This window comes from Bacillus sp. J41TS8 (genome assembly GCF_018333035.1).
GTDB classification, from domain to species: domain Bacteria; phylum Bacillota; class Bacilli; order Bacillales; family Bacillaceae; genus Bacillus; species Bacillus paralicheniformis.
Map to the genome: position 1 here is coordinate 173,015 of NZ_BORF01000006.1, position 54,810 is coordinate 227,824.

Here is a 54,810-nt window from a genome sequence, read left to right on the forward strand (position 1 = left end):
GTTTCGATAATGACGGTTAAAATAGGCACGGCCATGACTAAGATGAGGATTTTGCCTGCCAATTCGATTTTTGAAGCAATCGCACCCTGTCCGGCATCTTTCGTCAGCTGGGCGCCAAACTCCGCTATATAAGCAATCCCGATAATTTTCAAAATCGTTTCGACATACATCATGTTGATGTTGGCATTGGCAGCTATTTTTTCAATCATCCGAATGATTTCGTAGACTTGATCGACTAAGAATAAAAAAATCGTGCATCCGGCAAAAACGACAATCATAAAAGCAAACGTCGGTTTTTGCTCTTTCACAATCAAGCTGAGGAAGGTGGCGATCATTCCCAATCCTACGATTTGTACGATTTCAATGAGTGAGCCCCCCTATCCTTGAAATAGAAAGACAGCTTTTATCTTTTGGAATAGATCATCGACAACAGTAGCCACCATGAACAATATATAAATGAATCCTAAAAGCGTGACCCATTGGGCATATTCCTTCTTCCCCATTTGATCCAGTATGGTGTGAAGAAAAGCGACGACGATCCCGACGCCGGCAATTTGAAAAATAATATTTACGTCTACTCCCATTTCGTGTATGCTCCCCTCTTCATTACATCAATAGAAGAATCAGCAGCAGTCCCGACAAGAACCCAAGGCTCTTCACCATTTTTTCATTTTTCGCCTGGGCGAGATTTGCTTCAGCTTCCTCTGTCTCTAAATGGGTTAACGCCAGTTTGATATGTTTTTGCTGAGAAATCAGATCATGACGGCCAAGCGTTTCGCCGAATTGCCGTAAAATCTCGTATTCTTTCTTTTTGAGAGCCGTTTCGGGCCATACTTTCTCCAAGCTGTCTTCCCATGCCGTCCCCGCTGAAGCGCTGCCTTTTTCCAGCTGTTCTGCAAATGTCTGAAACAAAGAAGCTATCGGCCCGGAAAGCTGGTGTGCGATCTGCTTTGACGCCTGAAGGAGCGGTGTGTGCCCGTACATGATTTCAGCCTCTAAAGACTGCAAAGCGGCCAACAGCTGGCGGATTTGCTTCGGTCTATCCCTGAAAGGCTTCGCCATTTCAAATCCTGTCCATGTGGCTGCTGCCAAAATAAGCACGGCACCTAAAAGCTTCAGCATAATAACATCCTCTTCGCCGCACCGAGCGGCTCTCCATTCCCGTTCAAGATGCGGCTCAGGCTGCCGGGACCGTTCTTTCTGGATAGTTCCACGATTCTCTCAAAAACCCGGTGCTCCTGAAGCATTTTCAATGATGGACGCCTGGCGATATCGGCATATGAGGAGCCGTGAGCCGAAACGATGACAGACACCCCCGCATGGACCGCTTCCAAGAGCGCTTCTGCGTCTTCCATTCTTCCGATCTCATCGGCGATCATAACCTCCGGACTCATCGATCTGATCATCATCATCAGGCCTTCCGCTTTTGGACAGGCGTCAAGGATGTCTGCCCGGTCGCCGAGCCGATATTGCGGGATACCGTTTACACAACCTGCGATTTCAGACCTTTCGTCGACGATTCCCACCTTTTTGGCAGACACGTTGCCGCTCCCTGAGCTGATCAGCCTGGCGAGATCTCTGAGCAGTGTTGTTTTTCCGGTTTGCGGCGGACCGATGATCAGCGTGTTCAGCCACGAGTTTTGAAATAAATGAGGGACATACGGTTCGGAAATGCCGATTTTTTCTTTGGCAATGCGGATATTAAATGATGATATTTCTCTGATTCCTTTGACTGCTCCGTTTTCGACGACAACCCGGCCGGCAAGCCCCACGCGGTGTCCGCCTCTGATCGTGACATATCCTTTTTTCAATTCCTCTTCCAGTGTATACATGCTGTAATTTCCCAGCCTGTTTAAAAGAAGCGCCGAGTCTTCAGGCGTCGCCGCATAAGGGAGAAAGCGTGGCTTTCCTTTGTTCACCAGTTCGAGCGGACGACTTGTCCGAATCCGAATTTCTTCTATCTGATTGATTTCATGGTCGCCAAAACCGTTGAGCGCGCGTTTGATCGTATCGGGGAGAATCTCTGTGATGTGATGCAAAAACACTCCCTCCTCTTTTTGCTTGTCTTCTATAAAAATGTATGATCAACGGAAGACATTATGACAAGTCGGTCTCTCTTATCATGTGTCACTATTTATAGATCCCCGCGATGATCAACACCACTCCCATAAAGATCAAAATCAGCTTTGCGTAAGAAAGCTGCCCTGCAATCTGATAGATGCCGATTGTCATTGTAATAATAAAGATGAGCGGTCCGACCATCGCAAGCACACTGTTGACCGCCACGGCTTTTCTGACGTCGTTTGTCAAAAGCATTACGACAGCCGCCGTCAGTTCGATCAAAGATGATACCACTCTTAACGCAGCCATTGTCAAAACCGTCGGATTGACTTGTCCAAAGAAAAGCTTCATGATCTTAAACCTCCAGTAACACATCCTCTTTTTTTACAATCTATGCTCCTCATTGAAAAAGTAGTCTTCCGATTTTTCTATTTGGCCTGTGAGAGGTAAAAGATTTCAGACAGCAAAAAAAGAGCCGGCTTCAATGAAGCCGGCTCTTTCCCGCTGTTACTCTTATGCTCTTGATACGTAAGATCCGTCAGAAGTATTGACAACAAGCGTATCTCCTTCGTTTACGAAGAACGGCACGTTGACAACAAGGCCTGTTTCTGTTTTTGCCGGTTTTGTTCCGCCTGAGGCTGTGTCGCCTTTAATGCCCGGTTCTGTTTCCACAACTTTCAGTTCAACTGTATTCGGAAGTTCGATTCCGATCGTCTCTGTCTGATACATCATGATGTGGACAGACATATTTTCAAGCAGGAATTTGAGCTCGTGTTCGATTTGCTTCTCGTTCAGCTCAAGCTGCTCGTAAGATGTCGTATCCATAAAAACGTGCTGGTCGCCGTTGGCATACAAGTACTGCATCGTTTTTGTTTCAATTTGGGCGCGTGCCACTTTTTCACCTGCGCGGAATGTTTTTTCCTGAATCGCGCCTGTGCGAAGATTTCTCAGTTTGGAGCGGACAAATGCCGCACCTTTTCCCGGCTTAACGTGCTGGAAGTCAACAACGCGCCAGATGCCTCCATCTACTTCAATCGTTAATCCTGTACGAAAATCGTTTACTGAAATCATGATTATCCTCCTATTGCTCCAATCAAACGGATTATAAAATAATTAATTCTTTCGCGGAATGGGTAAGGGATTCGTTTCCTTCCTCTGTCAGGACAATATCATCTTCTATCCTGACCCCGCCTTTTCCCGGTATGTAAATTCCCGGTTCAACCGTTACAACCATGCCTTTTTCAAGCATCTGGTCCGAACGTGCTGAAAGCGCCGGACTTTCATGAACTTCCATGCCGAGGCCGTGGCCTGTTGAATGACCGAAATACTCGCCGTAGCCTTGTGAAGATATGTAGTCCCTTGTATAAGCGTCAGCCTGTTTCCCGGTGATTCCTGGCTTGATGCTCCGCATGCCGATAGCCTGCGCCTCAAACACGGTTTGATAAATGCGTTTCAGCTCATCATCCGGCTCTCCTACCGCGACCGTACGCGTTATGTCCGAGCAGTAACCTTTATAGTAAGCCCCGAAGTCCAATGTCACAAGGTCGCCTTTCTCAATCGCTTTGCCGCTTGCCACTCCGTGCGGCAGACTTGAGCGTACGCCTGATGCCACGATCATATCGAAGGACGAATGATCCGCTCCCTGGCTCCGCATGTAAAACTCGAGCTCATTGGCGACTTCAATTTCGGTGATGCCGGGCTTTATGACCGTCAGAATATGGCTGAATGCATCATCTGCAATCTTTGCAGCTTCCTTTAATATCTTAATCTCTTCACTAGACTTAATCAAGCGCAACTTTTCCACAGATTGAGAAACAGGAACGAGTTCAGCTGCGCCAAGCTGCTCTTTGTAGGCGGCATACGTTCCGTATGTCATTTTATCCTGTTCAAAACCGATTTTGTTTATCCCCATCTCTTTGATCACTTCGGCGGCCTTTTGAACGATTCCGCCGGCATGCTGAACAATGTCAAAGCCTTTGACTTGATCTTTCGCCTGTTCTGTATAGCGGAAATCTGTAATAAAGACCGCTTGGTCGCCGGAGATGACCGCCAGTCCTGAAGATCCGGTAAATCCGGTGATGTACCGCAGATTAACGCTGCTCGTCACCAAAATCCCGTCAATACCCAAACCGCCGAAAAGCTCTCTCAATTTGTTTAGTTTCATTGTCCACTAGTCCCCCTATTTGTTATTTGCGTTCATAAAATAACAGATGGCCAGCTTATAACCTTCAAAGCCGAGTCCCGTGATCTGGCCTCTTGCAACCGGAGCGATGACCGAGCGGTGCCGGAACTCTTCCCTCGCATGAGGGTTTGAAAGATGGACCTCAATCACCGGTATGCTGATTGCTGCCACCGCATCGCGGATGGCATAGCTGTAATGGGAGAAAGCCCCCGGGTTCAGGACAATTCCATCGTATTGTTCCTCTGCCTCATGAAGAGCATCAATCAGGTCCCCTTCGTGGTTTGATTGAAAAAAAGTCAATTCAATCTGAATGCCTTCGGCAAATTGAAAAAGTTTTTGTTCCAAATCAGTTAATGTGTCTGTACCGTATACATCGGGTTCGCGTTTTCCAAGCCGGTTTAAATTCGGTCCGTTCAATATTAAAATATGCGGCAACTCTGCCTCCCCCTTCTCATCACGCAAAAAAATGTCCACTTACAGTGAACATTTTATCATATTGCTTCCTGATCAGGCACTATTCTCTTGTTTCTCCAAGGGCCCGCGTCAACTTTTCAGAATTGAGCTCATTGTATTCAAACGAAATGGAATAGCCGACGAATAAACCGTAAAGTAGGTAAATGCAAAGCGTCGTCACAACCGTTTCCCTCTTTAATTCAGCCACAGTCTGAACATCTGGGAACATCGGATTGAACAGGTAAAACACGACAGCCCACAAAACGGCTCCATATACAATGCCTGCCCACATGCCTTTGACCTGCTTCAAAGTGCCGTAGTAAAGCAGGGCAGCTCCGATGGAAATAACACCGATCAGCAGGATGCTGATAAACGTCCCGAGAAATCCGTTTTTCCAATCGCCGATGACAAAAGGCTGGAGAATCATGTTTGCATTGACTTCGGAGAACTTAAAAAGGTACGCAAGCTCACCGAGTGCACTCCAAAGCACTCCGCCGACAAAGCCAGTCGTGATCACCCTTCCGATGAAAGTCATCGGAGTTTCACGCTTATTTTGCTCAAGCTCTTCCGGCTGTTTTTGATTGTCTTCATTACCCATACAGTCCAGATCACCTCCATTTCCAGTATGTCCAAAAACAGCCTCGCCAACATCAGCTTTCCCGGATTTTTAAGATCCGAGTGTAAAAAGCATGAAAAAGGGTATACTTTAATTAGATTTGGCTTTGTAATAGGTTCGAATTTCTTAAATTTTTGAGCCCGTCAATCTAGAGGTTTCAGCGTTTTTCCTGTACAATAGGTGTAAGGAAATGGTTAATGTACTCATAGATTGATACAGATAGGTTGATGCAAATGTCAAATCAAACAAAACAGCCCGCATACGGAGGGCAGGCTGTCGTCGAAGGCGTTATGTTCGGCGGCAGGCGCCATTATGTAACCGCGATCCGCAGAAAAGACGGAAGCCTTGAATTTTTTAAGCTGCCTCGGAAAACCAATCCGGCGCTTGAAAAATTTAAAAAAATTCCTTTTCTCAGAGGGATTATCGCGATTATTGAAGCAAGCGCGAACGGCACCAAGCACTTGAATTTTTCGAGCGAACGCTATGACCTCGATCCTTCTTTAGACGATCAATTGAAAGAAGAGAAGCCGTCCAAGCTGACGATGATTTTTGGCCTCGCCGCAGTCGGCGTCCTGTCTTTTTTGTTCAGCAAGTTTATTTTTACGCTCGTGCCCGTTTTTTTAGCGGAGCTCACCCGTCCGGTCTTTCAGTCGGACGTCGCGCAGATTATGATCGAAAGCTTTTTTAAGCTGCTCCTTCTCTTAAGCTATATTTACGCCATATCATGCACTCCTTTTATTAAAAGAGTTTTTCAATATCACGGAGCAGAACACAAGGTCATAAACTGTTACGAGCAAAATCTGCCGGTCACGGTTGAAAACGTTCAGCGGCAGTCAAGACTGCACTACCGATGCGGAAGCAGCTTTATTTTATTCACCGTCATCGTGGGCATGTTTGTTTACTTGCTCGTTCCTACTGACCCTCTCTGGGTCCGTATTTTGAATAGACTCGCACTGATACCCGTCGTTCTCGGCATTTCATTTGAAGTTCTGCAGCTGACAAACAAACTGAGAGACATCCCCGTATTGAAGGTGCTCGGCTATCCGGGTTTGTGGCTGCAGCTTTTAACAACGAAAGAGCCGTCTGACGATCAGGTGGAAGTCGCCATCGCAAGCTTCAATGAGCTTCTTCATATGGAGACCAAAGCAGAGGACGAACAGAAGGAACCTTCTAATATCGTAATGTAATGCAACGAATTGGTTAATTTTTTGGGAGGTGGACAGTTATGAAGCAACGCGTACATCCTGTCTCAGCTTTAATTATTGCGTTTGGAATTTTTGGGTTTGTCTATTTCGCCATCACAAGTCCGGGCCGCCTGCTCCAATACTTGGTTGTTTTTGCAGCGGTCGGCGCCATCATTTATTTCGTGATCAGGCGCATTTCCAATCGCGATATGGGCAGTGAAGGAGCCGCTTTTAAGAAAGCAGCCAAGCAATCCAACAAGCGTTTTCAAGATCACAAAAAACGCTCTATAAAAGGCAAGGTTAATCATCTGAGAAGCGTACCGTCTATTAATAAATCGAAGCCGGTATTGGTGAAGAAAAAAAGCCAGACTCAGCTGACAGTGATTGAAGGCAAAAAAAGCAAAAAGAAAAACAGGGCTTTCTTTTAAAACGTCCACTGTTTCAAAAATAATTCTGTTCGTTTTTTTCCTAGCTCGATTAGAGCTAGTTTTTTTTCTGCCGACATCGCGAATTCAGTCGACAGGACTTCCTCAACAGGTAAAAAAATGATGTTGCGCTCATGTTTTGTGGCAATGTGCCTGGCGTCATGCGCCTCTTTCATCGTCTCAAACAGCGCCCCGAACAGTTCGAACGCATTTTTAATCGTTTTCTTCGGCCTCTCTTTTTCATTGGGCATCAGCGTGATCCCCAATACCGGCCGTTTTTTTTCTGTTGTAAACAGCCACATCGGAAAATTGCTCAGAACTCCGCCGTCTACGACAACGCTGATGCCGCTGGAGGACTTGAGCTTCACCGGCTCAAAAAAATAAGGAATGCTGCAGCTCATCCGGACCGCCCTGGCGACGGAAAAACGCCTTGGGTTTAAGCCGTATCTGTTTAAATCGTCAGGCAGCACAAGCATCTTGCCATTCGATAAGTCGGAGGCGATCAACTTCAGTTTTCCCTGTTCAAGATCCCCGAAAACTGAAATGCCTTTCGCTTTCAGCTTTTCGGAAATCCAGTTTTCCAGTTTATCTCCTTTATATAAACCGAGCCGCCAATAAATCGATGCCCATTGCAGCATTTTCAAAGGCAAGAGTGAAAATCTCGGGTCAAGGAGCTCGCTTTCATTTAATTCTTCCATCATTTGACGGATCTCCGCGCTTGTATAACCTGCCGCGATAAACGAGGCAATAATCGAACCGGCGCTCGTTCCGGCCAGCCTTTTAAATCGGAAGCCCCGTTTCTCAAGCGCCTCGTATGCCCCCACAAGTGCAATCCCTTTCATACCGCCGCCTGAAAAAACCCCGTCGATGTACATCGCGATCTCCCTCCCTTAAAAGATGGCTTTACACCATTTTAAGAAACGGACAGAAAAAAAAGACCATGAGACAAAGCGGCAGCTGGAAAAACTGATACGGAAAGAGAAAAGCCGCCGTTACCCGGCGGCTTCAGCGTGTCGACAAACCCTCGCATTCGTTGTCAGGCCTGCGCGTCGGTGCTCACGAATTCCAACATTCGCTCCGCTCCGATGCTCGGCCTTCCTAGACTGCAAGGGTTTTCAATCACGCTGATAGGATGACAAAATCCCAAAACCAAAAGTCGTTTTGGGATTTTGTCAACAATCTGAAGCCGCCGTTACCCGGCGGCTTTTATTGATTTTCCTGTTCGTTTCTTTTTTGGACGCTTCTCAAATCGTCGATTCTTTTGCTGTCGTCTTCAAAATACTGCACAAGATCTCCGACACGGTCAATGCTGTTCCAGCTTAAATGATGCTCGATTCCTTCGACATCATCATAAATTTTCTCTTCGTCAACACCAATGATTCGTAAAAACTGCTCCAATAATTCATGTCTGTATACTAAACGTTTGCCTATTTTCTTCCCTTTAGGCGTCAGCACGAGGCCACGATACTTTTCATAAATCAAATATTCGTCTTTATCGAGTTTTTGAACCATTTTTGTAACCGAGGAGGGATGGACGGCCAGAGCTTCGGCTATATCTGAGACCCTTGCATATCCTTTTTCTTCAATCAGCATATAAATTTGTTCTATGTAATCTTCCATACTCGGTGTTGTCATCAAATCCCTCCAAATCACACCTATTCAAATCATAACAAGTTTACACTATGTGCATGTAAAAAACAAGCAACGGGATAACGTTTTCACCCGATTACCTTCTATAATTCCATTCATCTGCCGCATACTTCGTTCTGGCGAGATCGGCGACAAATTCCGTTTCCTCTTCTGTCAGTTCATAAGGCTCCAAATGAATGTTAAGCCCCTTTTCGAACCCTTTTTTAAAAGCATTGCTCGCTTCTTCAATCGTGATTTTTTCTTTTGCGAGCTCATTGATGGCGACCGCTTTTTGTTTGAAGTTTCTCTGCATGCGCTCTCTGAGGCGATCATTTTTGTAAATAAACAAATCAAAGAGCTTGTCCTCATCCAGATCAAGAAGGATCGAACCGTGCTGGAGAATGACTCCTTTCTGCCTCGTCTGGGCGCTTCCTGCGACCTTTCTGCCTTCGACAACGAGCTCATACCACGACGGCGCGTCAAAACAGACGGAAGATCTCGGGTTTTTCAGGCTCTGTTTCTCTTTTTCCGTTCTTGGTATGGCGAAATACGCATCAAGTCCCAGCTCTCTGAAGCCTTCAAGAATACCTTCTGAGATGACGCGGTACGCTTCCGTCACCGTCTTGGGCATTTCCGGGTGTTCTTCAGACACAATAACACTGTAGGTCAGCTCTTGATCATGGAGCACGCCTCTTCCGCCGGTCGGCCTTCTCACAAAGCCTAAACCGTGTTTTTTGACGGCATCCAGATTGATTTCCTTTTCGATATTTTGGAAATAGCCGACTGAAAGCGTTGGCGGATTCCAGCCGTAAAAGCGGATGGTCGGCGGAATCTTATTTTCGCTGTGCCAATAAAGGAGCGCCTCGTCGAGCGCCATATTAAAAGCGGGATCCTGTCGTCCCGAATCGATAAAACGCCATATTTCTTTTTCCATAACCTACCCTCTTTTTCTTTGGTATAAAATAAGTCTACCATTCCCTCTTAAAATTGAAAATAAATTCAGCGAATCAGATGACAGATTTCTGAGGCTTTACTATAATAGTATTTGTCTTAACATATCGTTAAAAATCTCCCGATTATCAGACGGGATGAATTCAAAAAGGAGTCGGATCAGATTGTCTACCAGCAGCATTATCATTCTCTTGATTTGCGCCGCGCTCATCATCTACGCGGTCGTTTCATACATCTATCAGCAGCGCATTATGAAAACCTTGACAGAAGAAGAATTCCGGGCCGGCTATCGCAAAGCGCAACTCATCGATGTGCGCGAGCCGAACGAGTATGAAGGCGGCCACATTTTGGGTGCGAGAAACATTCCGCTTTCACAGCTTAAGCAAAGAAAAAGCGAAATCCGTCCTGACAAACCGGTTTACCTGTACTGCCAAAACAACGTCAGAAGCGGAAGAGCCGCCCAAACGCTCCGCAAACACGGCTGTAAGGAGATTTACAACCTGAAAGGCGGGTTCAAAAAATGGGGCGGAAAAATTAAAACGAAAAATTAATAACCGCAGCTGTCTCCAGTTGCGGCCAACATCCTAAAGCGTCTTTGCGTTTTAGGATTTTTTTTAGCATATCCTGCAGACAATCAAAACAGGCGGAGCAGATGATCCTTCAAATAAAAATAAGCCGACGAAATGGGTTCGCCGGCTTTGTTCGTTATTTTTTCAAGTCTTCGATTGAATTGACATCTTTCATGTATGTCGGAACGACAAGGCCAATTTTTACGCCTGTCATGCTTGTACCGATATCTTCGTATTTGCCTTTGTATTTTTCAGCATATGTTTTATGCGTTTGCGGCAGCCATGCAGCAAGTGAAGCATCGACGCTTCCATTTGCAATTCCAGTCCACATCGGGCCTGCTTCTACTTGGCTGAGCGTCACGTTGTAGCCTAAGTCTTCAAGAACTTTTGCGATGACATTTGTGCTCGCAATTTCACTGTCCCATGCCACATAGCCGAGCTTAATTTTTTCGCCGTCCGCTTTATCGACGCCTTTTGTCCATTTCTTAACAAGGTCTTGATGTTTTTTTACGAAATCTGCTGCAGCTTCTTCCGCTTTTTTGCCTTCCTGAACGGCAAGCATGACTTCTCCCATATCATCCTCTGTCCAGCTGAATTGGCTGAGCAGCTTGTGTGCGCCCGGATGATCGTCCTTGAATCCTTTGCGCGTAACAGTATGGATTTCTTCGGCATCGCCGTAAGAACCTTTTGGATCTTTCAAATATTTGAGATCGTATTTTGCAAACATCCAATGCGGTGTCCAACCCGTAATGATGATCGGATCTTTTTTATCGTAAGCTTTTTTCAATGCGGCTGTCATCGCTGAGCTTGAGCCTGATGTTACAGCCCACTTGCTGAGATTGTAATCCTTGAGCGCCTTGTCCGTTGCATTCATAATGCCCGCTCCAGGATCAATGCCGGTAATTTTATAACTGACTTGATCGCCTACAGACGCGTTTTCATTATTATTGCTGCTTCCGCAGGCAGCCAGACCCAATGTCAGTACTGCTGCAGTGCCGATTCCCGCTATCTTTTTCCACATTATGCATTCCCCCTGCTTTTTTTCAATTTTATATTTTGTGTAACCCGGTCAAGTACGATCGCAATAATAACAATCGCAAGCCCGGTTTCTACACCGGTACCCGTTTGCAGCTGGGTAACAGCCCGGTAAACTTCTTCTCCAAGTCCAGGCGCACCTACCATGGATGCAATAACGACCATTGACAACGCAAGCATGATGCTTTGATTGATACCGGCCAGAATGGTTCTCGTCGCAAGCGGCAGCTGCACTTTAAAGAGCCGCTGGCTTGTCGTTGAACCAAATGCTTCTGTAGCTTCAATCAGATCTTCCGGCACCTGCTGAATTCCTAAGATTGTCATCCGGATTGTCGGAGGCATCGCAAAGATAACGGAAGCGACAACACCCGGCACAACCCCGATATTGAAAAAGAAGATGGCCGGAAGCAAATAAACGAATGCCGGCATCGTCTGCATTAAGTCAAGAATGGGCGTAACGATTCTCCGAACCGTTTTCTTTTGGGAGCCCCAGATTCCGACCGGAATGCCGATAATGACAGAAATCAGAACGGATGTGACGACAAGCGCCAATGTCTGGAGCATGGCGTCCCAATATCCTAAATAATCAATGATAAAAAATCCGATTAAAGTAAACAGCGCAATGCCTCTTTTGCTGATCAGCCAGACGAGCGCGGCAAAGATAACGGTCAAAATAACCGGCGGAACAAAACCCAGGCCTTGGACAATCGCATCAACAAACGATTCCACTCCGCTGGCAATTCCGTTAAATACCCCGCCGAACGACACCGTCAGCCAGTCAACAAACTGATCGATCCAATCGGCTAAAGGAATGCGGGGAAGCGATGATAAAGTAAACATTATCTCACCTCCTGAACAACAGTTTCATGAGCTGGTTCATGATCTGAATGTGCATTAATATACCGGTCATTTCCGGCAAGCGCTCCGATTAACGCGCCTTTGACGATGATCCCTTTCATCCGCTGTTTTTCATCGACGACAGCAATCGGGATGCTGGCATCAGAGACCAATTCAAAAATATCCGTCAGGATCGCATTCTCTTCCACGGTTGTAATGTCTCTCGAGATGACGCTCTCCAGCGTCTGGCTTTTTTCGGCTGCTTTTTTAGCTGTTTCAGCATCAACAGAACCAAGAAGCCTATTGTGTTTGTCAACGGCATAAATTGAGGAAATCCCGAGGTTTTTCATCAGCGTCAGAGCGACGCGCGGCCCTTTGTCTGCGCGTACGGTTTCAGCGCGTTTCATAATATGACCGGCTGTCAGCACTTTAGACAAGTCGACATCTTCAACGAATTTTTCAACATATTCATTTGACGGGTTCATTAAGATCTCTTCCGGCGTACCGATTTGAACGATGTTTCCGTCTTTCATCAATGCGATTCGATCGCCGATTCTCAGCGCTTCATCAAGATCATGGGTAATGAAAATAATCGTTTTGCCTACTGATTCATGCAAATCGAGGAGTTCATCCTGCATATCTTTGCGAATCAGCGGGTCAAGCGCGCTGAACGCTTCGTCCATCAGCAGAATGTCCGGATCATTCGTCAATGCGCGGGCAAGCCCGACGCGCTGCTGCATCCCGCCGCTCAGCTGATCCGGATATTGCTGTTCATATCCTTCAAGACCGACAAGCTTTAATGATTCCATAGCTCTTATCCGGCGTTTACTTTTATCGACTTTTTGCAGTTCCAATCCGTACTCTGTGTTTTCAAGAATCGTTTTGTGCGGAAACAGAGCGAACTTTTGAAAGACCATGCTGATTTTTTTCCGGCGGATTTCCCGAAGCTGGTCTTTGGACATATTTGTTATCATGTCACCATCTATGTACACATGTCCTGCAGTCGGTTCAATCAGCCGGTTTAAAAGCCGCACCAAGGTTGATTTACCGCTCCCTGATAGACCCATGATGACAAATATCTCACCTTCATACACGCTAAAATCCGCTTGGTTCACCCCGACGGTCGCCCCGGTTTCTTTCAGAATTTCTTTTTTGGTTTTGCCATCGGCAAGCAGCTGCGTTGCTTTCTTTGTATTTTTCCCAAAAACTTTAGACACTTTTTCTACTTTTATCTTGATTGGCTTTTCGTCTGAATTCATATTTCTCCTCCCGTATGAAGCAATCTAATATACCGTAACATTTATGTAACATATGAGACAAACGGCATATTCACTGTCATTTTGTATCAAACCTTCATATTCATCGTTGTCACTCTCTACCCTTGTGAATCCTTTTAAATACTCCATAATCCTCTTCTTTTAAGGCAAATTAAACCATTATATTTGATAAAAACATTGAAACTATCACGTTTTACAATGTAATTTTTATTTTTAATTTTAAATTTGATGAATTTACTATTTAATACGAGAGAAATCCTTATCATTCAGTACATAAACCGTTTACATAAAGATGTTTTTTTTACAAAAAAACCGGCGAAATCGATCCGCCGGCTTCTTATCATTTTTCATAACGCAGCACGGGCTTCCGCGCAGCTTTTGTTTCATCCATGCGTTTCACAACGGTTGAATGCGGTGCTTCCTGAACGACTTCAGGCGTTTCCTCCGCTTCTTTTGCAATCTGGATCATCGTATCGATAAACGCATCGAGCGTTTCTTTAGACTCTGTTTCTGTCGGTTCAATCATGATGCATTCCTCGACATTGAGCGGGAAATAGATAGTCGGCGGATGGAAGCCGAAGTCCAAAAGCCGCTTTGCGATGTCAAGCGTCCTGACTCCCAGCTTTTTCTGGCGCCTTCCCGACAGCACAAATTCGTGCTTACAGTGCCGGTCAAACGGCAGATCGTAGTATGGAGCAAGCTTTCTCATCATATAATTCGCATTTAAAACGGCGTTTTCCGTTACTTCTTTGAGCCCGTCCGGCCCCATTGAACGAATGTACGTATAAGCTCTCACATTGATGCCGAAGTTTCCGTAGTAAGGTTTCACCCTGCCGATCGAATGCGGACGGTCATGGTCAAAGGTATAACGGCCGTCTTTTTTCACCAGCACCGGCTTCGGCAAATACGGAATCAATTCCTTCTTGACGCCGACAGGGCCTGATCCAGGTCCTCCGCCTCCATGCGGTCCTGTAAAGGTTTTGTGAAGGTTCAAATGGACGACGTCAAATCCCATGTCACCCGGCCTTGCTTTGCTGAGAACGGCGTTCAGGTTCGCTCCGTCATAGTACAGCTTTCCTCCGGCTTTATGGACGATTTCAGCCATTTCTAAAATATTTTCTTCAAAAAGGCCGAGCGTATTTGGATTAGTCAGCATTAACGCGGCTGTTTCTTCATCTACGACACGCTTTAAATCTTCGAGATCAACAAGACCGTCGTCATTCGATTTGACGGTGACCGTTTCAAATCCGGCAACAGTCGCAGACGCCGGGTTTGTACCGTGGGCCGAATCAGGTACAATGACCTTCGTCCTTTTATGATCGCCGTTTGCCTCATGGAACGCGCGGATCATCATCAGCCCGGTCCACTCGCCGTGCGCACCCGCAGCCGGCTGAAGGGTGACCTCATCCATCCCCGTGATCTCTTCCAAATGCTCGCTCAAGTCGTACAAGAGCTCCAGCGCACCCTGCACGGTCCGTTCATCCTGGAGCGGATGGATCGCAGAAAGTCCTGGGATTCTCGCGATTTTTTCGTTAATCTTCGGGTTGTACTTCATCGTGCATGAACCGAGCGGATAAAAGCCCGAATCCACTCCGTGGTTGCGCCTCGATAAAGCCGTATAATGGCGCATAATATCAAGCTCAGACACTTCGGGGAGATCTGCCGGTTCATCTCTGAGATACGCTTCGTCAAGGACGTCTGTCACATCTGTTTCAGGGACGTCAAGCTCAGGAAGGCTGTAGCCGACCCGCCCTTCTTTTGATACTTCAAAAATAAGCGATTGATCCTGATTATTCATGGCGATCCCCCAATTCATTCATGAGTGTATCGATTTCCTCTCTTGTTCTGAGCTCTGTCACGGCGATCAGCATGTGCTGTTTTAAATCCCGATATGAAGCGCCGAGATCGTAGCCTCCGATAATATTTTTCTCAAGCAGGCGTTCATTCGCTTTTTCGACAGGTTCATTGAGCCTGACGACAAACTCATTGAACATCGGCCCGTCAAACACGACTTCAAGACCGGCCCGTTTAGCTGCTTCTTTTGCGTAAGCCGCTTTTTGCAGGTTCTGCCATGCGATTTCCTTGACGCCTTTTTTGCCGAGCGCCGTCATGGCGACTGATGCGGCAAGCGCATTGAGCGCCTGGTTGGAGCATATATTTGATGTTGCTTTATCCCGTCTGATATGCTGCTCGCGCGCCTGCAAGGTGAGAACGAATCCCCTTTTCCCGTTTTCATCTTCCGTCTGACCGACGAGACGGCCAGGCACTTTTCTCATCAATTTTTTCGTGACTGCAAAGAATCCACAGTGCGGCCCGCCGAAAGCGGCCGGTATTCCGAACGGCTGGGCATCCCCGACAACGATGTCAGCTCCCAGTGCCCCGGGCGGTGTTAAAAGCCCGAGAGCCAGCGGATTGGCGGACACGATGAACATGCTTTTCCCTTTATGGGCGATCGGTTCAATGTCTTTCAGCGGCTCAATTCGCCCGAAAAAGTTAGGGTATTGGACGATCACTGCTGCTGTATCTTCGCAGACGGCTTCATCAAGAGCCGCAAGATCTGTTGTTCCGTTTTTGGCAGGGACTTCTACCACGTCGATGTACTGTCCTTTCGCATACGTTACTAAAACCTCGCGCGATTCGGGATGGACGGTTTCCGAAACGACGATTTTTTTCTTTTTTGTATGTCCTGAAGCAAGCATTGCCGCTTCGGCTAATGCCGTTCCCCCGTCATACATCGACGAGTTGCTGATATCCATGCCCGTCAGCTCGCAAATCATCGTTTGAAATTCAAAGATCGCCTGGAGCTCCCCTTGAGAAATTTCAGGCTGATACGGTGTATAAGCCGTGTAAAATTCCGACCGCGAAATCACGTGGTCCACGATGACGGGCTGGTAATGATCGTATACGCCCGCTCCCAAAAAAGAGGCGTGCATCACTGTATCTTTATTTTTAGCCGCGAGTTTCGTCAGCTCTTTTGTGAGCTCAGTCTCGGACTTTGCCTTTTTAATTTGGTATTCCCCTTTAAATTTAACGCTTTCGGGTATATCGGAGAATAGCTCTTCGATCTTCTCGACTCCAATTGCCTCAAGCATTTCTTTTTTATCCTGATCTGTAGCTGGCAGGTAACGGTGCTTCATCTTCAGTCTCCTTTCACGGCCTTGGCAAACTTACGGCTGCCGTTTGTAAAATGGGGTTTTCACGATTTTGGCTTTCAAGCGCTTATTTCTGATTTCCACTTCAACGACGGTGTCGAGGGCACAGGCTTCTTTTTTCAGCAATGCGAGGCCGACGTTTTTCTTTAAGGTCGGCGACTGTGTGCCGGTTGTCACCTCGCCTGCTTGTTCGCCTTGATAATAGACGGCGTAGCCGTGCCTTGGAATGCCTTTATCGATCATTTCAAGGCCGACGAGCTTTCTGTCCGCTCCATGTTCCTTTTGGCTTGCCAGGACGGCTTTTCCGAAGAAGTCCGAGGCTTTGTTTGTTTTGACGGCGAATCCGATGCCGGCTTCGATCGGTGTAATATCTTTTGAGAGCTCTTGTCCGTACAGCGGCAGCTTCGCTTCAAACCTCAGCGTATCTCTGGCCCCGAGGCCGCACGGCACTAATCCCGAATCCTTGCCCGTTTCAAGAAGCAGCTTCCAAATGTAGGCTGCATCTTCACTCCGGCAGTAAATCTCAAAGCCGTCCTCTCCCGTGTATCCCGTTCTGGACACAAGCGCCTGCACGCTGCCAATCGCCGCATCATCCCTGAACGTAAATGGCTTTAACCCGGCAAGATCGCTATCTGCGACCTGTTTTAAAATCGATTCGGCCTTCGGTCCTTGAAGGGCAAGCAGCGCAACCTCGCCAGACACGTTTCGAACCGAAACGTCTCCTTCTTGGTGCTTGTTCATCCAATCGACGTCTTTGTCGATATTGGCTGCGTTAATGACGAGCATGTAGACATTGGCCGCTTTTTTATAGACGAGGAGATCGTCGATCGTTCCGCCGTCTTCATAGCACATGGCCGTATACTGGGCACCGCCTTCTTTCAGTGTCGAAACATCGTTTGTCAACAGTTTTTGCAAAAACGGAAGGCTGTCTGTTCCTGTGATTTCGACCTCCCCCATGTGTGAGACGTCAAAAAGCCCCGCTTTCGTCCTGACGGCTTCATGCTCCTCTTTAATTGAAGAAAATTGAACAGGCAGTTCCCAGCCGCCAAAATCAATCGTTTTTCCGCCATATTCCTTATAAAGGTCAAATAAAGGCGTTCGTTTAAGCATTCTGCTTCCCCCTTCGCTTTTCAAACTAAAAACAAGTTTGCCAATCATCAGAAAACAAGAAAGATTCCAACATCACCTGGATGGTTCCGCCGCTTTGGACGGCACAAAAAAGGACAGAGAAGCCCCTTTGTCAGTTCTGAGGCTCTCTGTCCTGGCACCTGAAAGTTTACTTTGCATCAAAAGCAAAGATGTCCCCTTTGGTGGTTTGTTAAAACATCATATGATACAAACTCTCTCCAGAGTTGCGTCAAGCAAGAGTTCTTTTGCCTGAGAGATTCACTGTTTCCCCAGCTTGCTCCTTCGGCGCCGCTTTAAGGTTTCCCGCTATCGGTCTCTCCCCTTGCTGTCATTCGCTCATATTCATTTCTTTTCATGGACATACTATATAAAGCTTATGATTTTTTTACTGATGATCTACAAATATCCTACCATCATCACAACAATTGGGCAACAGGAAAAATCATTAACAATTTATTATTTTAAAATAAGAATGTTCGTGTTTTGTTTATTTGTTAGTAAAATCCGTTTTTTTCACGCAATATTTTCTTTTAAAAAAGAACATTTGAATCTCAGAAGAGAAAGGCGGCATTAGTGATGAGACCAGACATTCATTTCGACAACGAGTGGCCGGAACAGTTCAAAAAGCACCTTGATGAAGACGGACCATGGGCGAATTGGGAGCTTTACAAGCTTTCCTGTGAAGTGCAGAAAAGGCTTGCGATTCCGACGTTTGAAGGCTTGCAGGCCCCTTATCACCTCCCAGGCTTCACCCCGCTTCCCCATCAGCTCGAAGTCGCCCGGAAGGTAGTCGAGCAGATGAACGGAAAAGCCATCTTGGCGGATGAAGTGGGCCTCGGCAAAACGGTCGAGGCTGGGCTGATATTAAAAGAATACATGATTCGCGGGCTGGCCAAGAAAATCTTAATCCTCGTCCCCGCCTCGCTCGTCTCGCAATGGGTGAAGGAACTGCGGGAAAAGTTTTTAATTCCGGCCGTGGAACAGAAAAAAAGCTATGTCTGGGAGCAGTGCGATGTTGTCGTCTCCTCCCTTGACACGGCAAAGCGGTCGCCGCACAGGGAGACGGTTTTGTCGATCCAGTATGATGTGGTGATTATTGATGAAGCTCACAAACTGAAAAACAATAAAACAAAAAATTACGAGTTTGTCCGCAGCTTAAAGAAAAAATATTGCCTGATGCTGACGGCGACGCCCATCCAAAACAAGATCGACGAAATATTTAATCTCGTTTCCCTGCTAAAACCCGGACACTTGGGAAATGAAAGCAACTTCAACAAAGATTATACAAAACAGATCAATTCAGCTGAAGCGCATGAACGCTTAAAGTCCCTTATCAATAAAGTCATGATCAGAAACAGACGGCATGATACCGGCATCACCTGGACGAAGCGCCATGTCGAAACCGTGCCCATTTCCTTTTCTCCTACAGAACAGGCTTTGTATGACGAGATTAAAAAGCTGAAGACAAGTCATCAGCATTCATCAAGCATGTTCTCAATCATGACATTGGAGCGCGAATGCTGTTCAAGCAGAGAAGCTGTCTATATGACGCTGAAAAACATGCTTGACCGAAAGGATCGCGAAGCGCCGGTGATCTCCGAACCTGTCATCCACCATTTGATCGAAAAGGTCAACGAGGTCGCGCAAAATTCAAAAGCGCTGAAAGTTGTTGAGCTCATTCAAGAACTCGATGACAAAGTCATCATCTTTACTGAATACAGGGCGACGCAGATTTATCTGCAATGGTTCCTCCAGCAGAACGGCATCAGTTCTGTACCGTTCAGAGGCGGATTTAAAAGAGGAAAGAAAGACTGGATGAAAGATTTGTTCAGGGGCAAAGTTCAAGTTCTGATCGCGACTGAAGCAGGCGGTGAAGGGATCAACCTTCAATTTTGCAATAAAATCATCAACTATGACCTTCCGTGGAACCCGATGCGTCTCGAACAAAGGATCGGCCGGATTCACCGGCTCGGCCAGGAACGCGATGTTTACATTTACAACATGGCAACAAAGCATACCGTAGAAGAGCATATTTTAAAACTTCTCTATGAAAAGATCCATTTGTTCGAAAAAGTCGTCGGAGACTTGGATGATATTTTAACAAAAATCGAGGTCGGCAATTTTGAAGACCACCTTCATGACATTCTCTTTTACTCCGCGACAGACGAGGAAATGAAGATTAAAATGGAAAACTTAACCTCTTTCATTTCATACGGAAATGAAGCCGTTTCAAACCAAGAACAGATCGGAGGCTAAAATCAAATGCGTCAGGAAGAAATATATCTGTTTTTAGAACGCTTTTTCATCGCAAACGGCTGCACGATCACCGACAAAAGTTCAGGCCATATGACTGTGCAGCTGACGGTTGAAGTCGATAAACAGATTATGAACAGGCCGTTTTACTGGCACTGGCTCGAAAAGACGGGCGGAGAACCTAATCCGATGAAAATCACGCTGATCACGAATGAAGACGAGGCCCCTTCCGATATCGAAGGTGAGTTTATTCATTTTGGATCACCAAGACTTTTTCAAATTTTCCAGGCCGTGCAAAAAAACGGCAAATTTATTCGCCTTTATGAGAAAATCCGTTCCGATGGAGCCCATATTTCCCTGGAACCGTGGCTCGGCATGAATGTGACGATCTCGTACCAATCCGACATGAAAAAAGATAAGCTTCTGTCTCTCGGCCTTCATTTAATCAGCGGTCAGCTGGTCGAATCGTTTCAAGAACAAATGGAGGCCCGAGATCTCTCTTCACAGATCTCTGACTACTGCTACACGATGTCGCCGTTGATTAAGCCGGAAAGCGGCATTAAACGGCTTGAGCGCTATATCGAACAGGCGGCCAGAAGCGAGCCGCTTGATTGGGCTGAAGCTTCCCTGAAACGCTGGAATAACGACCTGTCACTTTTAAACCAATTTTACGAGGATACTGAAGAAAAACCGGAGGAATACGAAATTGAGAAAAAGGCTCTCCAAACGCTTTACGAGCCTAAAATCGATATTAAAGTTCAAAACGGGGGATTATTTTATTTGCACAAAAAAAATTCAGGATAATTTTTCCGATTCGACAACATTCTTGTTTTTATTCAGTGAGCTGGACTTATAATAGAACTAAAGAGATAGGAGGAACTTTCGTAACACCATTTGGACAAGCTTGGTAAAGTGTTGAGTCTCGGGGTTTATCTTTGTTTATCACAACACGGTTGTCTGAAATACATAATGAAGTATTTTGGGGGGGAAATGTATGAATAAAGATAAAAATGAGAAAGAAGAATTGGATGAGGAGTGGACAGAACTGATTAAACACGCTCTTGAACAAGGCATTAGTCCAGACGATATACGTATTTTTCTCAATTTGGGTAAGAAGTCTTCAAAACCTTCCGCATCAATTGAAAGAAGTCATTCAATAAATCCTTTCTGAATGTGCTATAATATCGAAAGGAAGGTGATGACATTGATTGGCCAGCGTATTAAACAATATCGAAAAGAAAAAGGCTACTCACTATCTGAACTAGCTGAAAAGGCTGGGGTAGCGAAGTCTTATTTAAGTTCAATAGAAAGAAACTTGCAAACAAACCCCTCCATTCAATTTCTAGAAAAAGTCTCCGCTGTTCTGGACGTCTCGGTTCATACCCTGCTCAATGAGAAAGATGAAACCGAATACGATGGTCAATTAGATAGTGAATGGGAAAATCTAGTTCGTGACGCTATGGCATCAGGGGTTTCTAAAAAACAATTTCGAGAATTTTTAGATTATCAAAAGTGGAAGAAAAGACAGGAAAAGGAGTAAGGGAAACATATCTTACTCCCTTTGGCATTTTTTACGCTGAATAAGCCGATTCCTCATGAACATAAAAAAACGGATCATACAGATCCGTTTTTTAAATTGCACCATTATTTATCTTCACTGTGCGCTCTTTCGTTCTCTTTTACATAACCTTTTTCATCGGCATGTTTTTTGCCGTCGATTGTCAAGCCGTTCCATTGAGTACCTTCGAATGAGAAGTCAAGCTGCACAGAATCTCCTTGATATTTGTTCTGTACCATTCTGCCGCTGGCGTCTGTTGTTTTGTCATTGACGAACTCAATCACCAATTGAACTTTGTCAAAGTCATATGGATCTTTCGGAATGCCGTCGTATTCAGGCGCCGTTTTTCCGTTGATTGTCGCTACATTGATTTTGCCATTGTCATGCAGGAACTCTGGCTCGATTGCTTTCTTCACTTTTTCGTACGCGGCCTTATCTTTTTTCGCGGACATATTGTACAGATCATAAAGGTTGGCTTCATCTAAAATGATGTTTTTAGGATAGCCGTTTCCGCCTTCAACTCCGACAGTCAGAACGCTGACTTTAAATTGTTTCAGGAAGTCTTCCGCTGTGCTTTTTCCGCCGTTTTTCGCGTTTCCGTCAACGAAATTGCTGTAGCCAACCTGCATCAGCACTTCTTTAATCGCAAGTGATCCGTCATTTTTGAATTCGAAATCTTTAGTGAATTTGTCGCCAGGTTTTAAGTTGGACAAGTTCACTCTTGCAGATGTATCTTTCGCATTCAGGTCAAGTGTACCTGCTGCATAAGTTGCTTGAGTTGTTTCGATGTCGTTAAACGCAGCCCAAGTTCCTCCTCCTACTAATGCCAGTCCAAGCGCAGCAGACGCAACGCCTAATCCGAGTTTTTTCTTTGTACCCATTGATAACTCCTCCTTTTATAATAAGAAAATCTGTATATATGGAGACCTGAATGTTCAGGTGACCAACGAAGATTACATGGAAACTGATTGATCTTTCCCGGCGGCTTCAATTGCCTTAGTTTTTTGGTCAATCTCTCTTAAAGCCGCGGATACAGTAATCACTGCATAAAGAATCAACAAGAGTCCCGGCACGATCAGCAATATGGCTGTGCCGATCGGTTTACTTGCAAAATCCAGCAAATACCCGGCATACGGAACCGTAATGCCCGAATACTTAGCGACAACATTTTCCGCCAGCACCGGATCGGAATCAGGGTTTTGGTTATTGTCACCCTTTGTTTTAAACATGAGGTTTGATTTATTTTTTGTTATACCGATAATTCGGTGGGTAACCATGGTGTTTTCGTCTTGCATGAATGTAATGATATCTCCCTTTTTCAAAGACCCGGGATTTTCAATCTTTTGAACGGCTATCACAGAACCTGTTTTAAACTCCGGCTCCATCGAACCGGATAAAACCGTTTTCAATTGATAGCCGAAGAGCTGCGGCTCTCCGCCGGACGACTTTGTCGAAATTACGACGATGACCGCGGCGATGATGAGTGTGAAAATAATCACATATAAGATATTGCTGACCCATTTGATCACATGTTTCATGACGCTTCCCCGCTTTCTAATGAATTTTCTTCTTTTCTATTTTCTTTATCTACGGATTCACTGCTCTTTGGTGTTTTCTCTATGTCCTGTTCAGACTTTTCCCGTGTTTCTGTCTGTTCTGTTTGCTTCGGCTTTTCTGATGCTTTTTTAGGCGGCTTCGGTGTTTCTTCTTTACAGTCTTGAAGCTTCATCACATTTGACCAAATAAAAGGTTTGCCCTTTTTCACATCGGGATGGCCTTCAGGCTTAATCAATTTAAATGCGTAGAGCCCTCCTTTTGCCGCCCGCTTTGACTCTATCCGGTAGATGTTCTTTTCGGCTTCTTTTTTGAACGCGCCTTTATCGATCACAGTCCCGTCCTCTAACGGTTTTTTGGCATTACCGAGTTTATGCAGCTCCCACTTCCATTCAGAGTCGGCGATTTGGCTGCCGCGGTTTTTATATTCTGCAAACAATGTCAGCGGTGCACAGACCGTTCCTTTCGTCTTTGTCTGTTTTTGAAGCTTCAAATTGCTCCCGTCCCACTGTTTCCCATCTTGAGGAAATGAAGAGGCCGCTTTCATTGTCATGCTGTATGTTTCCACATCGTGAAATGATGCGTTTGTATGCTGTGACAGCTGACTCCCCAATCCAATTAAAAGATAAATGATCAGCAGCGTTTGAAAAACGATGATGTTTTTTCCGGCTCTTTTTCGGGATCTCCTAGTTCGAGATAATCGGATCATGACTACCCTCCTAGCGAGTATGTAATGGCTTTTTCCGCTCGTTCGTTTTAAAGAACTTGATAGTTAGAGTATAAAGAACAAATGTGCCATTTGAAAACTATCAAAATAGTCGATTAAGTTCGTTTTACAGAACGTTTTCGTTTAATTCCTCAAAAAATCTCTCAAATTCTCATCTTTTTGAAAAGTTTGAAGTTCTTTATAAAGTACATAATTTCTTCTTCATTTTTGTATAAACACTGTTGACAAGGAAAAAATAGGATAGAAAGGATGATGCCCCGTGCTGAAAAATGCTATGTTATGCTCTTTTTTACTGCTTGCAAGCATTGGGCCGCTCAATGCCCATGCGGCAGCTTACGAAACAGCCCGCATGTCTAAGTGGGAAGAAAAAGCGGTTGAGGAAGCAAAAAAGAGGTATCCGGAAGCAGAAGTGCGTCTCACGAAAAAAGTATGGGATCGAAAGCGGGCGGATGAAGCGGTCAAACAATACCATGTCACATTGAGTGAAGGAAATAAAAATTTCGGAGTATTTGTTACAATTTCATTTGAACCTGTGACACACAAAATCAACAAAGTCGTCGTTGTGGAAGAATATAAATAAGCCGCTTTGCAGTAGAAAGCGGCTTGTCTTTATTTATGCCTTTTAAAAAACATGATACACCCAAGAGGAAGAATGCCGAACCATTGATATATCCTGGACGGCGGCTTTGATTCTTTACGTTTTTCTTTCATTTCTTTTCTTTCCTGCTTAGGCGTGTCCATATATTTTACGAGCTGTTCCGTCATATATTTAACATAATCGTTCGTTTTCATCACATCACCTCTTGGGGAGTTCTGTCAGTTGAAGTGTTGTCATACGAATCTTTTTTTATACATTCTTCATGATTCCGACACACAATTTTTAATATTCTTTCCACTGTGTGATTTTCTTAGTGCTCAAATCATATTGAAATTCAGCGCTCGTTTCTGTGCCGGAAGCTGTCGTTACCTCTATCTTCACTCGCTTGAGCCGCTGATGAGCCGGATTGACAGTATACGATATCAAGCCATGCTGTTTTTGAATTTTCTCTTTTGTCTCTTCGTGAATATGAGACAAGGCATGGAGCATTCCATTTTGGAGTAGGTTTTGCTGAATATGAAATTCTTTTGTTTGCTGTGCAAACATTCGTTGATTCGATAATAAAACAGCTGAGTGACCCGCGCAGAGCATGCAAATCACAGCTGTGAAAACAGCAGCCGGATAAATGAATCCTTTTGAATTTTTCACGTGATCACCTTTTACATATGATAGAGCGGAATGGACTTACGGTATGACTTGCCGCTTAAACTTGTCGCTTCAAGGATCAGCAGATGATCTTCAATCACAAACCTCATGTGTTTGACATGTTGCAAAAGCGGCACATGACCTTTTCCATTGACTCTTTTTCGAATAACTGTCTGATATTTCTCATAGCGAACGGCGGCACCTTGGCGATTTGTCATTTCCAATGACTGATGATCGTCGCCCACTCTTAGATCAACCGAGTTCCTGCATTCCTTCAATATTTGCTCGGCAGTAATCGTCCATTCGCGCGGGTGAATATCCGCACCGTTTCTTTCCGGGGATAAAAACAGATGAAATATCGAGGCCATCGTTCCTGCAATGAACATATACACCATTAAGGAAACCAGTACATTAAGAAGGGTAAATCCCTTTTGACCGCAAAATGGTGAAGCAACGCCTTTGACTGTCTCTTTTTTTAATGGAGATGCATACTTCATAATCATCTCCCTGCTCCTTCCATTCAATAAAGTAAGATGTGTTTCGGTAAAGCACAGTTTCTTTAGGCTGAAACCGTCCGGTCAGTGTGTAGCGGCTGATCTTTTCATCCAATATGCGATATGCCTCTTCTTCTTTTTCAGATGCCCCGCGCTGCAAAGACAACTGATGAACCATAGGAATCAATAACATGGTGATCATGACCCAAATGCCCAATGCGGAAACAGCTTCAACTGTTGTAAAGCCTCTATTTTTTTTGCACATTAATCTTTCCGCTTCCTAAATAGATCGTCAGTGCAAAAGAGGCGTGCTGTGTATCGATCACGATTTTCCCCCCTTGATTCGGAACTCCGCTTGGGTTAAAAGTAAGAGTTCGCTTGAGCGTCGCTTTTTTGAACGCAATATGGCAACTGTATGTCCTGACCAGCTTAGGCGATGAGCCTTCGTCCGCGTGCTTAATAATATAGCGGCAGCCGGCAAAGTCAAACTGCACCTTAACCGTCGCATGGCGGACGAGAGCTGTCTGCTGTGCGTAAAGCAGATCCTCTTCAAGCTGTGAGACAAAGTGCTGAACAACTCTTTTTTCATAAACGGGAGGCAGTGCGGCAAAGAGAAGAGAGAGCATAATGGAACCGATCATCAATACAGTTAGGCTTTCCAAAAGCGTAAATCCTTTTTGATTCATAACCGTCAATCAGCCTGTGCTTTGCCGTTTGAAATTTTAATTGCTTTCCCATTCGGGCACTTTAAGTTCTTCTTCACGTAACCTTCAGATTCAAGGTCCGCCCTACTCGGCGTTTTCCCGTCATGATCCATTTGATAAGCCGTGATTTGCGCTTGAACCATATTAATTAACCCTTCGCATCCTTTCTTTTGAATACTTTGATTATGCTTGGTCACATTCGGTATGGTGATCAACAGCAGGATGGAGATGACGAGCATGACGACTAACATTTCTATCAGTGTAAATCCCTTTTCATTCACAGTTCCGTCCTCCTTATAACTGGTTCATCATTTGATACATTGGCAAAAGCATAGACAAATAAAGAATTAATATCATCGCCGCTGTTAGCCCGTAAATCAATGGCTGGATCAAACCTGTCCATTTTTCTGCTTTCCGTTCAAGCCGTTCAATCAAAAATTGACTGTATGAATACAGCTCTCTGTATAAGAGTCCGTTTAATTGGCCGTGAGCAACAGCCTTCGCCAGATCATTTTCATAAAACGGATGCCCGGCCAGCATCTGCTCCAGACTCTCCCCTTGTTTCAGCCGCTCGATCAGACGCTTCGCTTCATTTTTATGAAATGATAAAAACGGCTGGCTTTCAAATGCTTTTAAACTGTCATATACAGACAGACCAGCTTGCAAAAGATTGCTCAATTGGAGCGATAAAAAATAACTGTTGAATAGTTTGAAGGTTTGGCCCAGCAAGGGAATTCTAATGAGAAAGGTCATTTTGTCTTCTGGAGGTTTATGGCGAAATGAACACAGATAATAGAGGGATAAAGCGGCGGCAATCAACATCATTCCTGCGATAAAAAGATAAAAATGATCAAAAACCGAAAAGATGAGGGTCGTTGCAAAAGACGTTTCAACGTTCATTGATTCATAGATCGCGGAAAATTGCGGGATGATTGCCGATTTCATAATAGAGATAATGACGCAGACCGTTAAAACTAAAAACAAGGGATATCTGGCGGCTTTCTTTAGTTTTTCGGTTTGAGCGATCTTGCGGTGAAGCAGCTCTCCGCTCTGCCGAAAGGCATATGGCAAATTCCCGTGCTGTTCGGCAAAGTAAACAATGGTAACAGCATCCTTATGAAATGAAATCATTTCAAGCACTTGAAACACAGGTCGCCCTTCTGTCAGCTTCTCCATCGCAAATGTCAGATCTGCTCTTCGCCTTTCATTCAATTGCAGTTTCAGCATACTTAAAGCATCCAAAATCGTATATCCGCTCTTCATCATGTCTCCGAGTTTTTTCAGAATGTCCGCCTGTTCCCGGACGGGCCACTTCTTTTTAATCTTCATGGCCTATCCAGCGTTCATAAGTATTCGACGGCAGATATCCGAGTGCTATTCCCTTCTGGATCAGCGTTTTCAATGTTTCTGTTTTTATGTCACCGCACCTGCCTTTTGCTTCTTCGATGCAGAGATTGAGGCTTTTTCCGTACAAAAGCTCGAAGATGCTTGCTCTTCTCACAGGCCTCGACAATCTGCAATATAAAGAGCAGTTGTCGCCGCAAAACGGGCAGACGAGACCGACGAGGCGCTGGGCGCTGATTGCGACCAGTGTTTGTTCAATTTCTGTCATATCAACGCCGAACTCGAGCAGCCTGTATATTGCGCCTTTGGCATTTTTCGCATGCATGCTCGATAAAACAAGGTGTCCTGTCAAAGCTGCCCTGACTGCGATTTGGGCTGTTTCGGCATCGCGAATTTCCCCGAGGATGATCATGTCCGGATCGTGGCGAAGCACCGCCTTCAACCCCGCAGAATAAGTCATGCCAGCTTTTTCGTTTACTTGCACTTGCAAAATGTTTTCGCTTCTTGATTCAACAGGGTCTTCCAAGGTAATGATATTTCGCTTAAAATGCCGCTTAGCGTATTCGATTAAAGAATAGAGTGTTGTCGTTTTCCCCGAGCCTGTCGGACCGGTGAACAGAATTAATCCGTGGGAATGCTTCAGAAAAGACAGCAGCTTGAATGTTGCACTCGGAAACAATGAGAGCTTTGTGAGCGGCTTGCTGCTCACCTTGGGAAGAAGCCTGATGACCAAGCTTTCATCATGGATGGTGGGCAGAGTGGACATTCTTAAATGAACGGGCTGACGGTTGATATAAAGAGTCAAAGCTCCGCTTTGCGGCAGCCGTCTTTCCCCAATATCCATCGAAGAAAGGAATTTAAAGTGAGAAATGAGCCTTGAGCACTCATTTCTCGTTAATCTGTCTTTTTGAAAAAGTTCATCATCAATCCTGAAGCGGACCACCGCCTCTTTTTCACCGGGAACAATATGAATGTCTGACGCCTTCATTCTATATGCCTCGTCAATTAATCTTCCGCTTAATGATTCAATCGTGTACAAACCATTGCGCCTCCTTTCTAAGCGCAGTTTATACGAAAAACATCGGAAGCATCAAATCCTTAAAAATCGCAAATCAAGCTGAATACGAAGCAAAAACGGAATTTCCGAATACCGATTTGACTATTTTATTCAGCTTCCAACTGCTGAAATGAGAAATTTAAACCTTCTCTTCAGCCTTGCCGTTTTCACGGATACAAAAGCCTTTATTGCAAAGCGCCTTAGCAAGGCTCTGTTCTGTGTTAATATGCGAAAAATCCATCCCAAGCTTCACAACTGTTTGGGCAATCTCCGGTCTCAAGCCCGAAAGAACCGTCTCAACGCCAAGTAGTTTTGTGCTGTCTACGACTTTGAACAACTGGTAGGCAACCATCGTATCGACGACAGGAACACCGGAAATATCAATAAACAGATGCGAGAGATGAAGCTCAGCACACTGCTTAAGCGCAGATTCAATGATCACCGTTGCCCTGTGAGTATCAATTTCGCCAATGAGCGGCAGCACACCGATGTGTTCTGATACCGGTATAACAGGTGCGCTCAGTTCGCGTATCATCTCGGTCTGCGCCTTCAATTGCCTCTTTGTCGTATGCTCATATTCAAGAATAAACTGTTCAATAACCTCATCCATCATTGAGTGAAGCTGTTTATTCCAGATAAAAAAGTCTTTTTTCGAACAGTCCGGTGCATGTTTATCCGAAAAATGCTCGATTTCATCTATTAAAAGTTCACGGCACACTTTAAACCCCTTTATGCTTTCAGTCACCGGAATTTGGCTAACAGCCCTGTCGTAGGCAATTTCCTTGGCGCATCCGGAGGCTTTATCCCAGCATAGCGCCTGTTCATCCTTGGCAAATACCCTTGAAACAGCCAGTAAAAAGTCCTTATATTGCTGTGCCGTTTTTTCTTTTTCAGACGCTGTTCGGGACAGCCATTCATCGGTGATTCTGTCCGCCTGTTTGACCAAATACTCATAAAGGGCTGCATGCTTGTTTTCCATGTCAATCCTCCTCATTGTTTTCCTTTAAAATCAATCGGCTATATGACCAACATTTTGATCACTATGTATAAAACGAAATCGATTGTCTACACTATACGTAAGCGCATTGGGCTATAGCCAAGCGGTAAGGCAACGGACTTTGACTCCGTGACGCGCTGGTTCGAATCCAGCTAGCCCAGTTACACAGGCGAAAAAACGAAGATATGCTGAACATGCAATGTGTCAGCAATCTTCGTTTTTTTCAGGAAACAGAACGGTGTAAGGTGTGTTTTTTTAATTTTAAGAGTTCGCCGGGATTATATCCGACAACCAGCTTATCGCCGTTTACGATAATCGGGCGTCTCAGCAGCTTTGGTTTTTGAATTAACAATTCCAGCACTTCGCTGACCGTTAATTCTTCGATATCAAGATTTAACTCTTTAAATGCCTGGCTTCTTGTCGCCAATATCTCATCAATTCCTTCGGTCGTGAGAGACAAAATATGTTTCAGCTCGTCCTGATTCGGCGTTTCCCTGAAAAGATGCCGCTCTGTAAAATCAACCTGGTTCGCTTTCAGCCAATGTTTCGTTTTCCGGCATGATGTGCAGCTCGGGTATGAATAAAAGGTCAGCTCTTCCATGAATGATTCCTCCTTAAAATGTACTGACTTTGTCTTTGTATGTTTTAGTACCCGTGATATTTTCCGTTTAAACACGTGACAGGTGATTTTTTAAAAATGCTTATCACAAAATTGTAAAAAATGAATTGATTTTCCCAAAATGAAAATGTTTACATTTCAAGATAAATTGGCTTATAATAAAATCAAAGGGGCTTTTTGGGAGGGATATAAATGAATCGCATGTTCCGTGTGTTAGGATTCTGGACAGGTATCTTTGCGGTCATGTTTTATTTAGGAAATATGAAAGATGCATCACTGCTGTTCTTCGGTCAAACTGTATTTTTTGTGTTCTTATCGTATCTCAACTTGACCGAGCGGATGTACATTTATATTTTCGGTGCTTACTTGACAGTCTTTTTTGCCGCATTTACATATTATTCTGTGTTTATTATGGTTCCCGGGCAGGGAGGCCATTAAAAAAGACGATCCATCAGGATCGTCTTTTTTATGTTTTACAAAGTAAATCCGTTGATGAACGGGTTTTGTTCCTGTTCTGTTGCAATGTCCGTCTCGGGGCCGTGACCGCTTAACACAAGCGTCTCTTCCGGAAGCGTCAGCAGTTTTTGATGAATACTGTCCATCAGCACCTTTTGATTTCCTCCCGGCAGGTCTGTACGCCCGACTCCCCCTTTAAATAAAACATCCCCGGAAACGATCAGGTTTTCTTCTTCCGCATAATACGAGACGCTGCCCGGAGAATGTCCAGGCGTAAAGAGCATGCGGAGCGTAAAAGAGCCGATTTTAAGATCCCCCTCTTCTTCGATCAGATGATCTGCTTTTTCTGCTGTGATCGTCTGTCCCGTAAGCAGCGCTGAACCATTTAATGAAGGATCAGTCAGCCATTCAGCTTCATTTTTATGTACGTATACAGGAATGTTCCATTCTTTTCTGACATTGTCCACGGCTCCGATATGATCAAAATGAGCGTGAGTGAGCAATACTGCAAGAGGCTTCAAACCGTTTTCTTTTATGTATGCATTCAGTTTCCCTGATTCGCTGCCGGGATCAATTATTAAACAGGTACCGTCATCATGGGATAAAATATAAGCGTTCGTCTGGATAGGCCCTAAAGGCATTCTTCTCCATTTCATTTTCTTCACCTCAGATTCATCTTTCTTTGTTCCATTATGAAGGTTTTGCGGGAAACTTTCAATGAATCATGTTGTCCTCGACAAATTTGATGAAAACGGTTAAAATAAAATTGGAAATATACTGCAGGGGATCCAAACGAAGGGGGTTTATATTGATGTTGCTCGTGATCATTTTCGGTCTAGTCACGATATTATCTGCTCTTGGAGTTCTTCGTTCTCTTAAACAAATCAACGTTCTTGGCATCTTATTTGGCGGGGCGGCTTTTTTAGTGTTTGGATGGTTTACCGTCATGACAATCATTAACAGCGGGTATCCGACAGTCCACTAAACCCGGTGCCTTTAGACAAAAACAGCCTTATTCCGTTATTCCGGAATAAGGCTGTTTTTCTTATTGGCTGAAATGACGCTGGACGCTTGCAAGCTTGCCTTCCATCGTCGTTTTCTTGTCGCGGCGGTCGTCAATCCTGATATTCGTCGCCACTCTGTGGATGCCTTTTTGGAAAGGCGCTTCGTGAATCGTCTGAATCACCTCAAATAAATCGCTTAATTCCCCTTCAATCAAAGTATTCATCGGTGTCAGCTGATATTGGATTTTGCCTTCTTTTTTAAATCCTTCTAAAATGGTTTGAATCTCCGCTACATACGCGCTTACGCTCGGAGTTTCGGTACCGATCGGTATGATGGTAACGTCTGCTATGGCCACTGTCCATTCTCCTTTCTATTCTTTTGACACAAGGGGTGCTGCAGTTTTTGAGTTGAATGAAATGATTTGATCCTGGGTATAACCGTACAATGCATAATCCCCGTCAGGAGATACGGTAATCGGAAGCATTTCCACTTTTTCACGAATGACTTCCCGTTTGCCGGTTTTGAGACTGACGGAAATCAGATCATACAAGGAGCCCGACTCATTCGGCTGATACGTATAAAACAGCTCATGCCGAGGGTCGTAGCTGTATTCCATCGGTGACAGGCTGCCATATTCCGAGTACAGCGGCAATTTGAAAGAAATTTTCTTTTCCGAAGAAGAAACGTCTGAAAATATGTAGGTGCCCTGGCGATGACTGGATGAAGGCGCTACAATCAGCCGCATATCCCCCAGAACATCGAGCAGTACGGCATCACCGGCGAGCTTCTTTTCCCGTCCGTCCGCTGTGTTGAAGGAATAAACAGGAGCCGGTTTTTCCCGGTTCCGTTCATTCCATTTGATATATTCAAAAGTGTCAGCGGAAGTCCAATGAACAAAGGCGGCCTGTGCGATGTCTTTTTCGGTTTGCTGTTCTTTCGCATCAATCAGGCGAGATTCATAATTCCAATCTTTCGTAAAAGTTGTGACGTATAAAAGATAAGGGTCAAACCGATTCCAGTCCACTTGCAGTTCATGCGTGCGAAATTTTTTTGTGTATAGCTGTTTTCCCTGTAAATTAAGCAAAGTTAACTTCATTTCAGAGCCGTTTCCGGCGGTTTGGATGAGAATCATGCCTTTTTCCCTGTTTACTTCCGCCGCTATCAGCCTGTCATCCGTCTTGTAGATCGTTTCGCCCGTCCCTTTAAATATATCATATGATTTGACTTCACTTCCTGCGACCGGATCGGTTGCGGTGTATATAACGGTTTCATCATCAAGCCATCCTGCCGCCTCATCAAAGTGCCGGTCCTTCAGCGCTATCACTTTTTTATCTTTTACTGCTGCACTGCTTTTCTTTTTCCCTTCCGGCTCCTCATGATGAACGCTTTTCGTTCCTTCCTGATGCTGCGGTGTGCAACCAGCCGCAGCCACGGTCATCACAGCGGCAATAAGCCATAACGAAACTCTCAAACCGGCCATTCTCCCTCCATAAATGATTGGCTGTATAATTTACGATTTTCACCGTGAAAAGTTTCAGCTTTCAAAAAAGCAGGATGCCCAAAGTATGCCTCTGCTTTTACAATATATATCGTCAAATTGTTTCATTGATAAAGGATTTTTTCCTTTGCCGAGTTCAACAGTATATCCTTCTCTTCCGAAAAAATGAATAAACCAATCTCTAAATCCTGCATAGCTGTCTATATATCTGACGCCCTTATAACCGCTCAGGCGCTCAAATGTTTGGATCACATCGGCTGATTCAGGAGGCTCCAGCCCCTTGTATCCCCAATAAATTTCCTCTCCCTGTGTGTGAAGCGCCACAAGCCGATCAGGCGGCTCGTTTGCGATTAAATCCCTCATCGCTGCCGCTTCCGGTTCTGTCAGCGGTTCATCTCCGGGGTAGTCCCTGTAGGAAGGGGATTTGGGCGGTTTTCTCTGTTTTTCGATCTCCCAAAAAGACGGAAACTGATTATTTAAATCCACTCCGTTTATATTGGCTTTCCATTCCCGGAAATCCGGTTGATGCTCATTCATCTCATCCAGTGCTTCCCGCGCTATCCCAAGATGACCGGGACCGTTAAGCACAAGATCAACCCCGTCGGGATTAACGATCGGCACGACGGAAAGCTTTGTTGATGAAAAAATGTCAAGCGGTGAAAAACCTAAAGCGGACCGGCCTGTACATAAATGATAACAATATTCTTTGAGCCATTTCATCAAAACAGAAGTGGTGATCCATTCATTGGCATGAAAAGAAGCATTCATATGCGTTTTTTTTTCGGCATATTCAGCTCCGAGGAGCAGTTCGTATATAGGCTGGCCCATGCTTGAGCGACCGATGATGCGGGAAGTAACAAACGGAAAGCACTCCGTCAATCTGTCAATTTCCTTTTTCAGTACTGCTGAATCGTAAACGACTGTTTTTGTCAGCCACTGTTCATCTTCAAGTGTGTATTGATTCACCAATAATTGCAGCTGTTCATATGTTTCGGCTGCTGGAACGTTTTTTCCTGCTTGAAAAGACGCTCCCGGAAAATAAAATTCGTCCGCGGCTGCATTCGCGTTTGCGCTGATTAAAAGCGGTTCGGGTATGTTCAGGATATTAGACAATCTTTCCATATTCTGCTTTAACTCCGGTTTGATGTTGATGAATGCCATCAATGATCCCTCCCACAATAGCATATGATGAAGGCTCGTTTAAAAACTCTCCCGGTTCGCTTAAAAAACGCTTTTTCAATAAGGTTTCAGCCCGCAAAAAAACTTCCGCCCAAATAGGCGGAAGTTCATCTTTATTTCGCTAAGCTTTCTGTAATAAAGTCAAGCTGGCCCTCTAATGAAATCGGATCGGAAAAGTAGAAGCCGACAGGGTCGATTTTATAGACATGTTGATTTTTGACCGCGCCAAGGTTCTTCCAAATAGAGGTATTAAGCACGGCGCTGTCGTCTCCGCTTGATTCCCAGGGCCCTATAAATATATAATCTCCGGCGAATTCAGGCAGCTTTTCTAATGAAATGCTCGTGTAGCCCGGCCCTTCGTCGATTGCTTTTTCCTTCGTCAGCTTTGTCGCCTTTAAGCCGAGATCTTGATAAACAATGCTTCCTCCCCTTCCGAATTGATCGCCGAATACAAAGATTTCTTTGCCATTCGTTTGCATAATGGAAACCGTTTTGTCCCCGACCGCTTTTTGAATTTTTGATTTTGCCGCGGCAACTTTTTTGTCCCATTCAGCCAGCCATTTCTCCGCTCGATCTTCAGTACCTGTCATTTTTGCGAAATCCTTCAGCCGTTCAGTGTTATTCAAGCTGTCATATTTCAAAGCGACCGTCGGAGCGATTTTTTCCAGCTTTTCGATATCAGCGCCTTGGGTCGTCCATACGACAATCAGGTCCGGTTTTAATTGAATAACCTTTTCAGCGGAATTTCCTTCACCAATGTTTGTCACACCCTCGGTTTTCCCCTTGAAATAAGGATTTTTGAATACCCTGTCAGGGGCACCCACTACATTGAGACCGAGTGTCTTGAAATAGCCGAAATAATCGTCAGCCATGACAACCACCCGTTTCGGATGCTTCGGAACTTTAACCGTTCCGTTTTCAGCCTTGTATGTAATCGTTTCTTCGCTTTTTGATTTAGAAGACGAATCTTTGCTCTCCGTTTGATTACCGCATGCTGTCAATGCTGCGATCAATAATAGTACAAAGCATGCTCCAGCGAGCGTCTTTCCTTTCATATTCACCTTTCATACCTTCTTTCTGGTTTGAATATCGATAAAGAGAATCATTATCAATTATATCATAACCGGCATCGGCTTGGATCATGATTTTTATGACGGACTCTTGTCATTAAAAACAGGCCGGAACGATATCCGGCCTGCTGCATCAGCTTTCTCCGCCAAAAGAAAAGCTTACTCGTCTTTCGGCTTGGCGTCAGATTGCTTTTTTAAGCGCTCGCTGTCATAAAACCTCAGCAAGTCGCCATAAATGATTTGATCTGAATATGAAAGCTCCTGTTTCGCTTTTTCAATGTACGGCTCACAGCCTTTTTTATCTTTAGACGGCTCTCCTGTCGATTTATCATAGCATATGCCGTCTGTGTATACTTTGTCTTTCGTAATAAAGCTGCCGTCGCGAAGCACTGTAAACTCCGTTTTGTCTTTGGCAAACAGGTCGTTTCCAAACTGGATCTGATCGCTCGAATCGATTCCGAGAAGGTTCAGTACAGTCGGCCGAATATCGATTTGGCCGCCGACGGTGTCAATGGCTTTCGGCTCTTTATCCGTCACTCCCGGAATGTGGATCACAAGCGGGACTCTTTGAAGCTGCACTTCCTCAAACGGGGTTACTTCTCTGCCGAGGAATTGGCTCATCGCTTCGTTATGGTTTTCGGAAATCCCGTAATGGTCACCGTATAACACGATAACAGAATTATCGTAGAGGCCGTCTTCTTTCAGCTTTTCAATAAATCGTTTAAGCGCTTCATCCTGATAGCGGACGGTCGGGAAATATCTGTTTAACGTACGGCTTTTTGAATCAAATTCATCGATCAGTTTATCTTCCTCATCCAGCTCAAACGGAAAATGGTTTGTCAGCGTGATCAGGCGGGTATAAAACGGCTGAGGCATTTCTTTCATCAGCTCTGATGTTTGTTCAAAGAATTCCTTATCTTTCAGTCCCCAGCCCACTGAGTTTTCTTCGTTTACATCATAGGAATTGATATCGTAAAACTTATCGTATTTAAACGTATCGTACATAATATCCCGATTCCAGAAGCTTTTGTTGTTCGCATGGAAAATCGAGGAATAATAGCCGTGGTTTTTCAATATTTCAGGCATTGCCGTATATTCGTTTCCTGCATTCGTAAAGAAGACCGCTCCTCTTCCAAGAGGATAGAGAGAGTTGTCAACGATGAATTCGGAATCTGCCGTTTTGCCTTGGCCTGTCTGATGATAGAAATTCTCGAAGCTGTAGCTTTTCTTTATCAGGTCGTTTAAATAAGGCGTAATCTCTTTGCCGTTTAACTTTTGGTTCACGACAAAGCTTTGGGTGGATTCCAGGGAAACGAGGATCACATTTCGACCCTTGGCGATCCCGGCCAGGTTCTGATTGGTGTCCGTGCGGTTTGCGTTGACATAGTTTTCAATCTCCGTGAGGCTGTTGCTGTCGGCCAGCGCACGCTGTGCAGATTGCTTTGACTGGATCAGCCCGTCATAGATATGGAAGTTGTAAAGACTGATATTCTTCACAAGAACTTCCCTGTCAAACGATCTTGTCAAAAGCTGCGGTCTTTCTGTTTCAGAAATCCCTAAATTGAAAAAGAAAACGGCAGCGACAAATAGATAGTAAGCCGCGCGTTCCTTTCTTGTCGCCTTTCCGCCTGTTTTGGCAGGCTGGCGCTTGTACAGCCAAATTAAAATGGCAATGTCGACGACGAGGAGCAAATCGGTCGGCATAAACAAAGAGTTGATACTGCTTCCCAAATCACCCATATTATTCGTCTGGAACAATACAGGAATCGTTAAAAAGTCGTTGTAAAAACGGTAGAAGATCATGTTCGCAAGCAAGACAAACGTCAGGACGATGCTTGCCCCGATAATAAACCGGTTCCTGTTTTTTTCTTTGAAAAACAGGCCGATTCCGAATATAAACAGCAAAAAGCTTAAAGGATTGATGAACAATATAAACTCTTGCATGAAGTTTTCAATTTTAATGTTGAAGCTTGTTTTGTAGACGACATACGTTTTCAGCCACATCAGCAATGTCGCAATTAACAAAAACGAAATTTTTGAAAAAAATGACTTTCGCATTCGAAACCTCCCTATGCAGCAAGACGCATGTTTCCGCAAACTGAATTTCCACATATTGTTTTATTTTAGAAAAATCGCTAAAATTACTAAATCATATCTTAACCTGTCTGTACAAAAAAATCAATCATTTTTCACATTGGCTTAAAAGTGTTAACAATGCTGCAAAGCGGTCCGAAAATGCTTATAAAACAGGCTCCGCCTGGCTTTTCAGCCATTGGTTTTTGGCGATCCATGCGCCGCCGATCACGCCTGCGTCGTTTCCAAGTGAAGCGATTACGATCTCAGCCGCCTCGCCGGCCCGCGGGAATACGAAGCGGTTGAAAGATTGTTCAACTTTGGAGCGCAGGATTTCTCCTGCTTTTGAGACGCCTCCGCCAATTACGATTTTCGAAGGATTGAGCGAGCTCGCCAAGTTGCCGAGGACCATTCCTAAATGACCCGCCACATAATCGACGACTTCGCAAGCAACCGGATCATTTTCCCGGGCCGCTTCAAAAATATCGCGCGCCGTGATATCCAGACATGCACGCAAGTCTGTATCTAGATGACCGGATTCTATTTTTTCTTTGGCAATCCTGACGATGCCCGTAGCCGAAGCGATCGTTTCGATACAGCCGCTTTTCCCGCAGTTGCACGGCGCTCCTCCTTCAGGAACTGAACAGATGTGGCCGATTTCTCCGCCTGCACCGTTTTGCCCGCGGACGATTTCTCCGTTTACAATAATGCCGCCTCCGACACCCGTTCCCAACGTGACAAGAATCAAATCCTTTGCGCCGTCTCCCGCTCCTTTCCACATTTCGCCGAGAGCCGCGATGTTCGCGTCATTTTCAATGACCGCCGCTAATCCTGTCTCTGCTTCAAGGTGGTCTTTTAACGGATAGTTCTCCCAGCCCATGTTCGTCGTTTTATAAACGATGCCGGTCTCCGTATTGACGGGGCCCGGAGCGCCCATGCCGATCCATTTTAAGATGTGCTTCGGTTTGCCGAGCTCTTTCAATTTTCCGTCGATGGCTTTTGCGATGCTTACCGTAACCGTTTCCCCCGATTTATCGGTCGGAATTTCCCACTTGTGCAGGATTTCACCATAAGCGCTTACAAAAGCGAGCTTTACCGTTGTTCCTCCAAGGTCGACTCCGACCAGCCAGCTGTCATTCATTTTGCTCCCCCTCTAATCCCTGTTTTATTTTCTCTTTACTTTTGTGAGTTCATTCTGCAAAATTGAAACGCCTTTAAGCCACTGTTCTTTTTCTATCAGATTCGAAAGAAACATTTCTTTCAGTTCGTCCATCATATATTCAAGTTCAAGTTCGCGATCTCCAAAATAAACATAACATCCAAACTGTTTCAGCAACAGCTGTACATCATAGGCTGTTTTCATTTTATTTCACCATTCTTTAAAGGTCTAACATTAGAGTATTCATAAAGCTGTCCGGCGTCAAGCAAAAAAAAAGCCTGTTTTCCTGAAGAAAACAGACATTCAGCGGTCTGGATCCTGGGGATCCAAAAATACGGGCCTTCTATTTTTCAGCGGCATTGGCGTTCGAATCGCGATATCTCGAAAGGCTCTGTAGTCAAAGGGGATAAACGGCCATAAATACGGCACATGAAACGACTTCATTCTGACCAGATAAATCACCCAGCAGAAGATCGCGATGACAAAGCCGATCGGTCCGAATGCGCCGGCCGCGATCAGGAGAACGATTCTTGCCAGCCTGTTCGCTATGCTCAGCTCATAGCTCGGCGTAGCAAACGTGCCGATAGCCGCAACAGCGAGATACAAGACGACTTCATGCGAGAAAAGTCCGACCTGCACTGCCACTTCTCCGATCATTAAAGCAGCTACAAGTCCGAGAGCCGTAGCCAGAGACGACGGGGTGTGGATTGCAGCCATCCGCATCATGTCGACGCCTATTTCAATTATGATGAATTGCGCAAGCAGCGGAAGGGCCCCTTTTTTTTCAGGCCCTATATATTGAAGGGCGTCCGGCAAAAGATCGGGATGAACGGAGAGCAAAAACCACAGCGGCAGCAAAAAGATCGATGCCAACACAGATATAAAACGGACCACTCGCAAATAGGCGCCTGCAAGCGGTTTGTTTCTGTACTCTTCGGCATGCTGCAGATGGTGCCAAAAAGTAACAGGGGTAATCAGCGCGCTTGGCGAACCGTCCACAAAGACGAGAATGTGGCCTTCGTACAAATGAACGGCCGCAGTATCAGGCCTTTCTGTATAGCGGACCGTCGGATAAGGATTCCAATGACGGCCGCCGATATATTCTTCCAGTGTCTTTTCCGCCATTGTCAAAGCGTCCGTATCGATCGCTTCAAGCGATTGCTTCAGCTTTTTTACACTTTCCAAATCAGCGATATCTTCCAAATAGCAGATGACAACATCTGTTTTGCTTCTTCTGCCGACCTGAAGGAACTCCATTCTGAGGGACCGGTCGCGGATTCTTCTTCTCGTCAGTGCGGTGTTGAACACGATCGTTTCGACGAAGCCGTCTCTTGAACCTCTGACGACACGTTCATTGTCGGGTTCCTCCGGGTTTCTTGCCGGGTATGTCCGCGCATCGATAATAATGGCATGGTCCACCCCGTCGACAAGGAGAACGGCCGGCCCGGACAGCACCTGGGCGGCTGCTTTGTCGAGGTCGTCTTCCGTATCAATTTCGATGTATGGGATGTACGTTTTGATCAGCTTCTCAAGCGGATCGTCTTCCAGAGTTTCGGGGGTGAGCCTTGAGAGATTCTTAAGCAAGTGGTGCATAATATCATCTTTTACAAAGCCGTCGACAAGATAAAGCGACATGTCTCTATCAGCATAAACAACATCAAGCCGGATCATATCGAAGCTTTTGTCGACCCCCAGCTTTTCATTTAAATATTCAACATTTTTCGCTAAATTTTTTTGGACCGCATGCTTTTTTTCCATTGTATATTAAAAGCTCCCGTCAAATGAGTCTATACTAAAGACCATTTTTAACATAACGGAAGCTTTTCATACTTGGTTACCGGGCGGTTTCTTTCTTAAGTTCGTCCCGAAGCGCTTTATACATCTCTTCATCAGGCTTTTCTGCCAACGCTCTTTCAACAGACTGTTCGGCTTTGGCGAACTCGCCTTTTTGAGCATAGAGCCTGGCAAGATTATAGAGTGAGGCGTGATCTGATGGATCTTTTTCAACGACGGCCTCGAACCTTTTCTCAGCGTTTTCAAACTCGCCGAGCTGAAATTCGGAATAAGCGAGCAGCTTTAAAGTGTCGCTGGAAGCGTCCTGCTTTGAGCCCGCTTCCTGCAAGGCATCTTTTACCTTTTCATAGTCTCCCTCTTCATACCATTTCGCCGCCTGATGCAGCATGGCATTTTCCTGCATCGAAGCTGAATGTGTCCCAATGTACAGAGCGCCTCCTCCGATGACAAAGATGAGAACCCAGCCTGTCAGCCGCTGGAGTGGTCTTTTTTTCCCGGGGATTCCGACTGCCAAGGCCGTCAGGAGTCCGCCGATCAATCCGCCGATATGGCCGGCATTGTCAACATTTGAAATCGTGAAACCGAGGCCGAGGTTCAGAATGATAATCACAATGATATTTGTTCCAATCGTTTTTAAGAAAGCTTTCCGATTTGAAAAAGCCAGATACAAAAGTGCTCCCAAACAACCGAAGATGGCTCCCGAAGCCCCTGCGGACGGATACGGGCTGAACAGAAAGCTGCCGATCGATCCAAAAATTCCGGCTGATATGTATATGACAAGAAAGCGGAATGATCCAAACACCCTTTCTGCCGCGGCTCCGACAGACAGCAATGCAAATGTATTGAACATGAGGTGGACCAATCCGATATGAAGAACGATCGGCGTGACAAGCCGCCACCATTCCCCTGCTAACAGGAGGCTGTTTTCCTTCGCACCGAACCGGATGAGCGTGTCGGTATTCTGACTGCCGCCCGACATTTCCAGAAGCAGAAACATGAAGACTTGAAGCACTGCAAAAATCCAGGTAAACATCGGTTTGCCTTTCTCAAATACAGCCGCTTCCCGCCGCCTTTCTTCTTCTCTTGCTTTAGCCGCTGCTAATACTTCGGCTCTCTTCTCTTCCACATTCTCGTATCCGGCATCGTGCATGTGGCCTGTCAGCTCATCCGGCCCCATGTTTAAAGCAACGGCGAGTTTGCGGAAGCCTTCTTCAGCCGAAGCGTGCTCAATAAAAACCGGCACGATGCTGATCCGTTTATCTGCGACCGGATGACTGACAACATCTTCCCACTCATCTACAGGTGCTTCCTGTGACAAATAGACGTTTAATATCGAGAGCTTTCGCTGCCTTGATGCTGCTCTCAGGCGCTCCGCTCTTTCATAAAGAGATTCCAAGTCACCGACGAGATCCTGTCTGAAATCGATATCCTTCCGAAAAACGCGAACCAAATCATACGGCGCGCTCCCCCTTGCTTCAAGCCAGGCTTCTCCGAATGAAGCTGGTGCCTGCACAAGCTCAAAATCCCTGTCTAAGAGGTTCCCGATGAAATTCCAATACAAATAATCGATTGAATACATACCGACGCTCCACAATTGTTTTTGTCCATTATAACAGGAAACGCGTCATTCTGCGCCTTTTAAGCGCTTTAAAAAAATCCCGTTTTTAAACGGGATTCAGAAAGCCTGCTGTATAAACTTATTGCGAAAAAACGGAATTCTCATCATCAAATGGATAAAATAGTGGCGGATCTGGTTTTGACCAAGAATGAAATTGATGACACGATAACGGTTTTGAAAAAACACAAGGGCGGCAATGACGCCTACTGCAATGAATGTAACTTTTCTCATATGATCCCTCCTATAACCGTATCGTGTCTCATTTTTTAATAATTATTCAGCAGACCCGCTGCAGGTGTAAACGGCGTCTTCGGTAAAAATTTGCTCAACCGGAATGTCGTGCGGCTCCTTTGGGACATGATCGATCACTTGGCACTCGAAAGCCAGCGATGCGGTATCTTTTGTGAAACCGGCCAGGTATCTGTCATAATAGCCGCCTCCATAGCCGATTCTGTATCCTGTCCGGTCATAGCAAATTCCCGGTACAAGGATGAAATCGATGTCTTCAGGCTCCATCCGCCCGGTTTTGTGCACGATCGGTTCCTGCAGGCCAAAATACACAACTTCAAGATCGCTTTCATCCTGAAAGCTGCGAAAGTGCATCTCTTTTGTATCAGGCATACATTTCGGAATGCACACCGTTTTTCCTTCAAGCCGTGCCTGTTCGATAATCGGTTCTGTCGGAACTTCGCGATTTCTGGAAATCGTAAGGGCAATGCCAGACGCTTTTTTCCACTGTTTGGATTGAAAAAGCTTCCGGTGAATCGCTTCCGCCTTTAGAAGAAACTCCTGTTCCGGCATGTTTGCAAGCCTCTTTCTGACCTCATTTCGTAAAGAACGCTTCACATCTCTTTCCCCCTTAAAAACAGAAAAACAGCAGGAAAATCCCTGCTGCTTACTTTGTTTCGCGGTGTAATGTTGATTTTTTGTCACGTGGGCAATACTTTTTGAATTCAACGCGATCTGGATTGTTACGCTTGTTCTTTGTAGAAATATAGTTACGCTCGCCGCATTCAGTGCAAGCTAAAGTAATATTAACGCGCATTTATTTTTCCCTCCAAACTATATATCATTTCTGTTCAGACTTATCTATAATACCACTTATGATGCCGGAATGCCAGGCGTTTTTTTTAGTTTGTCACGGTTTGTTAAAAAGACGTGTGATACACATGTTGCAAAAACACATTTTTGATATATCCAGGATCATGCAAATCTAATATATAAGCCTCTGCCGTTTGTCCGACCTTGTGCAGCTGCTCCTTATCGCGGACAATTTCTGCAAGCGCATATGCAGCTTTATCAGGATGATTAAAATCAACCTGAAAACCGGTCACCCGATCGATGACGAAATCGTTCCATCCCCCGTTGTTTCCGACGGCGACGGCAGCGCCGGCTGCCATGCTTTCTTGAGCAGCAATGCCGAACGGCTCATAACAACTTGGAAAAACAGCCATTTCACAAAATGCCAGCCAGCTCTCTCTTTCTTCTTCACAAAGGAAAGGAAGAATTGTCACACTTTCCTTAATGCCCAATTCTCTTGCCTTGGTCTCGATCCCGCTTTGAAGCGGTCCTTCCCCGGCAATGACAAGTTCAAGATCAGGCTGCCGTTTGCGAAGCTGCTGAAAGGCGTGCAGCCATTCGATAAACCCTTTTTCCGGAACAAACCTTCCGCAGGAAAAAAAGTACGGTACGCTTTTCATTCGTTTTTTCACCGTGCGGCTTTTTATGCACGGATGGGGAATGACGCGGACTTGCTCGAAAGGAAGCGAAAACGCCTTTTGCATGTCTGTCTTCATCATGCTGCTCAGCACGAGAATTTGATCGGCTTTTTTCAGCCAGAAGCCGTTCGAGGCTTGCTCTGTATGGGTGGACATTCTCGCCTGCTGCCGTTTTCCGGCCGCTTTCAAGGCCGTGTACCGTGGAAATCAGCGGAAGAGCCAGCACCTCGCTGAGATAAACGGCGGCAGGCGCGGTGATATCATCATTTGCATGGATAAAATTAAATTGTCCTTTATACGCCAGCACGGTTTTGATCATCTGAAAATTCATGGCGGCCACCGCCTCTTCAAAAGAAGCGAACGCTTTTAAATCAAGCGGAATCTTAAGCGTTTTCCATCCATGGCTGTTTTGCCCGGCAGCCGTCGTGCAGACGGTAAAGCTGACTTCGTTCCGCAATAGTTCAAGGTGACTTTTCACATAGCGCCCCGCTCCGCTTTTCAATAAAAGAGGATTTTCCAACGACAGCAGCAATACATTGATCAACGGAAACGCTCCTTTCCTTCTATTAAAGAATAACTCGTGTACGCGGAAAATTGAGTCGTCCAATCCTGCTGATTGTCGTGATACAGAAAACAGCTGCTGTTTGAATGGATTCCGTTTTCCCCAAGGTAGAAGCAGCCGGAGGTGAGAACGGCCAGCGACATGTTGAGCGAATTGTATATCCGGTATTCCGCTTTGTAGAACGCATTGCCTGCAGCGGGAAAAACCGAGGCTTCTCCTTTAAATGCATCGGTATGGATCGTCCGTACGCTGCGCTCTCCGTTTTTTACGCAAAAGAGAAGAATTTGCTTTTCGACGTCTTTTATACTTTCAAACAGAACCGCTTCAGCCGCTGAAAGCACAGCATCTGAGATTTCCCAGCTCAGCCGAACGGTTTCATGATCCGGCGAAGATATTTTTAAAATATCGTTACAAAACAAAGATTCGCTTCGAATACTATGTTGAAAAGGTTTTTTCGAGATGATCATCCTTTTCACCGTGCGCCCTCCCGTTAAGCCCTGTTATGTATTTATCCTATTGGAAATGGCCCCGCAGGCGCAACGAAAATAAAATTCTTCGACAAAATTTTTATTTTTTGCATTAACTCCTTTTGAAGCAAGCGTTTTTATGGTATAAAAAAGAAGGAGAAAATTAGAATTGAAGGTGATGAACGTGGAAATTGCTATCATTGCGCTGCTCGTTGTCAGCATTGCGCTGATTGCATTCTCATATTTTCAAAGAGAACCGATCAAGGAAGTTGAACAGGAGTTGGAAACCCTTCAGCTGTCCGCCATGCAGGAAATCTATAAATTGAAAAAGAAGATGACCGTGCTTGAGGAAGAGCTCCTCGATTCAAATGTGGTCGTCCGCAGACCAAATGCCGGCATCAGCCAGCATATTGCGAAGCAGATTCTTTCAAAATACCAAAACGGCATGTCTGTAGACGCCATCGCTAAAGCTGAGCACGTATCTGTCGAAGATGTGAAAGCGATCATTAAAGACAATGAGAGGGTGCTTGTATGACCAGACAAAGTGTACAAGCATTTGCCGGAGGAATGATTTTGGCTACCGCTGTTCTTGCAGGCGCATTTTATTTGACGGGTAACGGAAAAGCTGAAGCTTCTAAAGACGCTCAAAACATCAGCGAAACCGATGTCAAAACCTATTTAAAGGACAACCAGCAGGTTTCGCTGAAACGCGAAGAATACCAGCAGCTGCTCCATTATAAAGAGACCGCTCTGAAGCAGGATGCTTCGTCTCAAAACAAAAAAGAGAAAGAAGCAGAAAAAAAAGATTCCAAGTATAAGCTTGAAATCAAAAGCGGCATGAGCACGGCTGAGATAGCAGACCTCCTTGCAAAAGGAAAAGTCATTTCATCTGCCGATGACTTCAAAGATTATGTGAAAAAGACCGGAAACGAATCTAAAATCCGCGCAGGTAAGTACGAACTGAAGCGCGGTGACAGCTTGAAAAACATCGTCAAAACACTGTCCAAATAAAAAAGCAGGCTGGAACGGGACTGACCCCCGTTTTGAGACAGGATTTAAAAACACCTTTAAACAACCAATTCCCGATAGTTTACCGGTGATTGGTTGTTTAGTTTTGTTTTAATACGAATATTGTTAAAATAATGAATGTATTTCTTTAACAGTGTGTTCTACGATGGCAGTCGTAGTTCGATCAATGCTGTTAAGATCAAACGTTTCAGACTTTAGTGAGGAATGAAACGATCCGATGGAGGCATTATATTAATAGCTTTCTGATACTCATAAGATGTATACACTTAACCTTGATCGCACAGTAAGCAAGGACCCATATGTAATTTTTACAAGCTGAAGCAGTGCGGGTACAGTTCATAAAAAGGTTGTGGCTCCTGCACCATCTAAGTGTGAGATCATCCCACTTGCAGCTGTACCCATGGAAACAGTGACAACATTCCCCTTTGTCAGCTGTTTAATGCTTTGATTAGAGGTTCAAAGAATACTGTGTCTTGTAGAATGCAAAAATTAAAGTGACGAAGATAAACATGGTCGCCACTGGCAGTACTTTGATAATCCCTTCTTTAAATATCATTGATGCCAAATCCAGAAATAAGCACCCCTACCAAAGGCACCATGGTCGGACTTGCTTTCCCCAAACCAGTAAACGTTAACATAAGCCCTCCCCCTACAGAAACCGTTTACATACCTATACAATAAAAAAAGATGGAGAACCCATTCGTAGTACGAAGTTGAACTTGTCAAAAAGCAATTCAAATTATTAATTTAAACGATATAAAAAAACATCCATTAAGGACGTTTTTTGATTGAGAATTAAGCAATCAATTTAACCAAAAGAAAGTAACTGTAATTAAAAGTATTAAATATATGGCCGAAAAAATTCTATAAATACCTTTTTTGGTTTGGAAAGGTGGGGATATAAAAGTTACTAAAATGGTCGGGCCAAACAAAGCAATCAAAAAGTACCTATAATCAAAAAAGACAGTACAGATTGATAGTAGTATTGAAAAATAAAATACTATTATAAATGAAGTATTAACTTTACTTTTCGTTTCTTTTTGTTCTTCTTCTGTATGATCATCCAGTAATTTATCTATCTGCTTTTTATTAAAAAACATAAGAGCCTCCTAATGTTAATTTGTTAAGTAAATAAGGCGTTATTAATGCTTCTGTAACAGCAGCAAGTAATGTCAATAAAAAAAGTATAATAACAAAGTACAAAAAATCTTGTAAAAACTGTTTTTTTGAAAAATAAATACCCCTTATCTTCATATACACGTAATCTAACAATTTGAAACCAAGTGCTCCCGACAAAATCATTGCCGGAATCTCAAAAATACCGTGAGGAACCAAAGCAGTTAATATAAATAAGACATCGTTTCCATGGTCAGTGATACTATGTAAAGAAGATAGACCGACTAAGAAGCCATTCAATAGTAATAAGATAGATGTCAAAATTCCAAATGTAAACATTGAAAAAATGAGAAATAAATTTGCTGCAAAATTATGTGTAAAGTAACCTGATACTGTGATATTTTGAACATTATCTTGACTAAGGCTAGGTAGAATATTGTTAAAAATCACACCAAGAACTAAACCCACTATGTAAAAGGAGCTTGCTATATAGAGTATACGCTTATTTCTTTTTATTAATTCCTTCATTTTAGTATCGTATCCATATCCCTTATAATCAAATCTTCAAAATCCTTTATGTCTGTCAGGTGATTATATTCTTTAACTAAAGTACCATTAATCAGTATACCAACCTTATCGCATAGTTGTTGCGCTATGTTTACAAGGTGTGTAGACATGATGACAGTATTTCCCTGTTCAGCATAACGTTTGAGAAAACTTTTCATCATCTTTGTAGTGGGGGGATCAAATGCCCCTAATGGTTCATCTAATATTAATATTTCTGGTTCATGAACTATGGCTCCTGCAACAGATAACTTATGTTTCATACCAAAAGAAAATGTAGATATCATGTCGTTTTCATTATCTTTCAATTTAAATTGACTTAACAAAAGATCTATTCTATCATTTTTAATCTCATAAGGGACTTCTTGTAAATCAGCAACAAACTCAAGGTACTCTCTAGGTGTTAAATAATGATAGATAAAAGGTGCGTCTGGAACGTATCCTATATATTTAAGGTAAGAGGATCTTTCAGATTCCAAGGTTTCTCCTTTGACAGTGATTTTACCTTCGTAAGGTTTCACTATACCAAGGATACATTTTAAAAGAGTTGATTTACCAGCTCCATTTGGTCCAAGTAAGCCGTAAACTTTGCCTTTCTCTATCTTTAAATTAATAGATTCAAGGATCAGTTTATCTTTATATTTGAAAGACACATTTTCAATGTTCATGTTTTCATCTCCCAATTTTTCGTTCCTATTCTTTTAATCCAAAAATAATAAAAGACTCCAATACCTATAACAAATAAAATGGTACCTGTCACAATGATTAAAAAGAATACTCCCCTATTAATAATATTAAAAGTAACGAGAACGCCTGTGATACCATACAACTGAAGGTAAAATGCCAGTAACACTCCGAGAATAGTATGTTCAAAAAATGATGCTTTAACAGATGAACCAATGTCTTCAAAGTTCTCCCAATCTAAACGAGGATAGAGAAATGTTCCAATAATTTGTCCAGCCCCTATGATAAGACTGATGGAGTTAATCATGATGAACAATATAAGCTGCGTCATAATATCTAAGTTGAATAACAATAAGATGAATAAAAATAACGTATTCATTAAAATAAGAATCACAGATAAGTGCAATAAAGATTTTCCTGCGATCAATTTAAAAATAGAAGCACCCGAGCTCTTATAAACGTAAAGGTTCTCACGCTCTGCATCTGCTGAAGTTACGCCAAGTAATCCCTCTCCTAATAAAGATGTATTATAAGTCACAGCAAATAAAATTGGGTAGATAACAAAAATGTCTGAGAAATCAAACCACTTTTGATTTAAACTAAGACCTATCAATACACCTAGTTCTACTGCAATCATATTAATGGAAAGTACCAGTCGTTTTTTTATTGTAAAATTAGCTCTTAATAATGCAGTAAGGTCTTTCTTTAGAATAGCAATATTTTGCCGTGGTAAGGTCTTTTGTAAGAAACTTAAAAAAGGCAACTTGATTGGTTTTAATTTTGGCAAAAGATTATTAGGTACTGCTTCTTTTATAATCAATACTTTCAAAATTAAATGAAAGGTAATAAAGGCGAAAAGGCAACCTAAAGCAATATAACCTATAGAACATAAAAAAAATAAATGTATATCGCTTGTTGAAAGTAAAAACCAATTTGTAGGCAGCCAATTGGTGGTTAATATCGTATCTAATTTGAATAGATATATGAAATTGCCAATAGCTTCGAGGAGATCATTTTGATAAAAATAATTAAGTCCGATCCAACCAAGAAAAGTAGTTGAAATGGCAGATATACAGGCAATTCCTATAAGGGATAACAAGCTTTTTAATCGTGAATTTAAAATGTTATGTAGAAATTTAGAATAAACGATGTATGTAAGCGATGAATAAAGACTTGTCAGTCCAACAATAAATATTAGCAGTGATGGAAATGATAACAAAAGATATATACGGTCATGTGTAGAAAAATTTATAAAAAAGAGTATAGGGAATAACACTACTGTTAATTTAAACAGGATGTTTAGAAAAATTGTTGTAAAGAACCTTGATAATAAAATTTTTTTGGGATCCGTTTTTAAAGTATGAAGAAGAAGAAAATCTTCAGGATATACATATCGATGTATGATATCAGTCGATGATTTTAATATATTCAAAACAAAAAAGAGAATGATAAAGTTAGTACCTAGAGTTAGAATATGCTCTGGAACTCCAGTTAAAAGAGTCTGTGAGGCTTTATATAGAATAAATATATACACCAAGAAAAAGGGCGCAAAGACAAATAGAATTTTATTTGATTTAAGTAAATTTTCGCTTGATGGGAAAAAATAAATCAAGCGATTTAAAGTTCGTCTATAGGTTAGTTTAAAGTTTGCAATGAGAACCCTTTTGTTGAGCATGTGTATATTCCTCCTAGAACGAAAATAAGGAGGAGTATAATTATACTCCTCAATCTCTTCCTTTTGAGCATTTTACCATTCAGCAGCATATTTCTTGCCGTATTTTTTAGCTAGCTTTTTCGCTGTAGCTACCATTGCAGCTGTAATTAGACCAGTTCCGCCCAAAACAACAGCCAATAGGCTGAGAATTGTTAATACATCGCCTGTTGTCATAATAACACCGATTGCTACATAGGCTGTTTTTTTACTAATTCCTAGGTTTGTTGCAAGGTCTAAAGCGAACTGATGACCTGAACTAAAGTCAATAGAAGCTAAACCTGCAATACCTTCTGACGAGCCCATAAGGAAAGTAGCAATGGCAAAGAGAGAAACTACACCTGTAATACTTGCAATTTTAAAAAGATTGCTATTTTTCATCTTGAAATCTCACCTCCTTTCAGTTTATAAAAATAAACTTGTTGAAAAAAGAGAAATAATACCTAAAGACATTGTAATGCTAATGATTATGATGGTTTTTTTATAAGAAATTTGATGTATTACTTTTAAGGCAATACACCCTAGAATAGTAGACCACCAAAAGAAAGGGTCGATAATAATATTCAAGATAATATCTAGCGGCTGTTGAGAATTTGGGTAAATAACTGAAAAGGCGAAATCACTACCTAAAAAGAAAGAAAAAATAATGAGTATTGTAAATTTGATGCCTATAGGTATGATTGAATAAATAAAACTAGGGAAAAATTCTTTGGCTGTAGCGGTCCCGCCAATTAATATCCCAATAATATGTATAATAAAAAAGCTTACAAGAACCATCGAGGTAAATTGAATAATACCTAATACTAATGTAATGATCATAATGAGTGTATTCATATCAGTTGTATAATCAATTCCATTGTCTTGAAATGAATTATTAATCAAGGTAGAGAGTGTTGGGAAGATAGCTAAATAAAAGCCTAAGAACAGAAACAATACAGCTAGGAAGACAAACCAAGAATGACGATAATTCTTATCGCTAGAATACTTGATAGAAAGAAAGTCCTTTGGAGAAAATATGAAATGATGTACGAGAGTAATAAAGTTTTGTTTATTATCCATAAATGCTCCTTATATAAACAAAAGTATTTTTTGTTAATTCTATTAAAAACATATCACCTTTTACAATGTTTGGTCAATATGGGATTTTATTTATTAAGGTAAATTTAAGGTTGAATTGTTTCATAAAAATCGAAAAGAATGCCTCTGGGACTACCCCCTTTTTTTAAAACTTCATTTTGTTGTTTCAGCTAACGACTTTCTGCCTGCAGTCTCTCTAATTCAGAAGAATACTCGGGATCCTTTCCATAAGTATATTGTTTTCCAACAGGCTGTTCGAATTGGTGTTTATCCGCAGCCTTATACCACCTGACCCATGTCTGAACCCGTGCCTTATTCTTGATATTCGATTTCTGCATGATCTCTTTCATGGGTGCGCCTACCAATCTCATTTCTCCAGCCTTCCGTTTGACTTCAACCGGAACTCACTCTTGTCTCCATAGAAAAAACACCTCCATGTCTTATTTCGGATAACAACTATCCGTGCAAACTTGAAGGTGTTTTTTATTTGTCTCATCTATGGGGTCAGACCCCTTCGTACCAGCCTGCTTTTTTATTGCCTCCGCCGCCGATGCAAAAAAGACTGCCGCTTTAAAACGGCAGCCTCTTTCTCATCCGAACCGGCCTGTAATATAATCTTTTGTCCGATAATCGTCAGGACTTGAAAACATTTTGACCGTATCGTTGCACTCAATCAGCTCGCCCATGAGGAAAAACGCCGTTTGATCGGAAATTCTCGATGCCTGCTGCATATTGTGCGTGACGATTGCAATCGTGTATTTCTCTTTCAGCTTAAGCATCAGCTCTTCAATTTTCAAAGTCGAAACTGGATCAAGAGCGGATGTCGGTTCATCCATCAAGAGAACGTCCGGATTGGTGGCCAGCGCCCTTGCGATGCAGAGGCGCTGCTGCTGCCCTCCGGAAAGTCCGAGCGCCTGGGAATGAAGCCGGTCTTTCACTTCATCCCACAGCGCCACATCCATAAGCGCTTTTTCCACTCTCTCATTCAATTCTTTTTTGTTTTTCAGTCCATGGATCCTCGGTCCGTATGCGACATTATCAAAAATCGACTGGGGAAACGGATTTCCTTTTTGAAACACCATGCCGACTTTCTTCCGCAGCTCAACAAGGTCGACTTTGCTGTTCAGTACGTTCGTTCCGTTGTAGCTGATCTCTCCGGTCATTTTGACATTCGGAACCATATTGATCATGAGATTCAGCGTTTTAATGAAGGTCGACTTTCCGCAGCCTGACGGACCGATGATGGCGGTAATTTCGTACTCGGGTATTGTCAAGTTAATGTTCTTTAATGCGTGATGTTCGCCGTACCATAAATTCAAATCGTTGATCTGGTACACATCTTTTGGCTTTACAGCTGTTACAGCGCTCATACCGGCCCCTCCTTATCCAAACCTGCCGTTGATGTAATCCTCTGTCTTTTTTTCTGAAGGATTCATAAAAATCTTTTCCGTACGATCGTATTCGATCAAATCTCCGTTAAGGAAAAACGCCGTTTGATCGGAAATTCTTGAAGCTTGCTGCATGTTATGCGTGACAATGATGATCGAGTATTCCTCTTTTAAACCGACGATTAATTCCTCTATTTTCGCATTTGAAATCGGATCGAGCGCTGAAGCAGGCTCATCCAGAAGCAGGACTTCAGGCTTCATCGCGAGCGTCCGGGCGATGCAGAGGCGCTGCTGCTGCCCGCCTGACAGCGAAAAAGCCGACTCATGCAGCCTGTCTTTCACTTCATCCCACAGCGCGGCTTTCCTCAAGCTTTCTTCCACGATCTCATCAAGCACAGATTTACGCCGTTCACCCGCATACTTTAAAGCGTGGGTAATGTTGCTGTAAATCGATTTTGGAAAGGGATTCGGCTTCTGAAATACCATTCCGATTTCCCTTCTCAGATTGACGACATTGATATTGGAATCAAGGATGTTAAGTCCTTCATATCGTATTTCTCCGGATGTTCTGGCTGATGGAATCAGATCGTTCATCCGGTTGATGCTTCTTAAAAAAGTCGATTTTCCGCAGCCTGACGGACCGATCAAAGCCGTAACGGCATGTTTGTCAACATGCATGGAAATGTCGTTGACGGCCCGCTTTTCTCCATAGTAAATATTTAAATTTTTCACTTCTAAAATATGTTCTTTCGCTTCAGGAAACGGAGCGATTCCGATATTGTCGCGCACGGTTTCCAAAACCGGCATCTGGACCTGAGCCATATGATTTCATCCTTCCTTCTTATTTGTTTGCCGTTAATTTTTTATGAATAAAAGAGCCGAGCCATCGGGCTGCCAAATTAAAGATCAAGACGGACAGTACGAGAACAGCGGATGCGCCGTTTGCGATCGCTTCAGCATCAGGGATGATCCCCTGCGTGTTTACATTCCAAATATGAACGGCCAGCGTTTCAGCCGGTCTGAAAATATTGAGCGGCGATGTCTCAGAAAACGGATTCCAATCGGCGAAATTCAGTCTCGGCGTGGTTAGTCCGGCTGTAAACAGCAAAGCGGCAGCTTCGCCAAATACGCGGCCCGACGCAAGAATCGCGCCTGTGATGATGGACGGCACCGCACCAGGGATCAATACCGTTTTAATCGTATGCCACTTGGATACACCTAAAGCAAGGGAAGCTTCTTTTTGTTCCTTAGGTACAGAGCGGATCGCATCCTCTGTCACCCTGACCATGACGGGAAGGTTGAAAATCGTCAAAGCAAGCGCTCCTCCGATAATGCTGTACCCCCATCCGGTCAGATTTACAAACAGCAGCATGCCGAACATCCCCATGACGATCGAAGGGAGGGATGACAAAACTTCAATACAGACACGGATAAAATCAGTCAATTTGTTGGCGGGCGCATATTCAGCCATATAAATTCCCCCGCCGACTCCAAGGGGAACCGTGATCAGCATCGTCAGTGCGAGAATATAAAACGAGTTGAACAGCTGATCGCGGATTCCGCCGCCGCTTGAAAGCGCACTGGAACGCGAAGTTAAAAAGCTGAGGCTGATATGTGAAACACCATTGATGATGATATAAGCGAACAAACCGACAAGAATGGCGGCGATTACCGCAGCGATCAATCCAAAAACACCGGTTGCTAAACGATCTGTTACTTTGCTGTTCATTACAGTTTCCTCCTGGATGACAGATAGCGGATGAGCAGGATGAACAAGAACGACATGATCAGAAGGACAAGCCCCATTGACCAGAGCGTATTGTTTTCCACGCTCCCGTATGTTGTATGGCCCATATTCAACGTTATGATCGTTGTTAATGTCCCCGCAGGGTCTAAAAGGCTCTCAAACAAGTTTCGGGAATTTCCGATGACCATCTGCACGGCCAGCGCTTCGCCGAACGCCCTCGCCATTCCTAAGACGACGGCTGTCAGAAGCGAAGGCAGCGCTGCCGGTATCAGCACTTTGCGGATCGTCTGCCAGCGGGTTGCGCCCAATGCGTATGATCCTTCGCGCAGATTTTTCGGCAGCGACATGAGCGCATCCGTTGAAATAGAAGTGACCGTCGGCAAAATCATGACAGCCAGGACGATCGTTCCCGCCAGAAGGCTGTGGCCCGATCCGCTTGACTTAAACTGTGAGATGAACGGCACTAACACTGTAAGGCCTATGAATCCATAAACGACGGAAGGAATACCAACAAGCAATTCGACAACCGGCTGCAGTACTTTTCTGCCCCATGATGGCGCGATTTCCGTCATGAAAATCGCACCTCCTATTCCAAGCGGTGCAGCAATCAAAGATGCAAGAAGGGTCACTGCAAAAGATCCGAGTATAAACGGAAGGGCTCCGTATTCAGGGTTTTCGTTCGTTGGATTCCAATCTAGACTGGTTAAGAACTCAATTGGACTTACACCATTGGCCAGAAAAGATTGCAACCCCTTATTTCCGAGAAAAATTGTGATCGAAATTGCCGCCGCCATCATGATAAACGCGCACGACGCAACCAAAATCCTCCCGCGGATTTCATCCATT

69 protein-coding genes, 1 tRNA gene, 1 pseudogene and 1 riboswitch (2 of these 72 only partly in view) are annotated in these 54,810 nt (G+C 44.0%); of the genes and pseudogenes, 13 read left to right on the forward strand and 58 right to left on the reverse strand.

Annotation, left to right across the window (positions count from 1 at the left end):
* The 9 genes from spoIIIAD to KI350_RS10665 all read right to left on the reverse strand — a co-directional run.
* Positions 1–365 carry the 5' portion of a stage III sporulation protein AD gene (gene spoIIIAD / locus KI350_RS10625; protein WP_256164082.1) on the reverse strand. 31 nt of this gene lie to the left of the window's left edge, so the window shows 365 of its 396 coding nt (coding positions 1–365); the start codon lies at positions 363–365; its stop codon lies beyond the left edge, outside the window.
* A gap of 12 nt (positions 366–377) precedes the next feature.
* Positions 378–584: a stage III sporulation protein AC gene (gene spoIIIAC / locus KI350_RS10630; protein WP_003183409.1), complete on the reverse strand. Its 207-nt coding sequence runs from the start codon at positions 582–584 to the stop codon at positions 378–380.
* Between the two features lie 22 nt (positions 585–606).
* Positions 607–1,122, reverse strand: coding sequence for a stage III sporulation protein SpoIIIAB (gene spoIIIAB, locus KI350_RS10635; protein WP_020452145.1), 516 nt, complete (start codon positions 1,120–1,122; stop codon positions 607–609).
* The gene (spoIIIAA, locus tag KI350_RS10640) at positions 1,116–2,039 is read right to left on the reverse strand and encodes a stage III sporulation protein AA (protein WP_023855174.1); all 924 of its coding nucleotides are present in this window, start codon (positions 2,037–2,039) and stop codon (positions 1,116–1,118) included. Before spoIIIAA ends, spoIIIAB begins: the two co-directional genes overlap by 7 nt.
* Before the next feature lie 91 nt (positions 2,040–2,130).
* On the reverse strand, positions 2,131–2,412 hold the full coding sequence (locus tag KI350_RS10645) for a YqhV family protein (protein ID WP_003183412.1): 282 nt from the start codon (positions 2,410–2,412) through the stop codon (positions 2,131–2,133).
* Between the two features lie 162 nt (positions 2,413–2,574).
* Positions 2,575–3,132: an elongation factor P gene (gene efp, locus KI350_RS10650; protein ID WP_020452147.1), complete on the reverse strand. Its 558-nt coding sequence runs from the start codon at positions 3,130–3,132 to the stop codon at positions 2,575–2,577.
* 31 nt (positions 3,133–3,163) lie between these two features.
* Positions 3,164–4,225: a M24 family metallopeptidase gene (locus KI350_RS10655; protein WP_020452148.1), complete on the reverse strand. Its 1,062-nt coding sequence runs from the start codon at positions 4,223–4,225 to the stop codon at positions 3,164–3,166.
* Positions 4,226–4,240: 15 nt separating this feature from the next.
* Complete coding sequence (gene aroQ, locus KI350_RS10660) at positions 4,241–4,678, reverse strand: type II 3-dehydroquinate dehydratase (protein WP_020452149.1); 438 nt, start codon at positions 4,676–4,678, stop codon at positions 4,241–4,243.
* Positions 4,679–4,757: 79 nt separating this feature from the next.
* On the reverse strand, positions 4,758–5,294 hold the full coding sequence (locus KI350_RS10665) for a YqhR family membrane protein (RefSeq protein WP_020452150.1): 537 nt from the start codon (positions 5,292–5,294) through the stop codon (positions 4,758–4,760).
* Positions 5,295–5,545: 251 nt separating this feature from the next.
* Between KI350_RS10665 and KI350_RS10670 the strand changes: the two genes are divergently transcribed.
* Positions 5,546–6,499, forward strand: coding sequence for a DUF1385 domain-containing protein (locus KI350_RS10670; protein ID WP_020452151.1), 954 nt, complete (start codon positions 5,546–5,548; stop codon positions 6,497–6,499).
* A 38-nt stretch (positions 6,500–6,537) separates the two neighbouring features.
* Positions 6,538–6,924: an SA1362 family protein gene (locus tag KI350_RS10675; protein ID WP_025811167.1), complete on the forward strand. Its 387-nt coding sequence runs from the start codon at positions 6,538–6,540 to the stop codon at positions 6,922–6,924.
* Here KI350_RS10675 and KI350_RS10680 read toward each other — a convergent pair.
* The 3 genes from KI350_RS10680 to KI350_RS10690 form a co-directional block, all read right to left on the reverse strand.
* Positions 6,921–7,796, reverse strand: a complete 876-nt coding sequence (locus KI350_RS10680) for a patatin-like phospholipase family protein (RefSeq protein ID WP_020452153.1) — start codon at positions 7,794–7,796, stop codon at positions 6,921–6,923. The genes KI350_RS10675 and KI350_RS10680 overlap by 4 nt on opposite strands.
* 331 nt (positions 7,797–8,127) lie before the next feature.
* Positions 8,128–8,556, reverse strand: a complete 429-nt coding sequence (mntR, locus tag KI350_RS10685; RefSeq protein WP_020452154.1) for a transcriptional regulator MntR — start codon at positions 8,554–8,556, stop codon at positions 8,128–8,130.
* Positions 8,557–8,647: 91 nt separating this feature from the next.
* Complete coding sequence (locus KI350_RS10690) at positions 8,648–9,484, reverse strand: lipoate--protein ligase family protein (RefSeq protein ID WP_020452155.1); 837 nt, start codon at positions 9,482–9,484, stop codon at positions 8,648–8,650.
* Positions 9,485–9,638: 154 nt separating this feature from the next.
* On the opposite strand from KI350_RS10690, the gene KI350_RS10695 reads away from it, so the two are divergent.
* Entirely contained in the window at positions 9,639–10,052 is a 414-nt protein-coding gene (locus tag KI350_RS10695; RefSeq protein ID WP_043054396.1) for a rhodanese-like domain-containing protein, read from the forward strand.
* A gap of 154 nt (positions 10,053–10,206) precedes the next feature.
* On the opposite strand, the gene KI350_RS10700 is transcribed toward KI350_RS10695, so the two are convergent.
* The 6 genes from KI350_RS10700 to gcvT form a co-directional block, all read right to left on the reverse strand.
* Positions 10,207–11,091 (reverse strand): glycine betaine ABC transporter substrate-binding protein, encoded by an 885-nt coding sequence (locus KI350_RS10700; RefSeq protein WP_020452157.1) that lies wholly within the window; start codon positions 11,089–11,091, stop codon positions 10,207–10,209.
* Positions 11,091–11,945 (reverse strand): ABC transporter permease, encoded by an 855-nt coding sequence (locus KI350_RS10705; RefSeq protein WP_020452158.1) that lies wholly within the window; start codon positions 11,943–11,945, stop codon positions 11,091–11,093. Before KI350_RS10705 ends, KI350_RS10700 begins: the two co-directional genes overlap by 1 nt.
* The gene (gene opuAA, locus KI350_RS10710; RefSeq protein WP_020452159.1) at positions 11,945–13,201 is read right to left on the reverse strand and encodes a glycine/proline betaine ABC transporter ATP-binding protein OpuAA; all 1,257 of its coding nucleotides are present in this window, start codon (positions 13,199–13,201) and stop codon (positions 11,945–11,947) included. Before opuAA ends, KI350_RS10705 begins: the two co-directional genes overlap by 1 nt.
* 358 nt (positions 13,202–13,559) lie before the next feature.
* A complete protein-coding gene (gene gcvPB / locus KI350_RS10715; protein ID WP_020452160.1) occupies positions 13,560–15,017 on the reverse strand; it encodes an aminomethyl-transferring glycine dehydrogenase subunit GcvPB in 1,458 nt (485 codons plus the stop codon).
* A complete protein-coding gene (gcvPA, locus tag KI350_RS10720; protein WP_020452161.1) occupies positions 15,010–16,356 on the reverse strand; it encodes an aminomethyl-transferring glycine dehydrogenase subunit GcvPA in 1,347 nt (448 codons plus the stop codon). The genes gcvPB and gcvPA overlap by 8 nt, the downstream gene beginning before the upstream one ends.
* Before the next feature lie 30 nt (positions 16,357–16,386).
* Positions 16,387–17,481 (reverse strand): glycine cleavage system aminomethyltransferase GcvT, encoded by a 1,095-nt coding sequence (gene gcvT / locus KI350_RS10725; protein WP_020452162.1) that lies wholly within the window; start codon positions 17,479–17,481, stop codon positions 16,387–16,389.
* 245 nt (positions 17,482–17,726) lie between these two features.
* A riboswitch (glycine riboswitch) is annotated at positions 17,727–17,831 on the reverse strand.
* A gap of 244 nt (positions 17,832–18,075) precedes the next feature.
* Between gcvT and KI350_RS10730 the strand changes: the two genes are divergently transcribed.
* The 4 genes from KI350_RS10730 to sinR all read left to right on the forward strand — a co-directional run bounded on the left by KI350_RS10730 (position 18,076) and on the right by sinR (position 21,292).
* On the forward strand, positions 18,076–19,755 hold the full coding sequence (locus KI350_RS10730) for a DEAD/DEAH box helicase (RefSeq protein ID WP_020452163.1): 1,680 nt from the start codon (positions 18,076–18,078) through the stop codon (positions 19,753–19,755).
* Positions 19,756–19,761: 6 nt separating this feature from the next.
* Complete coding sequence (locus tag KI350_RS10735) at positions 19,762–20,556, forward strand: YqhG family protein (RefSeq protein ID WP_020452164.1); 795 nt, start codon at positions 19,762–19,764, stop codon at positions 20,554–20,556.
* Between the two features lie 190 nt (positions 20,557–20,746).
* Positions 20,747–20,923 (forward strand): anti-repressor SinI, encoded by a 177-nt coding sequence (gene sinI / locus KI350_RS10740; RefSeq protein WP_020452165.1) that lies wholly within the window; start codon positions 20,747–20,749, stop codon positions 20,921–20,923.
* Positions 20,924–20,956: 33 nt separating this feature from the next.
* Positions 20,957–21,292 carry a transcriptional regulator SinR gene (sinR, locus tag KI350_RS10745; RefSeq protein WP_023855185.1) on the forward strand — a complete coding sequence of 112 codons (336 nt, stop codon included), beginning with the start codon at positions 20,957–20,959 and terminating at the stop codon, positions 21,290–21,292.
* Between the two features lie 104 nt (positions 21,293–21,396).
* Here the strand turns inward: sinR and tasA are convergent, their stop codons facing one another.
* From tasA to tapA, 3 genes are all read right to left on the reverse strand, one after another.
* Positions 21,397–22,191, reverse strand: a complete 795-nt coding sequence (tasA, locus tag KI350_RS10750; RefSeq protein WP_020452167.1) for a biofilm matrix protein TasA — start codon at positions 22,189–22,191, stop codon at positions 21,397–21,399.
* A gap of 72 nt (positions 22,192–22,263) precedes the next feature.
* Positions 22,264–22,848: a signal peptidase I SipW gene (gene sipW / locus KI350_RS10755; protein ID WP_065644169.1), complete on the reverse strand. Its 585-nt coding sequence runs from the start codon at positions 22,846–22,848 to the stop codon at positions 22,264–22,266.
* Entirely contained in the window at positions 22,845–23,573 is a 729-nt protein-coding gene (gene tapA / locus KI350_RS10760) for an amyloid fiber anchoring/assembly protein TapA (RefSeq protein ID WP_020452169.1), read from the reverse strand. The genes sipW and tapA overlap by 4 nt, the downstream gene beginning before the upstream one ends.
* A 277-nt stretch (positions 23,574–23,850) precedes the next feature.
* Here tapA and KI350_RS10765 point away from each other — a divergent pair, with 277 nt between their 5' ends.
* Positions 23,851–24,171, forward strand: a complete 321-nt coding sequence (locus KI350_RS10765; protein ID WP_020452170.1) for a YqzG/YhdC family protein — start codon at positions 23,851–23,853, stop codon at positions 24,169–24,171.
* 29 nt (positions 24,172–24,200) lie between these two features.
* Here KI350_RS10765 and KI350_RS10770 read toward each other — a convergent pair whose 3' ends face one another.
* The 9 genes from KI350_RS10770 to KI350_RS10810 form a co-directional block, all read right to left on the reverse strand.
* Complete coding sequence (locus tag KI350_RS10770; RefSeq protein WP_020452171.1) at positions 24,201–24,383, reverse strand: YqzE family protein; 183 nt, start codon at positions 24,381–24,383, stop codon at positions 24,201–24,203.
* Between the two features lie 88 nt (positions 24,384–24,471).
* Positions 24,472–24,837 carry a competence type IV pilus minor pilin ComGG gene (comGG, locus tag KI350_RS10775; RefSeq protein WP_020452172.1) on the reverse strand — a complete coding sequence of 122 codons (366 nt, stop codon included), beginning with the start codon at positions 24,835–24,837 and terminating at the stop codon, positions 24,472–24,474.
* Positions 24,838–24,848: 11 nt separating this feature from the next.
* Positions 24,849–25,337, reverse strand: coding sequence for a competence type IV pilus minor pilin ComGF (gene comGF / locus KI350_RS10780; protein WP_236613657.1), 489 nt, complete (start codon positions 25,335–25,337; stop codon positions 24,849–24,851).
* Entirely contained in the window at positions 25,246–25,593 is a 348-nt protein-coding gene (gene comGE, locus KI350_RS10785; RefSeq protein WP_020452174.1) for a competence type IV pilus minor pilin ComGE, read from the reverse strand. Before comGE ends, comGF begins: the two co-directional genes overlap by 92 nt.
* Entirely contained in the window at positions 25,577–26,014 is a 438-nt protein-coding gene (comGD, locus tag KI350_RS10790; RefSeq protein WP_020452175.1) for a competence type IV pilus minor pilin ComGD, read from the reverse strand. The genes comGE and comGD overlap by 17 nt, the downstream gene beginning before the upstream one ends.
* Positions 26,015–26,019: 5 nt before the next feature.
* Entirely contained in the window at positions 26,020–26,313 is a 294-nt protein-coding gene (gene comGC / locus KI350_RS10795) for a competence type IV pilus major pilin ComGC (RefSeq protein WP_020452176.1), read from the reverse strand.
* A gap of 13 nt (positions 26,314–26,326) precedes the next feature.
* Complete coding sequence (comGB, locus tag KI350_RS10800; RefSeq protein ID WP_041817253.1) at positions 26,327–27,361, reverse strand: competence type IV pilus assembly protein ComGB; 1,035 nt, start codon at positions 27,359–27,361, stop codon at positions 26,327–26,329.
* Positions 27,351–28,415 (reverse strand): competence type IV pilus ATPase ComGA, encoded by a 1,065-nt coding sequence (gene comGA, locus KI350_RS10805; protein WP_020452178.1) that lies wholly within the window; start codon positions 28,413–28,415, stop codon positions 27,351–27,353. Before comGA ends, comGB begins: the two co-directional genes overlap by 11 nt.
* 157 nt (positions 28,416–28,572) lie before the next feature.
* Positions 28,573–29,412: an STAS domain-containing protein gene (locus KI350_RS10810; protein ID WP_020452179.1), complete on the reverse strand. Its 840-nt coding sequence runs from the start codon at positions 29,410–29,412 to the stop codon at positions 28,573–28,575.
* 107 nt (positions 29,413–29,519) lie between these two features.
* On the opposite strand from KI350_RS10810, the gene KI350_RS10815 reads away from it, so the two are divergent.
* Positions 29,520–29,591 (forward strand) — tRNA-Gln (locus KI350_RS10815).
* Positions 29,592–29,653: 62 nt separating this feature from the next.
* Here KI350_RS10815 and KI350_RS10820 read toward each other — a convergent pair.
* A complete protein-coding gene (locus tag KI350_RS10820; protein ID WP_003183482.1) occupies positions 29,654–30,031 on the reverse strand; it encodes a Spx/MgsR family RNA polymerase-binding regulatory protein in 378 nt (125 codons plus the stop codon).
* Positions 30,032–30,241: 210 nt separating this feature from the next.
* Here KI350_RS10820 and KI350_RS10825 point away from each other — a divergent pair, with 210 nt between their 5' ends.
* The gene (locus KI350_RS10825; RefSeq protein ID WP_020452180.1) at positions 30,242–30,487 is read left to right on the forward strand and encodes a DUF2626 domain-containing protein; all 246 of its coding nucleotides are present in this window, start codon (positions 30,242–30,244) and stop codon (positions 30,485–30,487) included.
* A 35-nt stretch (positions 30,488–30,522) separates the two neighbouring features.
* Here KI350_RS10825 and KI350_RS10830 read toward each other — a convergent pair whose 3' ends face one another.
* Positions 30,523–31,161 (reverse strand): MBL fold metallo-hydrolase, encoded by a 639-nt coding sequence (locus KI350_RS10830; RefSeq protein WP_020452181.1) that lies wholly within the window; start codon positions 31,159–31,161, stop codon positions 30,523–30,525.
* A gap of 155 nt (positions 31,162–31,316) precedes the next feature.
* On the opposite strand from KI350_RS10830, the gene KI350_RS10835 reads away from it, so the two are divergent.
* Positions 31,317–31,490: a DUF2759 domain-containing protein gene (locus KI350_RS10835; RefSeq protein ID WP_003183486.1), complete on the forward strand. Its 174-nt coding sequence runs from the start codon at positions 31,317–31,319 to the stop codon at positions 31,488–31,490.
* 60 nt (positions 31,491–31,550) lie between these two features.
* Here the strand turns inward: KI350_RS10835 and KI350_RS10840 are convergent, their stop codons facing one another.
* The 14 genes from KI350_RS10840 to KI350_RS10905 form a co-directional block, all read right to left on the reverse strand.
* Positions 31,551–31,865, reverse strand: a complete 315-nt coding sequence (locus KI350_RS10840) for an MTH1187 family thiamine-binding protein (RefSeq protein WP_020452182.1) — start codon at positions 31,863–31,865, stop codon at positions 31,551–31,553.
* Between the two features lie 15 nt (positions 31,866–31,880).
* On the reverse strand, positions 31,881–32,981 hold the full coding sequence (locus KI350_RS10845; protein ID WP_444546422.1) for a YqgU-like beta propeller domain-containing protein: 1,101 nt from the start codon (positions 32,979–32,981) through the stop codon (positions 31,881–31,883).
* Positions 32,982–33,044: 63 nt separating this feature from the next.
* Positions 33,045–34,169: a M14 family metallopeptidase gene (locus KI350_RS10850; protein WP_026579307.1), complete on the reverse strand. Its 1,125-nt coding sequence runs from the start codon at positions 34,167–34,169 to the stop codon at positions 33,045–33,047.
* Between the two features lie 131 nt (positions 34,170–34,300).
* A complete protein-coding gene (locus KI350_RS10855) occupies positions 34,301–35,242 on the reverse strand; it encodes an iron-hydroxamate ABC transporter substrate-binding protein (protein WP_145624134.1) in 942 nt (313 codons plus the stop codon).
* 174 nt (positions 35,243–35,416) lie between these two features.
* The gene (locus tag KI350_RS10860; protein ID WP_035338376.1) at positions 35,417–37,315 is read right to left on the reverse strand and encodes an LTA synthase family protein; all 1,899 of its coding nucleotides are present in this window, start codon (positions 37,313–37,315) and stop codon (positions 35,417–35,419) included.
* A 181-nt stretch (positions 37,316–37,496) separates the two neighbouring features.
* Positions 37,497–38,471, reverse strand: a complete 975-nt coding sequence (locus tag KI350_RS10865; RefSeq protein ID WP_080131444.1) for an ROK family glucokinase — start codon at positions 38,469–38,471, stop codon at positions 37,497–37,499.
* Between the two features lie 24 nt (positions 38,472–38,495).
* Positions 38,496–38,693 carry a YqgQ family protein gene (locus KI350_RS10870; protein WP_020452188.1) on the reverse strand — a complete coding sequence of 66 codons (198 nt, stop codon included), beginning with the start codon at positions 38,691–38,693 and terminating at the stop codon, positions 38,496–38,498.
* Between the two features lie 99 nt (positions 38,694–38,792).
* Positions 38,793–40,247 (reverse strand): spore germination protein, encoded by a 1,455-nt coding sequence (locus KI350_RS10875; RefSeq protein WP_023855199.1) that lies wholly within the window; start codon positions 40,245–40,247, stop codon positions 38,793–38,795.
* A gap of 76 nt (positions 40,248–40,323) precedes the next feature.
* Positions 40,324–41,862, reverse strand: a complete 1,539-nt coding sequence (locus KI350_RS10880) for a rhomboid family intramembrane serine protease (RefSeq protein WP_080131445.1) — start codon at positions 41,860–41,862, stop codon at positions 40,324–40,326.
* A 96-nt stretch (positions 41,863–41,958) separates the two neighbouring features.
* Positions 41,959–42,132, reverse strand: a complete 174-nt coding sequence (locus tag KI350_RS10885; RefSeq protein WP_020452191.1) for a hypothetical protein — start codon at positions 42,130–42,132, stop codon at positions 41,959–41,961.
* A 42-nt stretch (positions 42,133–42,174) separates the two neighbouring features.
* Positions 42,175–42,747, reverse strand: a complete 573-nt coding sequence (locus KI350_RS10890; protein WP_020452192.1) for a 5-formyltetrahydrofolate cyclo-ligase — start codon at positions 42,745–42,747, stop codon at positions 42,175–42,177.
* 49 nt (positions 42,748–42,796) lie between these two features.
* On the reverse strand, positions 42,797–42,946 hold the full coding sequence (rpmG, locus tag KI350_RS10895) for a 50S ribosomal protein L33 (RefSeq protein WP_003183500.1): 150 nt from the start codon (positions 42,944–42,946) through the stop codon (positions 42,797–42,799).
* A gap of 103 nt (positions 42,947–43,049) precedes the next feature.
* Positions 43,050–43,775, reverse strand: a complete 726-nt coding sequence (locus KI350_RS23025; protein WP_020452193.1) for a glycosyltransferase family 4 protein — start codon at positions 43,773–43,775, stop codon at positions 43,050–43,052.
* Positions 43,776–44,159: 384 nt separating this feature from the next.
* Positions 44,160–44,648, reverse strand: a complete 489-nt coding sequence (locus tag KI350_RS10905; protein WP_020452194.1) for a hypothetical protein — start codon at positions 44,646–44,648, stop codon at positions 44,160–44,162.
* Between the two features lie 184 nt (positions 44,649–44,832).
* Between KI350_RS10905 and KI350_RS10910 the strand changes: the two genes are divergently transcribed.
* A complete protein-coding gene (locus KI350_RS10910; protein ID WP_011198121.1) occupies positions 44,833–45,183 on the forward strand; it encodes a hypothetical protein in 351 nt (116 codons plus the stop codon).
* Positions 45,180–45,659, forward strand: coding sequence for an endolytic transglycosylase MltG (locus KI350_RS10915; protein WP_020452195.1), 480 nt, complete (start codon positions 45,180–45,182; stop codon positions 45,657–45,659). The genes KI350_RS10910 and KI350_RS10915 overlap by 4 nt, the downstream gene beginning before the upstream one ends.
* 56 nt (positions 45,660–45,715) lie before the next feature.
* On the opposite strand, the gene KI350_RS23515 is transcribed toward KI350_RS10915, so the two are convergent.
* From KI350_RS23515 to pstC, 12 genes and pseudogenes are all read right to left on the reverse strand, one after another.
* Positions 45,716–45,811 carry an IS3 family transposase gene (locus KI350_RS23515; RefSeq protein WP_075213065.1) on the reverse strand — a complete coding sequence of 32 codons (96 nt, stop codon included), beginning with the start codon at positions 45,809–45,811 and terminating at the stop codon, positions 45,716–45,718.
* A 669-nt stretch (positions 45,812–46,480) separates the two neighbouring features.
* Positions 46,481–46,777, reverse strand: coding sequence for a hypothetical protein (locus tag KI350_RS10930; protein WP_020452196.1), 297 nt, complete (start codon positions 46,775–46,777; stop codon positions 46,481–46,483).
* A complete protein-coding gene (locus KI350_RS10935) occupies positions 46,767–47,321 on the reverse strand; it encodes a stage II sporulation protein M (RefSeq protein WP_020452197.1) in 555 nt (184 codons plus the stop codon). Before KI350_RS10935 ends, KI350_RS10930 begins: the two co-directional genes overlap by 11 nt.
* On the reverse strand, positions 47,318–48,025 hold the full coding sequence (locus tag KI350_RS10940; RefSeq protein ID WP_020452198.1) for an ABC transporter ATP-binding protein: 708 nt from the start codon (positions 48,023–48,025) through the stop codon (positions 47,318–47,320). The genes KI350_RS10935 and KI350_RS10940 overlap by 4 nt, the downstream gene beginning before the upstream one ends.
* Positions 48,022–49,716 (reverse strand): hypothetical protein, encoded by a 1,695-nt coding sequence (locus KI350_RS10945; protein WP_020452199.1) that lies wholly within the window; start codon positions 49,714–49,716, stop codon positions 48,022–48,024. Before KI350_RS10945 ends, KI350_RS10940 begins: the two co-directional genes overlap by 4 nt.
* A 72-nt stretch (positions 49,717–49,788) precedes the next feature.
* Positions 49,789–50,133: a circular bacteriocin, circularin A/uberolysin family gene (locus tag KI350_RS10950; protein WP_020452200.1), complete on the reverse strand. Its 345-nt coding sequence runs from the start codon at positions 50,131–50,133 to the stop codon at positions 49,789–49,791.
* Between the two features lie 24 nt (positions 50,134–50,157).
* Positions 50,158–50,811, reverse strand: coding sequence for a YIP1 family protein (locus tag KI350_RS10955; RefSeq protein WP_020452201.1), 654 nt, complete (start codon positions 50,809–50,811; stop codon positions 50,158–50,160).
* Positions 50,812–51,002: 191 nt separating this feature from the next.
* Positions 51,003–51,249: pseudogene (locus KI350_RS10960) on the reverse strand (IS3 family transposase); the annotation flags it as partial.
* A gap of 170 nt (positions 51,250–51,419) precedes the next feature.
* Entirely contained in the window at positions 51,420–52,199 is a 780-nt protein-coding gene (gene pstB, locus KI350_RS10965) for a phosphate ABC transporter ATP-binding protein PstB (protein WP_020452203.1), read from the reverse strand.
* Positions 52,200–52,211: 12 nt separating this feature from the next.
* Entirely contained in the window at positions 52,212–53,024 is an 813-nt protein-coding gene (gene pstB, locus KI350_RS10970; RefSeq protein WP_051143319.1) for a phosphate ABC transporter ATP-binding protein PstB, read from the reverse strand.
* A gap of 34 nt (positions 53,025–53,058) precedes the next feature.
* A complete protein-coding gene (pstA, locus tag KI350_RS10975) occupies positions 53,059–53,946 on the reverse strand; it encodes a phosphate ABC transporter permease PstA (protein ID WP_020452205.1) in 888 nt (295 codons plus the stop codon).
* Positions 53,946–54,810, reverse strand: partial view of a phosphate ABC transporter permease subunit PstC gene (gene pstC / locus KI350_RS10980; protein ID WP_003183532.1) — the 3' portion only. Its footprint extends 65 nt past the window's final position; only the last 865 of its 930 coding nucleotides appear in the window; the start codon falls outside the window, past its right edge; its stop codon occupies positions 53,946–53,948. The genes pstA and pstC overlap by 1 nt, the downstream gene beginning before the upstream one ends.

What these genes read in the sequence shown, in the direction of transcription:
- spoIIIAC (WP_003183409.1), bottom strand. Translation starts at nt 584, where the DNA reads ATGGGAGTAGACGTAAATATTATTTTTCAAATTGCCGGCGTCGGGATC.
- spoIIIAB (WP_020452145.1), bottom strand. Translation starts at nt 1,122, where the DNA reads ATGCTGAAGCTTTTAGGTGCCGTGCTTATTTTGGCAGCAGCCACATGG.
- KI350_RS10645 (WP_003183412.1), bottom strand. Translation starts at nt 2,412, where the DNA reads ATGAAGCTTTTCTTTGGACAAGTCAATCCGACGGTTTTGACAATGGCT.
- efp (WP_020452147.1), bottom strand. Translation starts at nt 3,132, where the DNA reads ATGATTTCAGTAAACGATTTTCGTACAGGATTAACGATTGAAGTAGAT.
- KI350_RS10655 (WP_020452148.1), bottom strand. Translation starts at nt 4,225, where the DNA reads ATGAAACTAAACAAATTGAGAGAGCTTTTCGGCGGTTTGGGTATTGAC.
- KI350_RS10665 (WP_020452150.1), bottom strand. Translation starts at nt 5,294, where the DNA reads ATGGGTAATGAAGACAATCAAAAACAGCCGGAAGAGCTTGAGCAAAAT.
- KI350_RS10670 (WP_020452151.1), top strand. Translation starts at nt 5,546, where the DNA reads ATGTCAAATCAAACAAAACAGCCCGCATACGGAGGGCAGGCTGTCGTC.
- KI350_RS10675 (WP_025811167.1), top strand. Translation starts at nt 6,538, where the DNA reads ATGAAGCAACGCGTACATCCTGTCTCAGCTTTAATTATTGCGTTTGGA.
- KI350_RS10680 (WP_020452153.1), bottom strand. Translation starts at nt 7,796, where the DNA reads ATGTACATCGACGGGGTTTTTTCAGGCGGCGGTATGAAAGGGATTGCA.
- mntR (WP_020452154.1), bottom strand. Translation starts at nt 8,556, where the DNA reads ATGACAACACCGAGTATGGAAGATTACATAGAACAAATTTATATGCTG.
- KI350_RS10690 (WP_020452155.1), bottom strand. Translation starts at nt 9,484, where the DNA reads ATGGAAAAAGAAATATGGCGTTTTATCGATTCGGGACGACAGGATCCC.
- KI350_RS10695 (WP_043054396.1), top strand. Translation starts at nt 9,639, where the DNA reads ATGAATTCAAAAAGGAGTCGGATCAGATTGTCTACCAGCAGCATTATC.
- KI350_RS10700 (WP_020452157.1), bottom strand. Translation starts at nt 11,091, where the DNA reads ATGTGGAAAAAGATAGCGGGAATCGGCACTGCAGCAGTACTGACATTG.
- KI350_RS10705 (WP_020452158.1), bottom strand. Translation starts at nt 11,945, where the DNA reads ATGTTTACTTTATCATCGCTTCCCCGCATTCCTTTAGCCGATTGGATC.
- opuAA (WP_020452159.1), bottom strand. Translation starts at nt 13,201, where the DNA reads ATGAATTCAGACGAAAAGCCAATCAAGATAAAAGTAGAAAAAGTGTCT.
- gcvPB (WP_020452160.1), bottom strand. Translation starts at nt 15,017, where the DNA reads ATGAATAATCAGGATCAATCGCTTATTTTTGAAGTATCAAAAGAAGGG.
- gcvPA (WP_020452161.1), bottom strand. Translation starts at nt 16,356, where the DNA reads ATGAAGCACCGTTACCTGCCAGCTACAGATCAGGATAAAAAAGAAATG.
- gcvT (WP_020452162.1), bottom strand. Translation starts at nt 17,481, where the DNA reads ATGCTTAAACGAACGCCTTTATTTGACCTTTATAAGGAATATGGCGGA.
- KI350_RS10730 (WP_020452163.1), top strand. Translation starts at nt 18,076, where the DNA reads ATGAGACCAGACATTCATTTCGACAACGAGTGGCCGGAACAGTTCAAA.
- KI350_RS10735 (WP_020452164.1), top strand. Translation starts at nt 19,762, where the DNA reads ATGCGTCAGGAAGAAATATATCTGTTTTTAGAACGCTTTTTCATCGCA.
- sinI (WP_020452165.1), top strand. Translation starts at nt 20,747, where the DNA reads ATGAATAAAGATAAAAATGAGAAAGAAGAATTGGATGAGGAGTGGACA.
- tasA (WP_020452167.1), bottom strand. Translation starts at nt 22,191, where the DNA reads ATGGGTACAAAGAAAAAACTCGGATTAGGCGTTGCGTCTGCTGCGCTT.
- sipW (WP_065644169.1), bottom strand. Translation starts at nt 22,848, where the DNA reads ATGAAACATGTGATCAAATGGGTCAGCAATATCTTATATGTGATTATT.
- tapA (WP_020452169.1), bottom strand. Translation starts at nt 23,573, where the DNA reads ATGATCCGATTATCTCGAACTAGGAGATCCCGAAAAAGAGCCGGAAAA.
- KI350_RS10770 (WP_020452171.1), bottom strand. Translation starts at nt 24,383, where the DNA reads ATGAAAACGAACGATTATGTTAAATATATGACGGAACAGCTCGTAAAA.
- comGF (WP_236613657.1), bottom strand. Translation starts at nt 25,337, where the DNA reads ATGATTATGAAGTATGCATCTCCATTAAAAAAAGAGACAGTCAAAGGC.
- comGE (WP_020452174.1), bottom strand. Translation starts at nt 25,593, where the DNA reads ATGTGCAAAAAAAATAGAGGCTTTACAACAGTTGAAGCTGTTTCCGCA.
- comGD (WP_020452175.1), bottom strand. Translation starts at nt 26,014, where the DNA reads ATGAATCAAAAAGGATTTACGCTTTTGGAAAGCCTAACTGTATTGATG.
- comGB (WP_041817253.1), bottom strand. Translation starts at nt 27,361, where the DNA reads ATGAAGATTAAAAAGAAGTGGCCCGTCCGGGAACAGGCGGACATTCTG.
- KI350_RS10810 (WP_020452179.1), bottom strand. Translation starts at nt 29,412, where the DNA reads ATGGAAAACAAGCATGCAGCCCTTTATGAGTATTTGGTCAAACAGGCG.
- KI350_RS10820 (WP_003183482.1), bottom strand. Translation starts at nt 30,031, where the DNA reads ATGGAAGAGCTGACCTTTTATTCATACCCGAGCTGCACATCATGCCGG.
- KI350_RS10825 (WP_020452180.1), top strand. Translation starts at nt 30,242, where the DNA reads ATGAATCGCATGTTCCGTGTGTTAGGATTCTGGACAGGTATCTTTGCG.
- KI350_RS10830 (WP_020452181.1), bottom strand. Translation starts at nt 31,161, where the DNA reads ATGAAATGGAGAAGAATGCCTTTAGGGCCTATCCAGACGAACGCTTAT.
- KI350_RS10835 (WP_003183486.1), top strand. Translation starts at nt 31,317, where the DNA reads ATGTTGCTCGTGATCATTTTCGGTCTAGTCACGATATTATCTGCTCTT.
- KI350_RS10850 (WP_026579307.1), bottom strand. Translation starts at nt 34,169, where the DNA reads ATGGCATTCATCAACATCAAACCGGAGTTAAAGCAGAATATGGAAAGA.
- KI350_RS10855 (WP_145624134.1), bottom strand. Translation starts at nt 35,242, where the DNA reads ATGAAAGGAAAGACGCTCGCTGGAGCATGCTTTGTACTATTATTGATC.
- KI350_RS10860 (WP_035338376.1), bottom strand. Translation starts at nt 37,315, where the DNA reads ATGCGAAAGTCATTTTTTTCAAAAATTTCGTTTTTGTTAATTGCGACA.
- KI350_RS10865 (WP_080131444.1), bottom strand. Translation starts at nt 38,471, where the DNA reads ATGAATGACAGCTGGCTGGTCGGAGTCGACCTTGGAGGAACAACGGTA.
- KI350_RS10870 (WP_020452188.1), bottom strand. Translation starts at nt 38,693, where the DNA reads ATGAAAACAGCCTATGATGTACAGCTGTTGCTGAAACAGTTTGGATGT.
- KI350_RS10875 (WP_023855199.1), bottom strand. Translation starts at nt 40,247, where the DNA reads ATGGAAAAAAAGCATGCGGTCCAAAAAAATTTAGCGAAAAATGTTGAA.
- KI350_RS10880 (WP_080131445.1), bottom strand. Translation starts at nt 41,862, where the DNA reads ATGTATTCAATCGATTATTTGTATTGGAATTTCATCGGGAACCTCTTA.
- KI350_RS10885 (WP_020452191.1), bottom strand. Translation starts at nt 42,132, where the DNA reads ATGAGAAAAGTTACATTCATTGCAGTAGGCGTCATTGCCGCCCTTGTG.
- rpmG (WP_003183500.1), bottom strand. Translation starts at nt 42,946, where the DNA reads ATGCGCGTTAATATTACTTTAGCTTGCACTGAATGCGGCGAGCGTAAC.
- KI350_RS23025 (WP_020452193.1), bottom strand. Translation starts at nt 43,775, where the DNA reads ATGTCCACCCATACAGAGCAAGCCTCGAACGGCTTCTGGCTGAAAAAA.
- KI350_RS10905 (WP_020452194.1), bottom strand. Translation starts at nt 44,648, where the DNA reads ATGATCATCTCGAAAAAACCTTTTCAACATAGTATTCGAAGCGAATCT.
- KI350_RS10915 (WP_020452195.1), top strand. Translation starts at nt 45,180, where the DNA reads ATGACCAGACAAAGTGTACAAGCATTTGCCGGAGGAATGATTTTGGCT.
- KI350_RS10930 (WP_020452196.1), bottom strand. Translation starts at nt 46,777, where the DNA reads ATGTTTTTTAATAAAAAGCAGATAGATAAATTACTGGATGATCATACA.
- KI350_RS10935 (WP_020452197.1), bottom strand. Translation starts at nt 47,321, where the DNA reads ATGAAGGAATTAATAAAAAGAAATAAGCGTATACTCTATATAGCAAGC.
- KI350_RS10940 (WP_020452198.1), bottom strand. Translation starts at nt 48,025, where the DNA reads ATGAACATTGAAAATGTGTCTTTCAAATATAAAGATAAACTGATCCTT.
- KI350_RS10945 (WP_020452199.1), bottom strand. Translation starts at nt 49,716, where the DNA reads ATGCTCAACAAAAGGGTTCTCATTGCAAACTTTAAACTAACCTATAGA.
- KI350_RS10950 (WP_020452200.1), bottom strand. Translation starts at nt 50,133, where the DNA reads ATGAAAAATAGCAATCTTTTTAAAATTGCAAGTATTACAGGTGTAGTT.
- KI350_RS10955 (WP_020452201.1), bottom strand. Translation starts at nt 50,811, where the DNA reads ATGGATAATAAACAAAACTTTATTACTCTCGTACATCATTTCATATTT.
- pstB (WP_020452203.1), bottom strand. Translation starts at nt 52,199, where the DNA reads ATGAGCGCTGTAACAGCTGTAAAGCCAAAAGATGTGTACCAGATCAAC.
- pstB (WP_051143319.1), bottom strand. Translation starts at nt 53,024, where the DNA reads ATGCCGGTTTTGGAAACCGTGCGCGACAATATCGGAATCGCTCCGTTT.
- pstA (WP_020452205.1), bottom strand. Translation starts at nt 53,946, where the DNA reads ATGAACAGCAAAGTAACAGATCGTTTAGCAACCGGTGTTTTTGGATTG.